The following is a 57671-nucleotide window of genomic DNA, read 5'->3' on the forward strand; positions in this document are numbered from 1 at the left end:
GTCGAGCCTGGCCATGGGCAACAGCTGGCAAGGCGAGTTCAAGAGCCGACGCAAGAACCTCGAACCCTACTGGGGTCAACTATCGATCTCCAAGGTGTACGGCGATAACCGCGAGTTGACCCACTACATCGGCATCTACGAGGACATCACCCAGTCCAAGTTGGCCCAACAGCGCATCGAACGCCTGGCCTACACCGACAACCTGACCAACCTGGGCAACCGCCCAGCGTTCATCCGCAGCCTCGACGAGCGCTTCACCCATGTCAGCGACAGCCCGATCTGCCTGCTGCTGGTGGACATCGACAATTTCAAGCGGATCAACGACAGCCTTGGCCACCAAACCGGCGACAAGTTGCTGGTGAGCCTGGCCCGGCGCCTGCGCAACAGCCTCAACGCCGACGGCATGCTGGCCCGCTTCGCCAGTAACGAGTTCGCCGTACTGCTCGACAACACCAGCCTGGAAGACGGCCAAGGGGTCGCCCAGCAGCTGTTGCACACCCTCGACAAACCGATGTTCGTCGACAATCAGCTGATCAACGTCACCGCCTCGGTGGGCCTGGCTTGTGCGCCGCTGCACGGCAGCGATCCGACCACGCTGATGAAGAACGCCGGCCTGGCACTGCACAAGGCCAAGGCCAACGGCAAGCATCAGGTACAGGTGTTCACCGAGGTCCTCAACGCCGAGGCCAGCTACAAACTGTTCGTCGAGAACAACCTGCGCCGCGCGCTGACCCAGAACGAACTGGAAGTGTTCTACCAGCCCAAGCTGTGTCTGCGCAGCGGTCGCCTGCTCGGCCTGGAGGCGCTGCTGCGCTGGAATCACCCAGAACGCGGCATGATCCGCCCCGACCAGTTCATCAGCGTGGCCGAGGAAACCGGCCTGATCATTCCTATCGGCAAATGGGTGGTGCGCCAGGCCTGCTGCATGAGCCAACAGCTACGCCAGGCCGGTATGGGCAGTCTGCATGTCGCCATCAATCTGTCGCCCAAGCAGTTCTCCGACCCCGATCTGGTCGCCTCGATCGGCAGTATCCTGAAGGAAGAAGCCCTGCCTCCACACTTGCTGGAACTGGAACTGACCGAAGGGCTGCTGCTGGAAGCCAGCGAGGACACCCACCGCCAGCTCGACGAGCTCAAGGCCCTGGGCCTGAACCTGGCGATGGACGATTTCGGCACCGGCTACTCGTCGCTGAGCTACCTGAAGAAATTCCCGATCGACATCATCAAGATCGACCGCAGCTTCATCAACGAGATCCCCGATAACCAGGACGACATGGAAATCACCTCGGCAGTGGTGGCCATGGCCCACAACCTCAAGCTCAAGGTGGTGGCCGAGGGTATCGAGACGCCGGAACAGCTGGCGTTCCTTCGCAGGCATCGCTGCGACGTCGGCCAAGGCTATCTGTTCGACCGGCCGATCCCGGGGCGTGAGCTCGAAGCACGACTCAAGCGCTATCCGCGCGGTCCAATGGCCTGACAGCGGCGTAAAGCTCGGGCACTATAGAACCCATTCGGGCCCTTTCGCGGCCAGGCCGCTCCTACAAGATTCGATGGTGATCCTGTGGGAGCGGGCTCGCCCGCGAAGAGGCCAGCACCTATCCAACTGAATAGACACAGAGGAACGGCCATGGTCCTGCGTTCTGAAATCCTGGTGAACAAAAACGTCATGCCTACCGCCGAGCAAGCCCTGCCCGGTCGCGAAACCCCGATGGCCCTGCCGGAGTTCCACTATGTGTTCAAGGACACGCCGCTGCTCGGCCCGTTCTTCGAAGGCAACATCGACTTCGCCATCTTCGGCCTCGGCTGCTTCTGGGGCGCCGAGCGCCGTTTCTGGGAGCGTGAAGGCGTGGTCAGCACCGTGGTCGGCTATGCCGGCGGCTTCACCCCCCATCCCACCTACGAAGAAGTCTGCTCGGGCCTGACCGGCCACACCGAGGTGGTGTTGGTGGTGTTCGACAAGGACAAGGTCAGCTACCGCGAGCTGCTGGCGATGTTCTGGGAGCTGCACAACCCCACCCAGGGTATGCGCCAGGGCAACGACGTCGGCACCCAGTACCGCTCGGCCATCTACTGCACCAGCCCTGAACAGCTGGAGCAAGCCAAGGCCAGCCGCGATGCCTTCCAGGCCGAACTGAGCAAGGCCGGCTTCGGCGAGATCACCACCGAAATCGACCAGGCGCCGACCGTGTACTTCGCCGAGGCCTACCACCAGCAGTACCTGGCCAAGAACCCGCAGGGCTACTGCGGCATCGGCGGCACCGGCGTGTGCCTGCCGCCCAGCCTGCAAGGCAACTGACCCATGAGCACGATGACCCTGTTCCATTCGCCGCTGTCTCCCTTCGTGCGCAAAGTCATGGTCGTCTTGCACGAGACCGGCCAGCTCGAACGCGTCACGCTGCAAGCGGTGAACGTCAGCCCCGTGAGCGGCGACGATCAACTCAACCAGGGCAACCCGATCGGCAAGATCCCTGCCCTGCGCCTGGCCGATGGCACGGTCCTGCACGACAGCCGGGTGATCTGCGAATACCTCGACCTGCAGCATGTCGGCGAACCGCTGCTGCCGCGCGAGGGATCGGCTCGCTGGCGGCGCATGACACTGGCCTCCCAGGCCGATGCGATCATGGATGCCGCGGTATCCAGTCGCTACGAGAGCTTCCTGCGGCCCGAGGACAAGCGCTGGGACGGCTGGCTCGAGGCGCAAGCCGGGAAGATCCGCCGCAGCCTGGCCAACCTGGAGCAGGAGCACCTGGCCGAACTGGCTTGCGGCTTCGATCTCGCGGCGATCGGCGTGGCTTGTGCGTTGGGGTATCTCGACCTGCGCCAGCCGGCGTTCGGTTGGCGGGAGCGGCAGCCTGGGTTGGCGGCTTGGTATGCCGAGGTGGCCAAGCGGCCCTCGATGGCTGCCACGGCACCGGTGGCCTGACCGCCCTCTTCGCGGGACAAGCCCGCTCCCACAGACACAGCGCAGTACCTGTGGGAACGGGCTTGCCCCGCGAATGGGCTGCACAGCAGCCCCAGGCCTCAACGCGGCATTACAGGAAACAACTGCCTGATTCTGCGGGCCAACCAGCGCCCAACCTCTCTATCCTCCCTCATGCCGCCCTCCCCACCCGCGCCCAGTCCAGCCGCCGGGTCAGCACCATGAACACCCCCAACAGGCCAAAGCACAGCAGCGAGCCCATGAGCAGTGCGTAGTCCTCAGCACTGAGCAAGCCATAGAGCATCGCGTACAACGCCGCCAGCCCCGCCGCGAACCCCACGCCCCGCCCCAGGCTGCGCAATACGTGGCTCAGGTAGAAACCGATCAGCAGCACGCAGGCCGACGCCGACAGCCCATAGGCCGGCCCAAAGCCAATGTGCTCGGACAGCGACAGCAACAGCAGGTAGAAGAACGCCAGGGCCACACCGACCAGAATGTACTGCACCGGATGCACGCTCAGGCCCTTGAGTACCTCGAAGAGGAAAAAGCCGGCAAAGGTCAGGGCTATGAACAGCAGGGCGTACTTGATCGCCCGTTCACTCTTCAGGTACTGGTCGACCGGATCGACGAAGCTCACGCCGAAGGTACGCTCGCTGAAGTCCGCGCATTGGCCGCCAATGGCGCACTGGCGCAGGGCATCTTCGAGGTTGGTGGCGAAGAACGAGGTCTGCCAGTGCGCCGTGAAACCTTGCTCGTCGATGTCGCGGCGGCTAGGCAGGTAGCTGCCGATGAAGCTCGGGTGCGGCCAGTTGGCATGCATGTCGACGCTGCTGGTGCGCCCCACCGGCAAGACGTGCAACTGCCCGGTACCCTGCAAGGCCAGATCGAATCCATAGGTGAATGCCTGGGCCTGCTGACCATCGAGTTGCGCCAGGGGTACATGCACGCCGCTGCGCAGCCAGTCCAGGCCGGTGCCCGCCTCGAACGGCACGCGCCGATCGTCGACGCTCAGTTCCAGGGCACTTTCGATGCCGCGGATATCGGTGATGCCGACCACCAGGAACGGTTTGTCGAAGCGATAGTCGTCGTAGTCCTTCTCGATGCCCCAACGCGCCGGTAGCTTGAAGCTGCCAGACAGACGCCCCTTGGCGTGGAACAGACGCGCCTGGTAGATGCTTCGGGCGCGCAGCTCGGTGTCCACACCCAGGTCGGCATCGAAGGTTTCCGGCAGGAAGTACAGGTGCCCGGCGACGGTGCTGGTCTCCTCCACGCTCTGGCCGTCCTTTTCGATCCAGCGGCGCTGGAACTTGCGGTACGGCACCACCAGGAGCGGGCCGTTGATCTGCTGGTCATAGCTGGCGCTCTGGGCGATATCGTGCAGCACGCCGTCACGCAGTTGCTGGCGTTCGTCGATCAGGCCGCTGATCATCAGCAGGGGGATGAGCAGCAGCACGATCAGCAAGGCGATGGTGCCGAGCTTGAAACTCAGGGTCTTGTTCATGGGGCCTCCTATGGCAGTGGGCGCAGTGTCTGCGCCTTGCATGGAGGCTTCAGGGAGACTGTGTGGAGATTGTGTGTTTTTGCCGCTGCTGCGCGCTCAGCTGATGCGCCGGGCCGGCAGCCACAGCCGCACCCTTACCCCGCCGTCGACGTTCTCTACTTCCAACGCCCCGCCATGCAGCTGCATCACCTCGGCCACGAAGTTCAGGCCCAAGCCGGTGCTCTTGCGCCCGCTGCCTGGCCGCGGCAGCGAGTAGAACCGCTCGCTGACCCGCTCCAGGGCATAGTCCGGAATCGCCTCACCTTGGTTGAACAGGCTCAACGCCACGCGCTCGCCCTGGCGCTCCAATTCGAACAGCAGTGCGCCCCCGGGCGGGGTGAAATCCAGGGCGTTATCGAGCAGATTGGCCAATGCCTGACGCATCAAGAACGGGTCACACCACAGCCGCAGTTGCACCGGTACCCGCTGGCGAACCTGCAGGTGACCGGCCTCGATGCGCGGTGCATGGGCAAGCAGCATCTCGTCGACCAGGGGTGCCAGCGCCACCAACTGTTCATCCTCAAGCGCCTGCATCTGCTCGACCCGAGCCAGATTGAGCAGCCGTTCGATCATCTGTTGCAAGCGCTCGCTTTCCCGTTCGATGTTGCCGGCAAAGCGCGCCCGCTGCTCATCCGGCATATCGCCCTGGAGCAGCTCGGAGGCGCCGCGGATCGCCGCCAACGGGCTTTTCAGCTCGTGGGTCAGGGTATGCACGTAGCGCTCCACGTAGGCCTTGCCTTCGAGCTGCGTACGCATGCGTTCCACGGCGTTGGCCAGGTGCGCCAGTTCACCGCCCTTGTAGTGCGGCAAGGCCGCGCGCTGACCTTCGCTGACCGCCTGGGCATAGCGGGCCAAGCGCCGCAGCGAGCGGGCCAGCCACCAGGACAGTGCCGCGCCGATCACCAGCCCCAGGCCGATCAGGCTCAGCCCCAGGATCAGCAAGCGTCGCTCGGAGCGGTCGATATAGGGCTGCAATGAGCTGTTGGGTTTGGCCACGGTCACCACGCCGATGATCTTGCCGGCATCGACGATCGGCGCGGCGACATGCATGACAGACGTGCTCTCGTCGTCCGCCACGCTGCGTGTGGAGCGCGCGCCGTACTGGCCACGCAGGGTCAGGTAGACGTCGTTCCATTGCGAATAGTCCTTGCCCAGGTCCTGCCCAGTGGAGTCGAGCAGCACGATGCCCTTGGCATCGGTGACGTAGATGCGGTGACTCACCGCCGCCTTCTCCAAGCCCCAGATCTGCGCACCGGGGCTGCGCAGCCCATAAGCCTTGAGCACCTCCGGCAAGCGACTTTGGCCGAGGGTGCCGGCCTTGACCTCGTCATGGAGGATTTCCGCCAGCAGGTTGGCGGTATCGACCAGAGTTTCCTCGGAGGACTGACGGACCACCGGTCGGATCTGCTCACGCACGGTATTGAGCAAAAAATAGCCGGCCAGACCCACGAACAGGAAGTACACCAGGAAGATCCGGATGCCCAGGCGCATCAGGCGTGGTCCGGACTATAGCTGTAGCCGAGGCCACGATGGGTCTGGATTGGCTCGGCGTCGCTGACCACCTGGCGCAGTTTGGCGCGCAGGCTCTTGATGTGGCTGTCGATGGTGCGCTCGTAGCCGACGTCGGAGGCCACACCCAAGGCGTCGAGCAGTTGTTCGCGGCTGAATACCCGCTGCGGCTGCTCAAGCAGGCATTGCAGCAGGCGGAACTCGTGGCGGGTCAGGGGAAGTGGCTGGCCACGGTAGGTGATCTGCATCCGCAAGGTGTCGAGGTGGAACAACGTGGCCTCGCTGGCAGGCTCGGCCCTGGGGGCCATACGCTTGAGAATCGCACGTACCCGCGCCGCCACTTCGCGAGGGCTGAACGGCTTGACCACATAGTCGTCGGCACCGATCTCCAGGCCCACCACACGATCGATCTCGCCATCGCGGGCACTGAGAAACATCACCGGCACCTCACTGAAACGGCGTAGCTGGCGACAGGTTTCAAAGCCCGTCATGTCGGGCAGACCGATGTCGAGGATGATCAGGTCGGCGGGGCACTTGCGCTGCTGGTCGAGGGCGGCGCTGCCCAGGGTCACCCAGGCGGTGCTGTGGCCATCGGCCTGCAGGGCGTAGACCAGGGTGTCGGCGATGGCGGCTTCGTCTTCGACGATGAGGATATGGGGCATGATGAGCGGCAAGCCTCAAGCTGCAAGCTTCAAGTAAAAGCGGATCGCGTGAACTTACACCGATCCGCTTGTGCTTGCAGCTTGCCGCTTACGTCTTAGCAATCCGGCTTGCCTGCGGTGAATCGCTTGGCCGGGTTTACCGCCGCCTTGAATTCGCGCAGTGCCTTGGCACCGACCAGCAAGGGGTAGTTGAAGTGGCTGCGGTCCACCAAGTTCACTTCGACGGTGCGCTTCACATCGCCCAGGCACAGCTCCAGGTCGACCACCGGTCGCTTGGAAAGCTCGGGGGCATCGCCTTCCTCCTCTTCGTCGACTCGGTTCTTGATCTTGCTGATACGCGACAGCTTGTGTTCGTACACCTTGTCATCGGCATCCTTGGTGGCCAGCCGGAACCGCACCCATTCCTCGCCATCGCGGGTGAACAGCTCGATGTCCTTGGCCGACAACGAGGCCGTGTAGGCACCGGTGTCCATCTTGGCCTTGAGGGTTTCACCGATTTCCGGCAGACCGATGTATTCGTAACGTCCGTAGAGGGTGGGCTCGGCTGCCACGGCAGGCAGGGCCAAGAGTGACAACAGGACAAGCAGTGATTTCACGGGCAGGCTTCCTTGATCGGGGACAGTGCTTAGACTGTGAAGAGCGATACAGTTCGGTGTAACCAGAGTATTCAACATAATGTGAAACATTTGTCCTACCGCCGAGACAATGGACATTTGGCGTAGCCCACCGGGCTGCTTATCATTGCCGACCGCTTACGTCCTACAACAAGAGTCTTCTTATGCGTCGCCTGCTGATTGGCATTCTTACGACCACCCTGCTACTGCTCAACACCTTGGTGTTGATCGGTCCGCTACTGGTGTTCGCCCTGCTCAAACTGGTCTTGCCAGGCCGTGGGCGTGACTATGCCTCTTGGGGGGTGATGTGGATCGCCGAAACCTGGTCGGAGATCGACAAACTGATCTTCGCCCTGTGCATTCCCACCCAGTGGGATATCCGCGGTGTCGAGAAGCTGCGCCAGGACACGTCTTATCTGGCGGTGAGCAACCACCAGACCTGGGTCGACATTCCTGCGCTGATCGAAAGCCTCAACCGCCGTACACCGTTCTTCAAGTTCTTCCTGAAAAGGGAGCTGATCTGGGTGCCGTTGCTGGGCCTGGCCTGGTGGGGGTTGGATTACCCGTTCATGAAGCGCTACAGCAAGGCCTTCCTGGAAAAGCACCCGGAGCTCAAGGGCAAGGACCTGGAAATCACCAAGGCCGCCTGCGAGTTGTTCAAGCGCCAGCCGGTGACCGTGGTCAACTACCTGGAAGGCACACGCTTCACCGAGGCCAAGCGCCAGGAGCAACAGTCGCCCTATCGCCATCTGCTCAAGCCCAAAGCCGGCGGGGTGGCGTTCGTGCTGGCGGCATTGGGCGAACAGCTCGATGCACTGCTGGACGTGACCATCGTCTATCCGGGCAACAAGGCGCCCGGGTTCTGGGACCTGCTCAATGGCAGCATCAGTCGGGTGATTATCGACATTCGCGTGCGGGAACTGGACCCGGCGCTATGGGCTGGGGACTACGAGAACGACCCGGTTTTCCGCCAGACCGTGCAGGACTGGGTGAACCAGTTGTGGGTCGAGAAGGACCAGCGGATCGAGCAGTTGCGGGTGGAGATGGGCTGATATCTTCTTGCTCCTCACCGGCCTCTTCGCGGGCAAGCCCGCTCCCACAGAATCACCACCGTCTTCGAGCTCGGTGGAGTTCCTGTGCGGGCTTGCCCGCGAAGAGGCCGGCACAGGCTTGCGCATAATCCCGATTAAAACCCAGGCTAATAATCGAAATAAGGATTACTTTTTTGTCATCCCCCACCTAAGTGGATAAAAATCGATCTAATCACAACTAGAAAAACGCCAGGATCGATCGATGGCCAATCCACCTTGCTCCCCCAACGCGCAACTGCGCCGTGTCCTGGGCCTACCCGCCCTGGTGTTCTTCGGCCTGGTCTATATGGTCCCCCTGACCATCTTCACCACCTACGGCATCGTCACCGAGCTTACCGGTGGTCGCACTGCCGGCGCCTATCTGGTCACGCTGCTGGCCATGCTGTTCACCGCCGCTTCCTACAGCTTCATGGTCAAGCGCTTTCCGGTGGCCGGTTCGGCATACTCCTACACCAACCTGGCCTTCGGCCCAAATGTCGGTTTTCTCGCCGGCTGGTCGCTGCTGCTGGATTACCTGTTCCTGCCAATGATCAACTACTTGCTCATCGGTCTGTTCCTCAACATCGCCTTCCCTGCCATTCCGGCGTGGTCGATCGCCCTGGCCTCGATTGCCCTGGTCACCGTGCTCAACGTGGTGGGCATTCATTCGGTGGCCAAGACCAGCAACTTGATCGTCGGCGCGCAGATCGTGTTCATCGCGGTGTTCGTCGCGCTTTCCTGCAAATCCCTGGCTGGCCAGCCGCTCGACCTGCTGTCGCCGCTGCTAGGTGACGGTACACAACCCGGCTTCGGCCCGCTGATGGCCGGCGCTGCGGTGCTGTGCCTGTCGTTCCTCGGATTCGATGCCGTCTCTACCCTGGCCGAAGAGTGCCGCGACGCACGCCGCGACGTACCCCGGGCGATCATCCTCACCACGCTGTTTGCCGGTGTGCTGTTCACCGTGCTGGCCTATGTCAGCCAACTGGTTTTGCCGGGCAGCAGCTTCGCCAACGCCGATGCTGCGGCCAATGAAGTGATGCTCAAGGCGGGTGGGCAATTCCTGTCCAACTTCTTCACCGCCGCCTATGTCGCCGGCAGCCTGGGTTCGGCACTGGCCTCCCAGGCAGCGGTGTCGCGCATTTTGTTCACCATGGGCCGCGATAACGTGTTGCCACGACGCAGCTTCGGTTACCTGTCGCCACGCTTCGGCACACCGGTGTTCGCCATCGCGCTGGTATCGGCATTCTCGCTGTTGGCGTTGGTGATCGACCTGGCGACCCTCGCCTCGCTGATCAGTTTTGGCGCCCTGGTGGCGTTCTCGGCGGTGAACCTGGCAGTGGTGAAGACCCACTTGATCGACAGCAACGCTGCGCGCACGCCCAAGGCGCTGCTGTGCTACGGCGTGGTACCGCTGGTGGGATTGGCACTGACCCTGTGGCTGTGGACCAGCCTGTCGGCGCTGACGTTGGTGATTGGCTTGTGCTGGTTTGCCTTGGGGTTGGCGTACCTGGCGGTACTGACTGCCGGCTTCCGTCGACCGGTGCGGCTGGTGGACTTCACCGAAGCTGCCTAAGCATCACTATCAAAGGCCGGCGCGGTTTCTGTAGGAGCGGGCTTGCCCCGCGATCACGGGCGAAGCCCGTGCCAGCCACCGCGCCGCCCGCTCCCACAGCGCCCTCCACCTACCTTCAGACCGAAGGTTGGGTCAGCGGCGCCGGAGTCGCCCACAAACTCCCCAGGTTCTGCAACAACGACCCGGCAATACCCTGCTGCCCCAGGTACTGCAGAATCAACGGGGCGAACTGCCCGATCATGCCGGTATCCATGCCCAGTGCCTTGAAGGCGTTATCCAGATCGCTGCGGTTTTCCACGTCGTTGCCCAAGGCCTTGCTCAAGGCCGATTGGCTTTCGCTGTCGTTGCCCAGCAACTCGCCCAAGCCGCTCAATCCCCTCAGCGCATTGGCGCCGGACAGCAGATCGAGCCCCGGTACGGCCTTGGTCAGCTGACCATAGTCCTCGCCACTGAGGTTATTGCGCGCCAGCCCTAACATCGCTCCAGCCCCGCCCACGGCCTGTTCGGGGGTGATGTTCAGTTCGCTGCCAAGGGTATTGAGCAGATTGGCCTGCGCCTCGGGCGCCTGCACCTGGCCCTGCTGTTTCTGCGTCTGCATGGCAGACACGGCGTTGGCAGCGTCGCTCAGGTTGAAGGCGAACACCGGGCTTGCGGCCAAGGTCATCAGGGTTGCCAGGGTAAATGCTTTCATCGGGAGGGACCTCGTCGGCCGGGATGGCCTGGGAAACGAGGCTTTCGACTGAGGCTTCAGGGGTTTGTTCCAGGCCGGCCATCGGCCTGTTTTCGGCTCACCAGAAAGCACAACGCCCCCGAACCGGGGGCGTTGCATTCGACCTTAGGCCGCACCCCACATCTTGTGCGGGTCAATCACGAATTTCTTCGGCACACCTGCATCGAACTCACCATAACCTTCCGGCGCTTGATCCAGGTTGATCACCTGCACGCCCACCACTTCGGCGATATTGATGCGATCCCACATGATCGCCTGCATCAGCTGGCGGTTGTACTTCATGGTCGGGGTCTGGCCGGTGTGGAAGCTGTGCGATTTGGCCCAGCCCAGGCCGAAGCGGATGCTCAGTGCGCCGATCTTGGCAGCAGCGTCCACCGCGCCCGGGTCTTCGGTCACGTACAGGCCCGGGATACCGATGTTGCCGGCGACGCGGGTCACTTGCATCAGCGAGTTCAGCACGGTAGCCGGGGCTTCGTGCTTGGCACCTTCGTGGCCATGACCACGGGCCTCGAAGCCTACGGCGTCGACAGCGCAGTCCACTTCAGGCTCGCCGAGGATGTCGACGATCTGCTCGTGCAGCGGGGTGTCCAGGGACAGGTCGACCACTTCGAAGCCCTGGGACTTGGCATGCGCCAGGCGAGCTGGGTTGAGGTCACCGACGATCACGCAGGCAGCGCCCAGCAGGCGCGCCGAGGCAGCGGCAGCCAAGCCGACCGGACCGGCACCGGCGACGTAGACGGTGCTGCCTGGGCCAACGCCAGCGGTGACGGCGCCGTGGTAGCCGGTCGGCAGAATGTCGGACAGGCAGGTCAGGTCACGGATCTTCTCCATGGCCTTGTCACGCTCCGGCAGCTTCAGCAGGTTGAAGTCGGCGTACGGCACCAGCACGTACTCGGCTTGGCCGCCGGTCCAGTCGCCCATATCGACGTAGCCGTAGGCACCCCCGGCGCGAGCCGGGTTGACGGTGAGGCAGACGCCGGTATGCATTTCTTTGCACGAACGGCAGCGGCCACAGGCGACGTTGAACGGTACCGACACCAGGTCGCCGATCTGCATGCGCTCGACATCGCGACCTTTCTCGACGATTTCACCGGTGATTTCATGGCCCAGGACCAGGCCGACCTGGGCAGTGGTGCGGCCACGGACCATGTGCTGGTCGGAGCCGCAGATGTTGGTGGAGACCACCTTGAGGATCACGCCGTGCTCGATCTTCTTGCCACGTGGGTCCTGCATTTTCGGGTAGTCGATCTTCTGCACCTCGACCTTGCCGGCGCCGAGATATACCACTCCACGATTGCCAGACATTGCTCTTACCTCGCTTGGTTTTTATTTATGCAGCGGTGGTTGAACGCGCCACCATCCTTGGGCGGCATGTGTTTCTGGAATGCAGGAATTGTGGGCCTGATGGCGCTTGTCGCAGTGACTGGAAGCGACAGGGAGATGCCTTTTTACGGCAGGTAAAAATGTGTCGGCCCCTTCGCGGGCAAGCCCGCTCCCACAGGTTTAACCGCCATGTTCGAAACGGCGGTGAAACCTGTGGGAGCGGGCTTGTCCCGCGAAAGGGCCAGTATAGGCGTTAGAGAACGACCGTCCGGTTGGCGTTGAGGAACACCCGCCGCTCGATGTGATACCCCACCGCGCGCGCCAGGGTCAGGCACTCGATGTCGCGACCCTTGGCGATCAGGTCTTCCGGATAATGACTGTGGTCCACGACCTCGACGCCCTGGGCGATGATCGGCCCCTCGTCGAGGTCGTTGTTGATGTAGTGAGCCGTGGCCCCGACCATCTTCACACCCTTGTTGTAGGCCTGGTGATAGGGCTTGGCGCCCTTGAACCCGGGCAACAGCGAGTGATGGATGTTGATCGCCCAACCGTCCAGGCGCCGGCACAGCTCAGGCGACAACACTTGCATGTAACGGGCAAGGATCACCAGTTCGGCGCCGGTCTCCTCGATCACCTGGAGCACCTTGCGCTCCTGCGCCGGTTTGTCCTTCGGATCGAGGGCGAAGTGGTAGTAGGGAATCTTGTGCCACTGCGCCAGCGGCTCCAGATCCGGGTGGTTGGACACCACCGCGACCACGTCCATGCTCAGTTGACCGATGCGCTGGCGATACAGCAGGTCGTTCAGGCAGTGATCGGCCTTCGACACCATGATCACCACCTTGGGGCGGTGATTCGGGGCGGTCAGCTCGAAGGTCATGCCGAACGCGTCGCTACGCTCGGCGAGGCCAGCCCGGAAGGCCGCCTCGTCGAAATCGTCCGGCTGGCGGAACTCCACGCGAATGAAGAAGCGCCCCGACAACCGGTCGTCGAAGGAGTGGTGCTCGGTGACGTAGCAGCGTTGCTCGAAGAGGTAACGCGTCACCACGTCGACAGTGCCGAGCATGCTCGGGCAGTCGGCGGTGAGAATCCAGGTATCCGGTGCCCGACTCATGTTCGTTCTCCTCAGGCCTCGATGCTCAGGCCGTACTCGGCGGAAGCGTCCTGCAGCCACAGCCACCAGTAATCGGCGAAGCTGCGACGGATCACCAGCTCCCAAGTGTCTTCGGCAGTGCGGCGGATCACCAGTTGCGACTTGGCGAACACGGTGCCGACGGCCTTGCCCACCGGGAAGTTGTTCGGGTGCACGTCATAGCTGGTGGATTTCATCAGCACGTCGCGTACGTTCGGCCCGCGCAGTTCCAGCAGGCTCTGCCCGCCGCTGACGTTGACCACCTGGATGTGCTGGCCTTCGAGAGCCGCACGCAGTTTTTGCTCGACCGCGACTTCCTGGCCACCAGGGACGATCAGCAGCCACTCGTCGGGACCGACCCATTGCAGCGACATTTCGGCGTTGGCGACCACGGTCAGGGCCACCGGCAGCTCCAGGCCCAGGGCCTTGTGCACGCCTGCGGCGAATTCCGGGTCGTGGCCGTCGCCACGCAGGGTCAAGTGGCCGAGGAACTTGCGTTCACGCAGGGTCACGCCTGCGTTCTTGCGACCTTTGCCAACCAGGCTGGCCAGGTCGGCGTGGTGCAGCGGCGACTGGGCCTTGGCTTCGGCACCGGGGTTTTGCTGGAAGACGTTGATAGCGCTCATTTCTTACCTGCCTTGAATTCGGGTGGGAGCGGGCTTGTCCCGCGAAGAGGGCGTTGAATTCGCCATCGCATTCGCGGGACAAGCCCGCTCCCACAGGGTTTGCATTCCAACGGGACCGATCTATGGGCCTTAAACGTTCTGCCGCTCACCCTTCGGATCGAAGAACACCGAAGACACGATTTCCGCCTCGATCACGCTGCCATCGGCCTGCGGCGAGTAGACCCGCTCGCCCATGCGCTTGAGGCCGCCCTTGACCACACCCATGGCGAACGAATAGCCCAGGGAGTTGGCCGCGTAGCTGGAGGTGACGTGGCCGACCATGTCCATCGGGATCGGCTGCTTCGGATCGAAGACCAGTTGGGCGCCTTCCGGCAGCCATTTGGTCGGATCCACAGGCTTGAGGCCTACCAGCTGCTTGCGGTTCTCGCGCACACAGTCTTCGCGGTTCATGCCACGCAGGCCAATCCACGAGAATGGCTTGTTGCGACCGACGCACCAGCTCATGTTCAGGTCGTCCGGCGTCATCGAACCGTCGGTGTCCTGACCGACGATGATGAAGCCCTTCTCTGCGCGCAGCACGTGCATGGTCTCGGTGCCGTACGGGGTCAGGTTGTACTTCTTGCCGGCCTCGATGATCTGTTCCAGCACGCCCATGGCGTAGTTGGCCTGGACGTTGATTTCGTAAGACAGCTCACCGGTGAACGAGATTCGGAACACACGGGCCGGCACGCCACCGACGTTGCCTTCCTTCCAGGTCATGAATGGGAAGGCTTCTTTGTCCATGTCGATGTCGGTCAGCTCGCTCAGCAGCTTGCGGCTGTTCGGGCCGGACAGGGTCATGGTCGCCCAGTGGTCGGTGACCGAGGTGAAGTACACCTTCATCTCCGGCCATTCGGTCTGGTGGTACAGCTCCAGCCACTGCAGCACACGTGCAGCGCCGCCGGTGGTGGTGGTCATGATGAAGTGATTGTCGCCGACGCAGGCGGTCACGCCGTCGTCGAAGACCATGCCGTCTTCCTTGCACATCAGGCCGTAGCGGGCCTTGCCCACGTCGAGCTTGGTCCAGGCATTGGTGTAGATGCGGTTGAGGAACTCGCGGGCATCCGGACCCTGGATGTCGATCTTGCCCAGGGTCGAGGCGTCCAGGAAGCCCACGCTGTCACGCACGGCCTTGCATTCACGGGCAACGGCAGCATGGATGTCTTCGCCGGCTTTCGGGAAGTACCACGGACGTTTCCACTGACCGACGTCTTCGAACTCGGCGCCGTTCTTCACGTGCCAGGCATGCAGGGCGGTGAAGCGCACGGGCTCGAACAGGTGGCCACAGTGACGACCCGCTACCGCGCCGAAGGTCACCGGCGTGTAGTTGGGGCGGAACATGGTGGTGCCCATTTCCGGAATGGTGATGCCGATCGAGCGGGCGGCGATGGCCAGGCCGTTGATATTGCCCAGCTTGCCCTGGTCGGTACCGAAGCCCAGCGCGGTATAGCGCTTGACGTGCTCGACCGATTCGAAGCCTTCGCGGGTGGCCAGTTCGATGGCGGCAGCGGTGACGTCGTTCTGTTGGTCGACGAACTGCTTGGGCGCACGGGCGGTGCCTTTGTCGTGCGGCACCTGGAACAGCGCCACAGTGGCCTCTTCCTTGCGGGCAACGGTTTTCGGCAGGGTGCCGACGCTGGCCTTGAAACCGGCTTCGGTGGCTGCACGGGCGCCGCCTTCGAAACCATCGGCAATCACGTCGCCCAAGGCGTACACGCCATTGACGCCGCCTACGCACTCACGTTTTTGCGGAGCATCGCCCGGCACGAAGCCAAGGATGTCTTCCCGCCATACCGGGCGACCGCCCAGGTGCGAGGCAAGGTGGACGATCGGGCTGTAACCACCGGAGGTGGCGATCAGGTCGCAGTCGAGGGTTTCGCCTGGGCTGGTGACGGTGTGCGCCTGCACATCGATGGCGGCCACACGGGCGCCGGTGACGTGCTTGCTGCCTTTGGCCTCGATCACAGCGCTGGAAGTGAGGATGCGAATGCCCTTGGCACGGGCCTCCTCGACCAGCGAACCGCGCGGATTGTGGCGGGCGTCAGCGATGGCGACCACTTGCAGGCCGGCGTCGTGCCAGTCCAATGCGGCGCGGTAGGCATGGTCGTTGTTGGTCGACAGCACCAGTTTGCGGCCCGGCGCCACGCCGTAGCGGCGCACGTAGGTGGACACGGCACCGGCCAGCATGTTGCCCGGCACGTCGTTGTTGCCGTAGACCAGCGGACGCTCGTGGGCGCCAGCGGCCAGCACCACGCGCTTGGCACGTACGCGGTGTACACGGTGGCGGACCTGGCCGATCGGTGCGCGGTCGCCGAGGTGGTCGGTGAGACGCTCGTGGATGGTCAGGAAGTTATGGTCGTGGTAGCCGTTGACCGTGGCACGGGGCAGCAGGGTCACTTCCGGCAGGCTTTCCAGCTCTTTGACCACGGCGTTGACCCAATCGGTCGCAGGCTTGCCGTCGAGGGTCTCACGGGTGTCGAGCAGGCTGCCGCCGAACTCTTCCTGTTCGTCGGCCAGGATCACACGGGCACCGCTACGGGCGGCCGACAGTGCAGCAGCCAGGCCGGCAGGGCCAGCACCGACGATCAGCACGTCGCAGTGCTGGTTCATGTAGTCGTAGCTGTCCGGGTCGTTCTGCAGCGGCGCACGGCCAAGGCCTGCCGCCTTACGGATGTACTTCTCGTAAGTCATCCAGAACGATTTCGGGTACATGAAGGTTTTGTAGTAGAAGCCCGGCGGCATCATGCTGCCACCGACCTTGCCGAGGATGCCCATGACGTCGTTGTTGACGTTCGGCCAGCCGTTGGTGCTGGTGGCGACCAGGCCTGCGTAAAGCGCCTGCTGAGTGGCACGCACGTTGGGGATCTGGGTGGCTTCGCTGGAGCCGATCTGCAGGATGGCATTCGGCTCTTCGGTACCGGCAGCGATGATGCCGCGTGGACGCGAGTACTTGAAGCTACGGCCAACGATGTCGACGCCGTTGGCCAGCAATGCGGCGGCCAGGCTGTCACCGGCATAGCCCTGGTAGCTCTTGCCGTTGAAGGTGAAGTTCAGGACCTTGCTGCGGTCGATACGGCCGCCGCTGGCGAGGCGATAGGTCTGGCTCATACTTTTTCCCCTTGGCCTTTGACGGTCGACGGTGCGCTGCTGGACTTGCCGCCTGCGGTCACCTGCGGCTTCTCGCCAATCTTGTAGGTTTCCAGAATTTCGTAGGTCACGGTGTCACGGGTGACGTTGAAGTACTGACGGCAGCCGGCGACGTGGTCCCACAGTTCGTGGTGAATACCGCGCGGGTTGTCGCGGAAGAACATGTAGGTGCCCCACTCCTCGTCGGAGCAGGCATTAGGGTCCAGCGGGCGGGCGATGTGGGCCTGGCCAGAGGCGTGGAACTCTTCTTCGGAGCGCAGCTCGCCGCAATGGGGACAGAAAATTTGCAACATGACAGTGTCTCCGGTTAGTGGGCGACGGCAGCGGCGCCGTGTTCGTCGATCAGCGCGCCGTTGTAGAAACGGTCGATGGAGAAAGGCGCGGCCAGCGGGTGCATCTCGCCCTTGGCCAGGCTCGCCGCGAAGACGTTGCCCGAGCCTGGGGTAGCCTTGAAGCCACCAGTACCCCAGCCGCAGTTGAAGAACATGTTCTTGACCGGCGTCTTGGAAATGATCGGGCAGGCGTCCGGGGTGGTGTCGACGATGCCGCCCCACTGACGGTTCATGCGTACGCGCGACAGGTTCGGGAACATCTCGACGATCGCCTGCAGGGTGTGCTCGATGACCGGGTAGGAACCCCGTTGGCCGTAGCCGACCCAGCTGTCGATACCGGCACCGATCACCAGGTCGCCCTTGTCGGACTGGCTGATGTAACCGTGTACGGCGTTGGACATGATCACGCTGTCGATGATCGGCTTGATCGGCTCGGACACCAGGGCTTGCAGCGGGTGCGATTCCAGCGGCAGGCGGAAGCCAGCCAGCTTGGCCATGTGCCCGGAGTTACCGGCGGTGACCACGCCGACGCGCTTGGCACCGATGAAGCCCTTGTTGGTTTCGACACCGATGACCGCGCCGTTTTCCTTGCGGAAGCCGATCACTTCGGTCTGCTGGATCAGGTCGACACCCAGGGCGTCGGCAGCACGGGCGAAGCCCCAGGCCACGGCGTCGTGACGGGCTACGCCGCCGCGGCGCTGGACGGTGGCGCCGAGGATCGGATAACGGGTGTTCTTCGAGCAGTCCAGGTAGGGGATCTCGGCCGCGACCTGAGCGGTGTTGAGCAGCTCGCCATCGACGCCGTTGAGGCGGTTGGCGGAGACTCGGCGTTCGGAGTCACGCATGTCTTGCAAGGTGTGGCACAGGTTGTAGACGCCACGCTGGGAGAACATCACGTTGTAGTTGAGGTCCTGGGACAGGCCTTCCCACAATTTCATGGCGTGCTCGTACAGGTGCGCCGACTCGTCCCACAGGTAGTTGGAACGCACGATGGTGGTGTTACGGGCGGTGTTGCCGCCGCCCAGGTAACCCTTCTCGATCACCGCGACGTTGGTGATGCCGTGCTCCTTGGCCAGGTAGTAGGCCGTGGCCAGGCCATGACCGCCACCACCGACGATGACCACGTCGTAGACCTTCTTAGGGGTCGGCGTGCGCCACATGCGCTGCCAGTTCTCGTGGTGGCTGAGGGAGTGTTTGAAGAGGCCGAAGCCCGAATAGCGTTGCATTGTCGTTTACTCCACTCAGCGGTAAACAGGGAAGTCTGCGCACAGTGCGGCGACGTTCTTCGCCACATCGGCTTCGACGTCGGCGTCACCGAGGTTGTCGAGGATGTCGCAGATCCAGCCGGCCAGGGCCACGCACTGGGCGACCTTGAAACCACGGGTGGTAACGGCTGGCGTACCGATACGCAGACCAGAGGTGACGAACGGCGACTGCGGATCGTTCGGCACGGCGTTCTTGTTGACGGTGATGTGCGCGCGGCCCAGGGCGGCGTCGGCATCTTTGCCGGTCAGGCCCTGACGGATCAGGCTGACCAGGAACAGGTGGTTGTCAGTGCCACCGGAGACCACGTCGTAGCCACGGTCGACGAACACCTGGGCCATGGCCTGGGCATTTTCGATGACCTGCTGCTGATAGGCCTTGAACTCAGGCTCCAGCGCTTCCTTGAAGCACACCGCCTTGGCGGCGATCACGTGCATCAGCGGGCCGCCCTGGGCGCCAGGGAACACCGCGGCGTTGAGCTTTTTCTCGATCTCTTCGTTGGCCTTGGCCAGGATCAGGCCGCCACGTGGGCCGCGCAGGGTCTTGTGGGTGGTGGTGGTGACGACGTCGGCGAACGGGATCGGGTTCGGGTACAGGCCAGCGGCGACCAGGCCGGCAACGTGGGCCATGTCGACGAACAGCAGCGCACCGACCTTGTCGGCGATGGCGCGGAAGCGTGGGAAGTCGAGGGTCTTGGAGTAGGCCGAGAAGCCAGCGACGATCATCTTCGGCTTGTGCTCGACAGCCAGACGCTCGACTTCATCGTAGTCGATCAGGCCGGTATTGGTGTCGATACCGTATTGAACGGCGTTGTACAGTTTGCCCGAGGACGACACCTTGGCGCCGTGGGTGAGGTGGCCACCGTGGGCCAGGCTCATGCCCAGGATGGTGTCGCCGGCCTGCAGCAGGGCCAGGTAGACGGCGCCGTTGGCCGAGGAGCCGGAGTGCGGCTGGACGTTGGCGTAGTCGGCGCCGAACAACTGCTTGGCACGCTCGATGGCCAGCGCCTCGACCTTGTCGACGTGCTCGCAACCGCCATAGTAGCGCTTGCCTGGGTAGCCTTCGGCGTACTTGTTGGTCAGGCCGCTGCCCTGGGCCTGCATCACGCGCTTGCTGGTGTAGTTTTCCGAGGCGATCAGTTCGATGTGATCTTCCTGACGCTGTTCTTCGGCATTCATCGCCGCCAGCAGTGCATCGTCGTAACCCTGGATCTGGTCTTGCTTGCTGAACATCGTGTATCTCCCGGCAGCGATCGTTTTTTGTCGTGGGGCACTGTGGCCCTTTGTGGCGATGGTATGACTGGCCGGGGTGGGTCAGATGCCTGCGCACGCCTTGCAATGGCGCGTTTACGACATTCGTTGCGGTGTTGGCTTCTTCGCGGGCAAGCCCGCTCCCACAGGCCCCTACTGATCTCGAAATCAGTGGTGTACCTGTGGGAGCGGGCTTGCCCGCGAAGAGGCCGGCACAGATCCACAGCTTGTATAGGCAACCGCCGAATCGATGGTTTAGAGTGCGGTTCTGCGTCGTATAAAGGACCGCCGTGATGACCGACAACAACCAACAATTCGCCAGCGACAACTATTCCGGTATCTGCCCGGAAGCCTGGGCGGCCATGGAAAAGGCCAACCACGGCCATGAGCGCGCCTATGGCGAGGACCAGTGGACCGAGCGTGCTGCCGAGTACTTCCGGCAATTGTTCGAAACCGACTGCGAGGTGTTCTTCGCCTTCAACGGTACCGCCGCCAACTCGCTGGCCCTGGCCTCGCTGTGCCAGAGCTATCACAGCGTGATCTGTTCCGAGACGGCCCACGTCGAAACCGACGAATGCGGCGCGCCGGAGTTCTTCTCCAACGGCTCGAAACTGCTCACCGCCGCCAGCACCCACGGTAAGTTGACGCCGCAATCGATCCGCGAAGTAGCGCTCAAACGTCAGGACATCCACTACCCCAAGCCACGTGTTGTGACCCTCACCCAGGCTACCGAAGTGGGGACCGTGTACCGTCCCGACGAGCTCAAGGCGATCAGCGCCACCTGCAAGGATCTGGGCTTGAACCTGCACATGGACGGCGCTCGGTTCAGCAATGCCTGCTCCTTCCTTGGCTGCACTCCGGCGGAGCTGACCTGGAAGTCGGGCGTCGATGTGCTGTGCTTCGGAGGCACCAAGAACGGCATGGCGGTGGGCGAGGCAATCCTGTTCTTCAACCGCTCCCTGGCCGAGGATTTCGACTATCGCTGCAAACAGGCAGGACAACTGGCGTCGAAGATGCGCTTTCTATCGGCGCCTTGGGTCGGCCTGCTCGAAGGCGACGCCTGGTTGCGCCATGCCGCGCATGCCAACCACTGCGCGCAACTGCTGGCGTCGTTGGTGAAAGGCTTGCCCGGGGTCGAGCTGATGTTCCCGGTGGAAGCCAACGGGGTGTTCCTGCAAATGCCGGAGGCCGCCTTGGACGCATTGCGCGGCAAGGGTTGGCGCTTCTATACCTTCATCGGTAGCGGCGGTGCGCGGTTCATGTGCTCGTGGGATACCCAAGAGGCACGGGTGCGGGAGCTGGCGGCGGATATCCGCAGCATCCTCGGCACCTGAAAGTTTGCCGGGGGCGCTATGCGCTCCCGGCTATCGATCAGGACTCGGCGATGGTCCGAACGATGGCGTCTACCGTGGCATCGATCTGAGCCTGGGTACGCTCGAGGGTCTGCTGGTGTTCCTTCTGCAGCTCCACCTGTTTCGAACACAGGTTCAGGGCCGCCAGCACCAACAACTTGTCGCCAATCAGCGTCGGATACTGACGCTTGGTTTCAGCCAGGGCGGTGTTGAGCATCCGCACCGCCTGCGCCAGGGTTTCCTCCTGACCTTCAGGCGCCTTGATCGAATAGTCGCTGCCCAGGATCGACACGACATTGATCGGCTGCGCTTGCAGTCTCATGCGCCGACGACGCCTGCACTGGCGCGCTCGACCAGCGCCTGGATACGCGCGGCGGTGGCACCGTGCTTCTCTTCCTGCTCCATCAACGACAGCTGCAGGTTTTCGTTTTCTTCCTTGGCCTGGGCCAGTTCCTGGCCGAGGGCGGTGTTCTGCTCGGTGAGTTGAGCGTTCTTGTGCATCAGGTCGCTGACCAGTTGCTCGAGTTGATTCAGGGAGGCTTCCAACATGGGGGCAGGTCTCGGTTGTTGCAAAGGGCGCACACGATAAAGAAAAGCGCGAACCCCCGCCATTAAATATCGGATTCTCAAGGCAAAAGCCTGCGCAGATTGACAGGCTCAACGCCACCTTGTTCCGACCTTGGTCAACCGCTGGTCGAGTATTTGGATAGCTGCCTCCTATTTTCATCCGCCAGAGCCTCAAGACTCGACGCCCCCGACCGATAGCGAGTTGGGTCTCATTTCGTCGCATGGATCGCGTTCCCTCTCCATTGCCTGGATTCCTTTCCATGTCCTTACGCAACATGAATATCGCCCCGCGTGCGCTGCTGGGGTTTGCCTTGATCGGCGTGCTGATGCTTGGCCTTGGTATCTTCTCGCTCATGCAGATGGGCAACATCCGACAGGCTGGTGTCACCATCGAGCAGATCAGCGTGCCGAGCATCAAGGCCCTGGACGAGTTGAACGCACTGAACCTGCGTCTGCGCACTTTGTCCTTCCGCCTGCTGCTCAACCGTGAGGCGCAGAGCCAGCAGGATATCCTCAAGCTGATGGAGCAGCGTAACGGCCAGATCGACACAGCCCGACGCACCTACGAGCCGCTGATCGTCGCCAGCGATGAGCGGGCGGCCTACGACCAATACGAGCATTTGCTCACCCAGTACCGCCAGCTCGAATCGCGCATGCGCAGTTTGAGCCAGGCCGACAAGCTTGAAGAGCTGCGCGCGCTGATCAACACCGAAGTGCAGGCAAACTCCGAGCAAATCAACCAGGTGATGGACAACCTGGTGCGGATCAACACCGATCAGACCCGCGAAACCAACGCCACGGCGGCCAGCCAGTACAACGCCGCCTTTGCCTTGGTCATCGGCCTGCTGGTGGCCGCCACAGTGCTGACCCTCCTCTGCGCCTTCCTGCTGACCCGCAGCATCGTCAAGCCGATCGACGACGCGCTCAAAGCTGCGGAGCAGATCGCCGATGGCGACCTGACGCACAGCATCAGCGCAGACGGCACCGACGAAGCTGCACGCCTGCTGCGTGCCATGGCCCGCATGCAGGACAAGTTGCGCGAGACCCTGCACCAGATTTCCGGTTCGGCCACCCAGCTGGCCTCCGCTGCCGAGGAGCTCAACGCGGTCACCGACGAAAGCGCCCGCGGCCTGCAACAGCAGAACAATGAAATCGAGCAGGCCGCCACTGCGGTCACCGAAATGACCAGTGCCGTGGAAGAAGTCGCACGCAACGCCGTCAGCACCTCGGAAGCGTCCAGCGAAGCCAGCCGCTCGGCCGGCGACGGACGTGACCTGGTCATGGAAACGGTCGGCGCCATCGAACGCATGAGCGAAGACGTGCAGGGCACGTCCAAGTTGATCACCCATCTGGCCGAGCAGTCGCGCGACATCGGCAAGGTGCTGGACGTGATCCGCGGTTTGGCCGACCAAACCAACCTGCTGGCTCTGAACGCGGCAATCGAAGCGGCACGGGCAGGCGAGGCAGGCCGTGGCTTCGCCGTGGTGGCTGACGAAGTACGAGCATTGGCTCACCGCACCCAGCAGTCGACCAGCGAAATCGAGCGCATGATCGGCAGCATCCAGGGCGGCACCGAGGAGGCAGTCGCGTCGATGCGCACCAGCACCGAGCGCGCCGAATCGACCCTGAACATCGCCAAGGGTGCCGGTATGGCACTGGATACCATTGCCGGGGCAGTGGCGCAGATCAACGAACGCAATCTGGTGATCGCCAGTGCGGCGGAAGAGCAGGCCCAGGTGGCGCGGGAGGTGGACCGCAACCTGGTGAACATCAACGACCTGTCGGTGCAGAGCGCGACCGGCGCGCATCAGACCAGCGCGGCGAGTGCCGAGCTGTCGCGCCTGGCGGTCGACCTGAATGGCTTGGTGGCGCGGTTCCGGACCTGATCCGAGAACGCCGGGGCCGCTTTGCGGCCCATCCGCAGAACAAAACACAACTCATTGATTTAGCCGAAATCTGTGGGAGCGGGCTTGTCCCGCGAACACCGGCGAAGCCGGTGCCATCCACCGCGTCGCCCCATTCGCGGGACAAGCCCGCTCCCACAGGCCACAGTTTTCGGCGCTCCGACTTGCCCCATGAAGGCGTCATCAGAGCCAAACAGCATCCCAATGCGAATAGTCGCCTGCCCGGCCAACCAATCCGGCTCTTATTGGGTTGGCAACGATGTACCTCGCAACTTTCAACACGCTCTCTTCCCGACGCAATGCCCGGTCCTGATAGCCCGGCTGCCATATTCTTTCGCGGCGCATGCCTTGCCGATACAGCGCATGACTGCTGCGTGACTTGAACCTGCGCATCAAGCAGCAAAGGGTGGCGTCTCGCAATTCGATCAACCAATGCACATGGTCAGGCATCACCACCCACGCCAGGGAGTGACAAAGTCCATCGATTTCAGCCAGCCTGAATTGCTGGATGACGCTGCGAGCGAGTTGGAGCTGGGTGAAGATCTGCTTTCGCTGGTGAGTTACCGTGGTCAGCAGGTAAATACCACCTGGCTGGGAGAAACGACCACGGCGTAGAAGGCAGGATTGGGCACGGTCCATGTGATGTCCCTGAATCAAAGCACGGGATAGACCCTAGCCGAGGGATCAACGACATGAGACGGAGAATGTTTTCTGGATGTTGGCAGACTCTCCCACAGGCTCAGCGCAATTCCTGTGGGAGCGGCGGTTCGGCGTCCCGATTTTCCCCACGAATGGGCTGCGAAGCAGCCCCATGCATCCCAGGATCAGTAATCGATCCGCACATCCCCCTTCGGCACGCTGCAGCACGACAGGATGTAACCCTCGGCTTCGTCTTCCTCGGTGATGCCGCCGTTGTGCTCCATCTCCACTTCGCCGCCAAGCTTGAGCACCTTGCAGGTGCCGCAGATGCCCATGCCGCAGGCCTTGGGAATCATCAGGCCGACTTTGGCAGCCGCCGCGTGCACCGTTTCGCCGGGGGCGATACGGATGCTCTTCTCGCTGCCGATGAATTCCACCAGGTTGAGTTCGGAGACGTCCACTTCCGGCGCGTCGGCAGCCTGCTCGGCATGTTCCACCGCGTCGGCCTTGGCTTCTGCAGGCGTCGCGCCGAACGACTCCTCGTGGTAGTTGTTCATGTCGAAGCCGACCGCCTCGAGCATGCGCTTGACCGCCGTCATGTACGGGGTCGGGCCACAGCAGAAGATGGTGCGTTCCATGTAGTCAGGGGCGATCAGCTCCATCAACCGCTGGTTCAGGTAGCCACGATAGCCCGCCCAGGGTTCGCCCAGCCCGTGCTTTTCGCAAATGATGTGCAGGCTGAAGTTGGGGATGCGCGAAGCCATCTGCTCCAGCTCGCGGTGATAGATGATGTCCTTGGGCGAACGGGCACTGTGCACGAAGACCATGTCGACGTTGGCGTTGGTGTCGTAGAACCAGCGCGCCATCGACATCACTGGAGTGATGCCGACACCGCCGGAAAGATACAGCACCTTGCCGGCCGGGAAGTCGATGGCGTTGAACAACCCTACCGGCCCGTGCACCGGCACCTCGAGGCCTTCATGCATGGTGTCGTGGAGGAAGTTCGAGACCTGCCCGCCAGGTACCCGCTTGACCGTGATGGAGAAGCTGTAGGGCACCGACGGCGAGCTGGAAATGGTGTAGGAGCGCATCACCGGCTTGCCTTCGATCTCCAGCTCCAGGGTCACGAACTGCCCTGGCTTGAAGAAGAACATGATCGGCTGGTCGGCCATGAAGCAGAAGGTGCGCACGTCCCAGGTCTCCTGGATGACCTTGACGCAGCGCACGATGTGGCGGCCGTTGGCCCAGGTCTGGGTAGTGACCGGATTGAGGAATGTATCGGACATGTTCTTCTCCAGCAGCCAACGATTGGCCTTTTTCTGGCTGTGATGATGCGCAACCCGAGAGCGATGTACATTCCTGCCAGCGACATCGGCGTGCTTATCGCGACCAGCCCCGCGATACGTGGTCTGGCGCGTCGTAATTCAAATCGGCCATGTCGCCCATGGATACGGTTCGGGGCGTCTTCGGACGCACACTCCTCGGCAAAAGAAACCGCTGTTTTCAAACGACAGCCTTGCGGCACCACCACAACGATTAGCCACCTTTTGCCGGCCGTACACGGCCCCGAGGAATACACGATGGACGTCACCGCAACCCTGAGCCTGGGCGATCCACTGGAACCTGCACGCAAGGCCACCGCCGAGATGCTGCAGACCCGCGAGCGCACCTACTCGCTGCCCCAGCCGTTCTACACCGACGAACGTCTGTTCCAGATCGACATGCAGGAGATTTTCCACAAGGAATGGCTGATCGCCGGCATGACCTGCGAGATCCCGGCCAAGGGCAACTACATCACCCTACAGATCGGCAAGAACCCGATCATCGTGGTGCGCGGGGCCGAAGGCAAGGTGCATGCCTTCCACAACGTCTGTCGTCACCGCGGTTCGCGCCTGTGCGTCAGCGAAAAGGGCAAGGTGGCCAAGCTGGTCTGCCCGTACCACCAGTGGACCTACGAGCTCGACGGGCGCCTGCTGTTCGCCGGCACCGAGATGGGCAGCGACTTCGACATGAATCAGTACGGCCTCAAGCCGGTGAACGTGAAGGTAGCCGGTGGCTACATCTTCATCAGCCTGGCCGAGAATCCGCCTGCCATCGACGAGTTCCTGGCCACCCTGGACCACTACATGGAACCGTACGACATGGAGAACACCAAGGTGGCCGTACAGACCACCTTGATGGAAAAGGCCAACTGGAAGCTGGTGCTGGAAAACAACCGCGAGTGCTACCACTGCAACGGTTCGCACCCGGAGCTGCTGCAGACCCTGCTGGAATGGGACGACACCAACGATCCACGCGCCGACCAGGCCTTCAAGGACCACGTGGCCGCCTCCGCCGCCGCCTGGGAAGCCGAGAAGATCCCATACCTGCACAAGAGCCATGGTCTGCGTAACCGGATCGTGCGCATGCCGCTGCTCAAGGGCACCGTGTCGATGACCATGGACGGCAAGCAGGCCTGCCAGAAGCTGATGGGCCGCATCAAGAACCCGGACCTGGGCTCGATGCGCATCCTGCACCTGCCGCACTCGTGGAACCACTGCATGGGCGATCACATGATCGTGTTCACCGTATGGCCGATCAGCGCCCAGGAGACCATGGTCACCACCAAGTGGCTGGTGCACAAGGATGCTGTGGAAGGTGTCGATTACGACCCTGAGCGCATGCGCAAGGTGTGGGACGCCACCAACGACCAGGACCGCCGTCTGGCTGAAGAAAACCAACGCGGCATCAACTCCACTGCTTATCAGCCCGGCCCGTACTCGAAGACCTACGAGTTTGGTGTAGTGAACTTCATCGACTGGTACAGCCAGCGTGTGCTGGAAAACCTCGGTGCCGAGCCTGCGCCTTACCTCAAGGAAGTCGTAGCGCAATAACTGCAGAGGGCAATACAGGAGCGCCCCGGCTGACACGTCAGCCGGGGCGTTTTTACATGGCCATCCAAAGGCTTCGCACAGCTTATCCACAGATTGCGCAATGTATGCTGTGCACATCCGCCCACCCCCGCTTTACTCCCTGTGGATAATCCACTCAAGCTACTGAAATCACTCGTCTGTTTCGGCCAGAAAGAGCATTTGATCAGTTTTTGACCAAAGCCGCGGAGGCCTGGATATACGTGGGCTGCAGGGTTTGTCGAACAGATTATCCACAGAGCCGCCAACAGCGATTGTGGGAAACTCTGAGATTCCAGGGCAAGATTGCTCCGTACGGGTTGGCAGGAAGACTGTTCGTTTTTTGATCAAAGGCCTGGAAGCCTTATAGGGCGGGGGCTTTAGCGAGGGATGAACACTTTATCCACATACTGGCGAACAGATTCAGTGGGCAAAAAAGCTCACCAGGCGCCTTCGTCGTCAAGCCGGCGATGGCGCCTGGGTTAGGGATCAGCGCAGTACGCCCTCCTCCACCAACAGCTTGAGAATCGCCTCGGCGCCTTCCTGTGGCGATACGTCCTTGAGCACCTTGCCCCCACCACCGCTGGCCTTGGCCGTCGCAGCCTTCATGCGGTCGGCGCCGCTCTTGGCCTTGATCACCTTCAATCGCTTGGGTCGAGGCCGTGCAGGCTGCAGTTCGGAGTCGGACAGCCATTCGTCCTCGACAATGGCCACGTTACGCGCCGCCAACACGCCTCGGCGCGCAGGTCCAAATGCACTCTGACGTGGCTTGGGCGCTGCGTTATCCACAGTGGCCAGCAAGGGCAGGCGCACCTTCAGGCGTCGACGCTGGCCACGTGGCAAGGCCTGCAGCACCTGGGCAGTGCCGTTGTCGATCGACTCCACCTCGGCCAGTCCCACGATCAGCGGCCAGCCGAGCTTTTCCGCCAGCAGGAACGGCAACATGCCCGACCCTTCGCCGGTTTCCGCCTGGCTACCGGTCAACACCAACTGGGCGCCGGCATCGCGCAGGTAATCGCCCAGCACCCCGAGCACATCAGCGCCTGCGGGTTGTTCCAATACGTCCAGATGATCCAGGCCCATGCCCAGGTAGGCACGCAGGGCCTCCTCGCGTGGATCGCCGGCATGCACCACCTGCAAGTTATCCCCAGCCAGTTGCAAGCCCAACTCCACGGCCCGCGCATCCTGCTCGGCGCGACGGGCGCGACCGGAGCTGGGGTGGGCACCGATGGAAACCAGGCTGATGACTTTCGTACTCATGCTCGTGCCCTTATGCCGCGTCGCGCTGGCCGCCGCTGCGGAAGTTTTCCACAGCCTCGATCAGTGCCTGGAGAATCGCCGAGCTGTCGCCAATCACCGACAGGTCGGCCCGTTTGATCATGTCGCAGCCCGGGTCCATGTTGATCGCCACCACCTTGTCGCAGGCACCGATGCCCTGCAGGTGCTGGATAGCGCCGGAAATACCCACCGCCACGTAGACCCGTGCGGTGACCCAAGTACCCGTGGCTCCGACCTGACGGTTACGTGGCATGAAGCCGTCGTCCACCGCCACCCGTGAGGCGCCCTCGGTAGCGCCGAGAGCTGCGGTCGCCTTGTGATACAGGTCCCAGTCCTTCACGCCATTGCCGCCGGAGACGATGAACTCGGCCTCGGCCATGGCGATGGTAGCCGGATCCACAGCCACCGAGCCAAGATCCTCGATGCGCGACAAGCTGCGCGCCACGCCTGTGGACAACTCCACCGGCAACGCTTCATGACGAGTTTCGCTGACCGGCTCGGCGCACTCTGCCGCAGCCAGGATCAAACGCGGGACGGCACGTTGCAGGTCTTGCTGGCCGGCACCCGCGCGGCCGATGCATTGCCCATCTTTGACCTGCCATACCCGCGTTGCCGGACGCTCGCCCAGCGCAGCGCCCAGGCGCCGGCCCAGTTCGCCGCCACCGGTGCGGCTGTCAGGCAGCAACCAGTGGCGCGGGGCGAACTGGTTATCCACAGCGCGCAGGCCCTGTACCAATTGCTCCGGTGCATAACCCTCGAAAGCTTCGCCTTCAATGACCAGCAAACGGTCGACACCGGCTGTGGAAAAGTTGCTTTCCTTGTGTTCGCCAAAGACCACTGCCAACACCGCACCGTCGCTGCCGGCCAGGCTGTGGGCCAACCCGAGCAGGTCGCGGTCGTGGCTGCTCAGGCGGCCTCCGACCATGTCCGGCACCACGGCGATGTAGAAGGCAGGCGTCGCCACTTGGTGCAGTGGCAGCTTGACCTCGACCGCCGCCGTGCGGCGCGCGCCCCCAGCGGTGCCCTGTTGGACGCCGCTGCGGTCGATCCGCTTGATGCCGGCCGGGCCGATAAAACCTGCGGCAAGCGCATGGGGGTTCTTGCGGATGCGGCCGTTGGGCCCCATCCAACTGCTCTGTTGCGTCTGCATCGCCGCATGCAGCGGATGCAGACGGTTACGGGCGATCCACTCGGCGCGTGGGTCGCGGCGGATGATGTCGCTCATCAGTGCACCTCCGCAGGTTCACGATTGACCGTTGGCGACTTTGGGACTGCGGGAGTTTCCTCCTCGATCAGCACATCGGCCACCAGTTCGGCGAGGTCTTTGATCTGTGGACGCGGTTCGACCACACCTTCGAGCATCGCGGTGCATTGCGGACATCCCACCGCCACCAATTCGGCCTCGGTTTCGCGGATGTCGTCCATGCGCATGTCGGGAATACGCTGCTTGCCTGGGATGTCGGTGATCGGCGCACCGCCGCCACCGCCACAGCAACGCGAGCGGAAGCCCGAACGCTGCATCTCGCGTACTTCGATACCCAGCGCCTTGAGCACTGCCCGCGGCGCTTCGTACTCGCCGTTGTAACGGCCCAGGTAGCACGGGTCGTGGTAGGTGACGCTGCCGCCCTTGTGCTGGCCGAGGTTGAGCTTGTCGGCAGCGATCAGTTCGGCGATGTAGGTACTGTGGTGCTGCACCTGATAGTCGCCGCCCAGGGCGCCGTATTCGTTCTTCAGCACATGGAAACTGTGCGGGTCACAGGTGACGATGCGCTGGAACCTGTACTTGGCCAGGGTCTGGATGTTGCGTTTGGCCAATTGCTGGAAGGTCGCTTCATCACCCAGACGACGGGCCACGTCGCCACTGTCGCGCTCTTCCAGGCCGAGCACGGCGAAGTCCACACCCGAAGCCTTCAGTACCTTGACGAACGAACGCAGGGTGCGCTGGTTGCGCATGTCGAACGCACCGTCGCCGACCCAGAACAACACCTCGGTGGTTTTCACCTCCGACAGCAGTTTCAGGTTCAGGTCGGCCGCCCAGTTCATCCGTCCGCCGGGGGCGAAACCGCCAGGGTTGTCGGTGGCGATCAGGTTGTCCAGCACCTCGGCGCCCTTGTTCGGCGTGGCGCCTTTTTCCAAGGTGAGATGACGGCGCATGTCGACGATGGCGTCGACGTGCTCGATCATCATCGGGCATTCCTCGACGCAGGCGCGGCAGGTGGTGCACGACCACAGTGTCTCGGCGTCGACCAGACCATTGACGATCGGCTGGTGCGGATGGCCGCCATGCTCCCCGATCGGCTTGCCCGGATACGGGCTGCCGGCGAATTGAGCGTCGCTGCCACCGGCCAGGCCGATGACCATGTCCTGGATGAGTTTCTTCGGGTTCAGCGGCTGGCCGGCAGCGAAGGCCGGGCACATGGCTTCACATTTACCGCACTGTACACAGGCATCGAAGCCCAGCAGCTGGTTCCAGGTGAAGTCCACGGGCTTTTCCACGCCCAGTGGTGCATTCGGGTCTTCCAGGTCCAGCGGCTTGAGGCCGGTGGAGCGACCGCCGCCGAAGCGCTCGGCGCGGCGGTGCCAGGCCAGGTGCAGGGCACCGGCGAAGGCGTGTTTCATCGGCCCGCCCCAGGTCATGCCGAAGAACAGCTCCGACACGCCCCACAGCACCCCGAGGCCGAGCACACCGACCATCACCCAACCCCCGGTGTTGGCCGGCAGGATGCCGGCGACCGGCAAGGTGGCGATGAAGAAGCTCGCGGCGAACACCAGCAGGCTTTTCGGCAAGCGCATCCACGGGCCCTTGGACAGGCGCGAAGGAGGATTCAGGCGGCGTTTGAAGACAAAGATGGCACCGCTGAACATGATCACCGTAGCGACCAGCAAGGCGTAACCGAGGATCTTGCTCTGCAGGCCGAAGCCGTGCACCAGGATCGCCAAGACTGCCGAGAGCACGAAGCCACCGGCGGTGGCCACGTGGGTCTTGGACATGTACTTGTCGCGCTCGACCACATGGTGCAGGTCCACCAGGTAGCGCCGCGGCATCGCTAGCAGCCCGCCGATCAGGTCGACCTTGCTCGGCCGGCCACGACGCCACATGCGCACCCGGCGCAGGGCGCCGAGCACTGCCAGGCCAAGGGCAGCGAACAGCAGGATGGGTAGAAGGGTGTTCAACATGGGAGGCTCCCACAACAGCTGGATTCTTGCGCCGATTCTCAGGATGGGCGCGGACCCTGTGGGAGCGGGCTTGCCCGCGAATACGTCAGATCAGACAACGCTGTCGTTCATGCTGACGCTTTCGCGGGCAAGCCCGCTCCCACAGGGGGCCAGTCCCGCCCACAGTGGGGCGGTATTCATGCCACCAGGATCAAAAGTCCTTGCACAGGCGCAGGGCGTCGTAGATCGCCGCATGCACGTTGCGCTGGGCCACGCAGTCGCCGATGCGATACAACAGGTACCCTTCGCCCGGCTGGCTGAGGATCGGCTGTGGCTTGATGGCGAACAGCGCCTCCACGTCGATCTGGCCCTTGTTGCGCGAACCTTCCTTCAGCGCGTAGTACAACTGCTCGTCAGGACGCACGCCGTTCTCGACCACGACCTGGTCGACCACGCGCTCTTCCTTGGCGCCGGTGTATTCGTTCTCGAGCACCGCCACCAGCTTGTCGCCTTCGCGGTAGACCTTCTCCAGCATCATGTCCCCGGTCATGATCACTTCCTTGGGGTACAGGCTGCGGTAGTAGGTCGGGAATGTCGTACCGCCCATCGCCACGCCCGGCTTGATATCGTCGGTGACGATTTCGACCTGGGCACCCTTGTCGGCCAGGAAGTCCGCAGTGGACATGCCGGTGAATTCGCAGATGGTGTCGTACACCAGTACGTTCTTGCCCGGCGCGACCTTGCCGTCGAGCACATCCCAACTGCTGACCACCAATCCTTCTTCAGCACCCCAGTGCTCGTTCTGCTCGACGAACGGATGACCGCCCACCGCCAGCACGATGATGTCCGGGCGCAGGTCTTGGATGGTCGCGACATCGGCCGCGGTACCCAGGCGCAGGTCAACCTTCAGACGGGCGAACTCCAGCTGGTACCAGCGGGTGATGCCGGCGATCTGGTCGCGCTGCGGCGCCTTGGCGGCGATGGTGATCTGCCCGCCGATCTGATCCTTCTTCTCGAACACGGTCACGTCGTGGCCACGCTCGGCAGCCACGCGCGCGGCTTCCATGCCGGCAGGGCCGGCACCGACCACCACTACCTTGCGCTTGGGCCCGGTGCTCTTCTCGATGATGTGCGGCACGCCCATGTATTCACGGGAGGTGGCGGCGTTCTGGATGCACAGCACGTCCAGACCTTGGTACTGGCGGTCGATGCAGTAGTTGGCACCGACGCACTGCTTGATCTGGTCGACCTGACCCATCTTGATCTTGGCGATCAGGTGCGGGTCGGCGATGTGCGCACGGGTCATGCCGACCATGTCGACATAGCCGCCTTCCAGAATACGCGTGGCCTGGTTCGGGTCCTTGATGTTCTGCGCGTGCAGTACCGGGACCTTGACCACTTCCTTGATGCCGGCAGCCAGGTGCAGGAACGGCTCCGGCGGGTAGCTCATGTTCGGGATGACGTTGGCCAGGGTGTTGTGGGTGTCGCAACCCGAACCGACCACGCCGATGAAGTCGAGCATGCCGGTGGCATCGTAGTAAGCGGCGATCTGTTTCATGTCCTCGTGGCTCAGGCCATCGGGATGGAACTCGTCACCACAGATACGCATGCCCACGCAGAAGTCATCGCCGACCTCGGCGCGCACGGCCTTGAGCACTTCCAGACCGAACTTCATGCGGCCTTCGAAGCTACCGCCCCATTCGTCGGTACGCTTGTTGACCCGCGGGCTCCAGAACTGGTCGATCATGTGCTGGTGCACGGCCGACAGCTCGACGCCATCCAGGCCGCCTTCCTTGGCCCGCCGCGCAGCTTGGGCGTAGTTGCCGATCACGCGCCAGATCTCTTCCACCTCGATGGTTTTGCAGGTGGCACGGTGCACGGGTTCACGGATGCCCGACGGCGACATCAGGGTCGGCCAGTTGAAACCGTCCCAACGTGAGCGACGGCCCATGTGGGTAATCTGAATCATGATCTTGGCGCCATGCTTGTGCATGGCGTCGGCGAGATTCTGGAAGTGCGGGATGATGCGGTCGGTGGACAGGTTGACCGAGGACCACCACTCCTGCGGGCTGTCGATGGCAACCACCGACGATCCACCGCAGATCGCCAGGCCAATGCCGCCTTTGGCCTTTTCTTCGTAGTACTTCACGTAACGGTCGGTGGTCATGCCGCCGTCGGTGGCGTAGACCTCGGCATGCGCGGTGCTGAGCACGCGGTTGCGGATGGTCAGTTTGCCGATCTGGATCGGCTGGAACATTGCTTCGAATGCCATGACGCTCTCTCCGACTTACAACGGCTTGACGACGAACAGGCCGTCATCGTGACCTTCTTCCGAACCGCCGTAGACCTGCTCGGCCACGGTGCGAATCGAACTGCCACGGGCGGCGAGAATCTGGTCCATGGCACCAGCGAACCAGCCGGTGAACATGTAGTCGACCTTGCGGCCGCACTTGCCATAGACGTAGACGAACGCAGAGTGCTTGAGCTTGACGCTGCAGGTGCCCTTGTCGAGGTCGATGTCCTGGATCTCGAACAGGCCCCAGCCACGTTGGCTCAGTCGCTTCATGTAGTGCTCGAATACCGCCACGCCTTCCAGGCCATGGCACTCGGCTTCTTTCTCGCACCAGTGCCAGGCGGACTTGTAGCCGGCCTTGTAGAGGATCTCGGCGTAGGCGTCAGCACCCAGCACTTCCTCGATACCGATGTGGTTGTTGACGAAGAAGTGGCGCGGCACGTACAGCATCGGCAAGGCGTCGCTGGTCCAGACACCGGTTTCGCTGTCGACTTCGATTGGCAATTGCGGGGCGATCTTGGCCATGGAAACTCAACTCCATAAAATTTTTGTTTGGATGCCCCGGCGTTGCTGGCAGGGGCTTTCAGGCTTTGGAGAGCGGCTTACTCGCCCCACACGTCCTTGAGGACGTTGACCCAGTTCTCGCCCATGATCTTGCGTACCACGCGCTCGGAATGGCCGCGCTTGAGCAAGGTTTCGGTGAGGTTGGGGAATTCGCCCACGGTGCGAATGCCCAGCGGGTTGATGATCTTGCCGAAGTTGGTCAGACGTCGGGCATAGCCCTTGTCGTGGGTCAGGTACTCGAAGAACTCCTGACCGTGACCCTGTGTGAAGTCGGTACCGATACCGATAGCGTCTTCACCGACGATGTTCATGGTGTACTCGATGGCCTCGGCGTAGTCGTCGATGGTCGAGTCGATGCCCTTGGCCAGGAACGGCGCGAACATGGTCACGCCAACGAAGCCACCATGGTCGGCGATGAACTTCAGCTCTTCGTCCGACTTGTTGCGCGGGTGCTCCTTGAGGCCCGAAGGCAGGCAGTGCGAATAGCAGACCGGCTTCTTCGATTCGAGAATGACTTCTTCGGAGGTTTTGGAGCCGACATGGGACAGGTCGCACATGATGCCGACGCGGTTCATCTCGGCGACGATCTCGCGACCGAAGCCCGACAGGCCACCGTCACGCTCGTAGCAGCCGGTGCCGACCAGGTTCTGGGTGTTGTAGCACATCTGCACGATGCCCACGCCCAACTGCTTGAACACGTCGACGTAAGCGATCTGGTCCTCGAACGCATGGGCGTTCTGGAAGCCGAAGAGGATACCGGTCTTGCCCAGCTCCTTGGCCTTGCGGATGTCGGCGGTGGTGCGCACCGGCATCACCAGGTCGCTATTGTCGCGGATCAGCTTCTGGCTGGCGGCGATCTGATCGACGGTGGCCTTGAAGCCTTCCCAGACCGACACGGTGCAGTTGGCCGCGGTGAGCCCGCCCTTGCGCATGTCCTCGAACAGCTCGCGGTTCCATTTGGCAATGATCAGGCCGTCAATGACGATGCTGTCGGCGTGAAGTTCGGCTGGGCTCATCAGGCTGTCCCCTATTATCGATACGGGTCGCGCCGAATCTTCTGCCGGCGCTTTGGAGCCAGCATATGCTTGTGCCCAAAGGCGCCCCGATACAAAAACGACAGGGGGTTTGCCGAAAGCGTCAATGCCCGACATCGGGGCGTCTGGCGCGGTGCGCGGGGATGAGAGACAGTCGCGATAACGACATTTACCGCCATTGCATGAACATTTCGTCAGGGAGCTATCGTCTTGTCTGCGGCTGAGCGAGAATCCAGCCGATTCGTCAGCCTTGTTGAGGAGAAAACGGATGAAATCAATGGCATGGCTGGTCTTGCTGGCCGTGGTCACGGGTGCCCACGCCGGTGAGGAAGAAAGCACCCCGTGCGACAACGTCGAGACCGAACAGCAGACATTCGCCTGCGCTGCGTTCAACAAGCAGACCGCCGAGCGTGAGTTGAAAGCCGCGTACGACGATCTGATCCAGCGCATCCGCGATCAATATGCCGATGCACCGGGCCAGGCCAGCGGCCTGATCCAGCGCATGGAGGCGGCAGAAAAACTGTGGGCGCAGTTGCGCGATGCCGATTGCAAGGTCGAGACCTATGCCGAAAAGCCTGGCAGTCCGGCGTTCAACGCGGCGTGGAACACCTGTGTGGCGCAACGTAGCGATGACCGCTCGGAATATTTACAAGGCATTGGGCAACAATGAAACGCCGCGGGTGCTGACCGACCTTATTTTCCCACTGGGATCGTTATGGGCTTGGTCGTTACGGGCGGTATATCGGTCGCAGGTACTGTAAACGGTTGCGTATCTTGGCCCTTCAAGGTGCTCTCATCGAACCACTCCACTCGCATGCGCGAGGCGCTCCAATCGAACGTCACACGCAGGTAGGTGCCAAACATGATCGCCCCGCTGGAATACAGGGGAACCTTGCCGTACATCGAATAGTTCATCTTTCCCAGGTCGCCGTGGTGATGGCCGGCAAACAAAGCCACCACATGGTTTTCCTCAATGAGTTGCTTAAACTTAGCCCTGATCGACCCATCCTGCCAATCGTTAGGTTTGTGCATATTGATGATCGTCACTTTCCCACGCCGCTTGGCCTCTTGCAGGTCTCGCTCCAACCAAGACATGGACGAGGTGATATTGAAACGGCGCTTAAACCCTTTCGCGACCCCCCCCGTTTCGAATGATTGGGTATAACCCGGCTCGTTGTTCAGTTGCACGATGTGCAGCCTGCCGATCTCGAATGAGTAGGCCAGCGATCCTGTATGAGTGCCGTCCCTGAACGCATGGTCGAAACTGAAGTTTTGTGCGTTTTCCCGGAGTGTCCTCGCCCAGCCGATATGGTCACACACCGCATCGCGAGCACAACCATTATTCGCGCACTTGCCCACATTGTTGGCGTAATCATGGTTACCGAGCCCGGGCAGAAACAAAGGCCCACCGCCGCTTTTGCTCATCGTTTTCTGAATAAAACTCCGGAACGCGGCCCGTTCATCACCGTGACCGTACTCAGTAATATCTCCATTGATAATCAACGGTACATACCGCCCCCCTTCTCGTTCCGACCGCAAGATGCCTGCCATACGATTGGTGATTCTCGTCCACGGCTCCTTAATCTTCCTGTCCATTCCAAGCTTGTGCCTGAAGGGTTGTGGGTCCGAGGTGATCAACAGCTTTTGCTGCATCTGCGGTGCTTCTTGCCAGCCCGGCTTGATGTAGTCCTTGAACCCAGGCATAACGCGCCCCGTTACTTCACACCCTGGCGATTGAAGGTCAGGCGGTTGATAAATCCCTTCCGGCGGAACTAGGCCGGCGATGGAGCCCGTTGCGAACATTAGGCCGAACACAAACAGCGGCAATTGATACATGTAACTTAATTTAAACACGATTGGTCCTCCGTTCAATGACCGAGGAGACCATAGCAATCGAAAAACATGCCACATACTCGTAGATCTATTAGGTATTCTCCGCAAACAGATACCGCAATGCGCACGCCATCGCATTACAGCCCAGGAAATACAACCCGCTCAGAAAAGGCGCTGGGATTTAGTTCCCTGTGCAACTGGCGACTAGCCTTAGCGCAGCGATGACCGATATCCACAACAGGTGCAACCACGGCTCTTCTACGAACGAGCCATGGTTACACTCTGTACTGCGTGACGGGTAGGCGCCTACTTCACAGCCTTCAAGGTGTCGACATTGTAGGTATATTGACCTTTCTGCGTGCGCCCGTCATACCAGCTGACCTGTAGCTGATTTTTACGCCAGTCGAACATCAGGCGTAGATAGTTGCTGTGCATGATCGCACCACTCGAGAACATAGGCACATCGCCGAAGGCAGAGTATCTCTTCTTCCCTAGACTGGTGTGATAGTGCCCTGCGAACACGGCAATCACCCGTTTATTGCCAATGATGTGCTTGAACGTTCGTTTGTAAACATCCTCGTTTTGCCAGTCGTCGGGCTTGTGCATGTTTATTATCGTGTACTGCCCTCGCGCCTTGGCGGCGGCTAAATCCTTTTTCAACCATTCCAACGACGAAGTGATTTCAAAGCGCCTCTCCTCGCCGGGCGCCATGAACCTACCTCCCGTTCCAAACCTCGCGGTATAAGTAGGCTCGTTATTGAGCTGCACCACGTGGACCTTGCCCACGTCAAATGAGTACGACAAAGATCCTTTATGAACGCTCCTGCTGTAAGAATGATCGAAATTCAATCCCCTTGCCTGTTCTTGGATGGCCCGGGTCCAAATGATGTTGTCGCATACCGCATCCCGGGCGCAGCCATTGTTCGCACAGCTATTCAGATTATTGTAATAATCATGGTTACCCAACCCAGGGAAGAACAGCGGACCACCTGGGGTGCCCGCTTTCACCGGGAACGTGCGCTTGATGAACTCGCGGAAAGACTTCCTTTCGCCGCTATGGCCAAACTCCGTGATGTCACCATTGAGGATCAGCGGCACATAATGAGAACCCTCTCGCTCAGCGCGTAGAATATCGGCCATGCTACTGCTCACCTCACGCCACCTGATGGCGCCGACCTTGTCGTCACCGCCATCGGCAGGCTTTGCCCTGTACGGCTGAATGTCTGAGGTGATCAGCATCTTTTGCAGCGTTGGCGACGCCGTTTGCCAACCGGGTCGAATATAACCGCTGAAGTCTTCGGTAGTTTTCCGGGTAACTTCACAGCCTAGCGAGAATGGTGCCGGCAGTTGAGGTTTCGGATATATGCCTCCTGGCGGAACCACACCCGCATTAGCGCCAGTGGCGAACAATACGACAGCCGCAATAGTTGGAACACGCGGCGAACACTTATAGCCAAACATACAAAGTCTCCATTGAATAGTCCAGCAAACCCTATCAAAGCGATATACGGGTCAATACTCGTATATCTGATAGGGTCTGATGACCAGTCCGGAAACTCAGCGACTTTGCACCTCCATTGGCCCAATACGAATCAATCGCTCACACTTTTTATAGCTCTATCCTGGCGGGGAGATCTACCGAAACATGTTTTGTAACATCGAGCAAAATAAGAGGGGGAATCGAAACCACAGGCAATACTGATCTCCAGCACACTCATATCCGAATGTTGCAGTAATTGCCGAGCCTTGTCCAAACGCAAACGCAGATAAAAGGCACTGGGTGTCATTTCCAGGTGTAACTGGAACAATCGCTCCAGCTGCCGACGGGTTACTTGAATAAATTCGGACAGGCTGTGTGTATCGAGCGGCGATTCGATATTCCTTTCCATCTCGCCAATCACCTTCACCAACTTCTTATTGCTGATGCCATATCGGCTGGCGATCTGCATGCGCTGGTGATCCTGGCGGGGGCGGATCCGCCCCAACACGAACTGCTCGGAAACCTGCACCGCCAACTCGCTGCCGTGGGCCTGCCCGATCAGGTCGAGCATCAGGTCGATCGAGGCCGTGCCGCCCGCACAGGTGATGCGCCGACGGTCGATCTCGAACAGTTCCTGGGTCACCTGCAATCGGGGATAGCGCTCCTTGAACGCCTCCAGTGCCTCCCAGTGCAAGGTGGCGCGGTAACCATCGAGCAGCCCTGCTTCGGCTAGCACCATCGGGCCTGTATCGATACCTCCCAGAATCACGCCGGCATGATCGAGACGGCGCAACGCCTGCTGCAGCGACGGACCGTAGCAGGCCAGCGGCTCGAAGCCGGCAACGATCAACACGATTGCGCCGGGCTCGACCGCGCCCAGCGCAGCGTCGGCGTTCACCGACATGCCATTGCTGGCCAATACCGCACCGCCGTCCAGGCTCAACACCCGCCAACGGTACGACGGCCCCTTGAAGCGGTTGGCCACCCGCAGGGGTTCCACGGCGCTGATGAAGCCCATGGCCGAGAACCCTGGCAACAGCAGGAAATGAATCAATTGCGGCATTGCAGGCTCCACGGGAGAAGAAGTCGCTTGCGTGCAAATGTTGGTCGCCGGAGTGCGATTTTTCGCACTGTGGGCAGCGTAGCGTGTTCACACGGTCCAGAGAGACCGGCCACCATAACAATATGCACTGCCGATGGAGAGCCACCATGCACCGCTTTGTCCGCCGCAGCCTGCTGTCCCTTGCCCTGAGCAGCACCCTGGTCACCCCACTGTTCGCCGCCGAGCCGGCCGAATGCAAGAACGTCCGCTTGGGCGTGGTCAACTGGACCGACGTCATCGCCACCAGCGCCATGGCCCAGGTGCTGCTCGATGGCCTCGGCTACGACACCAAGCAGACCAGCGCCTCGCAGCAGATCATCTTCGCCGGTATCCGCGACCAACGCCTGGACATGTTCCTGGGGTACTGGAACCCGATCATGACCCAGACCATCACTCCGTTCGTCGACGCCAAGCAAGTCAAGGTACTCGACAAACCGAGCCTGGAAGACGCCCGCGCCACCCTCGCGGTGCCGAAGTACCTGGCCGACAAAGGCCTGAAGACGTTCGCCGACATCCACAAGTTCGAGAAGGAGCTGGGTGGCAAGATCTACGGCATCGAGCCAGGTTCGGGTGCCAACACCCAGATCAAGGCAATGATCGACAAGAACCAGTTCGGTCTGGGCAAGTTCCAGCTGGTGGAGTCCAGCGAGGCCGGGATGCTCGCCGCGGTGGACCGCGCCGTGCGGCGCAAGCAGGCGGTGGTGTTCTTCGGCTGGGCGCCGCACCCGATGAACGTCAACATCGACATGGTCTACCTGGGCGACAGCCAGGATGCTCTGGGCCCGGACGAAGGCCGTGCGACGGTGTGGACGGTCACTGCCCCGGACTATGCCGAACGCTGCCCCAATGCCAATCGCCTGCTGACCAACCTGAACTTCAGCGCCGAGGACGAGAGCCGCATGATGCAGCCGTTGCTCGACCACAAAGATGCGCTGGAATCGGCGCGCCAGTGGCTAAAGGACCACCCCGAAGACAAGGCCCGCTGGCTTGAGGGGGTGACCACCTTCGACGGCAAGCCGGCGGCTGAGAACCTCAAGCTCAGCGCCAACTGACCCGGCCTCTTCGCGGGCAAGCCCGCTCCCACAGACATACGCGCATGCCAGGGGCACTCCGCTCCCCTGTGGGAGCGGGCTTGCCCGCGAAAGGGCCACAACAGACACTAGAAGGAACACGCCATGAACCACGACGTCATCATCACCTGCGCCCTCACCGGCGCCGGCGACACAGTCGCCAAGAGCCACTTGGTCCCGGTCACGCCCAAGCAGATCGCTGAATCTGCCGTCGAAGCCGCCAAGGCCGGAGCCACCGTCGTCCACTGCCACGTTCGCGACCCCGAGACCGGCCGTTTCAGCCGCGACGTGGCGCTGTACCGCGAAGTCATGGAGCGCATTCGCGAAGCCGACGTGGATATCATCGTCAACCTCACTGCCGGCATGGGCGGCGATCTGGAAATCGGTCCGGGCGAGTCGCCCATGGAGTTCGGCCCAGGCACCGACCTGATCGGCCCGCTGGAGCGCTTGGCCCACGTCGAGGCGCTGCTGCCAGAGATCTGCACCCTCGACTGCGGCACGCTCAACTTCGGTGACGGCAACGCCATCTACGTCTCCACTCCGGCGCAATTGCGTGCGGGCGCCAAGCGCATCACCGAACTGGGGGTGAAGGCCGAGCTGGAAATCTTCGATACCGGCCACCTGTGGTTCGCCAAACAGATGATGAAGGAAGGCCTGCTCGACGACCCGCTGTTCCAGCTGTGCCTGGGCATCCCGTGGGGAGCGCCGGCCGACACCACCACCATGAAGGCCATGGTCGACAACCTGCCGGCCAACGTCACCTGGGCTGGCTTCGGCATCGGCCGCATGCAGATGCCGATGGCCGCCCAGGCGGTGCTGCTCGGCGGCAACGTGCGGGTCGGCCTGGAAGACAACCTGTACCTGGACCGTGGCGTGCTGGCGAGCAATGGCCAGCTGGTCGAGCGTGCGGCCGAGATCATCACCCGTATGGGTGGCCGCGTGCTCAGCCCGGCAGAAGGTCGGGAAAAGATGAACCTCAAGCGCCGCTGATTCCCTCAGGAGACCAATATGTCCTTCATCACCGAGATCAAGACCTTCGCCGCCCTCGGTAGCGGCGTCATCGGCAGCGGCTGGGTCGCCCGCGCCCTGGCCCATGGCCTGGACGTGGTCGCCTGGGACCCGGCACCGGGCGCTGAGCAGGCACTGCGCAAACGCATCGCCAATGCCTGGCCGGCCCTCGAAAAACAAGGCCTGGCGCCTGGCGCTTCGCAGGACCGATTGAGCTTCGTCGCCACGGTCGAAGACTGCGTGCGCGATGCCGACTTCATCCAGGAAAGCGCCCCCGAACGCCTGGACCTGAAGCTCGACCTGCACGCCAGGATCAGCGCCGCCGCCAAGCCCGATGCGATCATCGGTTCCAGTACCTCGGGCCTATTGCCCAGCGAGTTCTACGAATCGTCCACCCACCCCGAACGCTGTGTGGTCGGCCACCCGTTCAACCCGGTTTACCTGCTGCCGCTGGTCGAAATCGTCGGAGGCAAGCGCACCGCGCCAGAAGCCATCGAGGCGGCGAAGACCATCTACACCGCCCTTGGCATGCGTCCACTGCATGTGCGCAAAGAAGTGCCAGGCTTCATCGCCGACCGTCTGCTCGAAGCGCTGTGGCGCGAGGCCCTGCACCTGGTCAACGACGGCGTGGCCACGACCGGCGAAATCGACGATGCGATCCGCTTCGGCGCAGGTCTGCGCTGGTCGTTCATGGGTACCTTCCTGACCTACACCCTGGCCGGTGGCGACGCCGGCATGCGCCACTTCATGTCGCAGTTCGGCCCGGCACTGAAGCTGCCCTGGACCTATCTGCCAGCGCCAGAATTGACCGACAAGCTGATCGATGACGTGGTCGATGGCACCTCGGAGCAACTGGGCCAGCACAGCATCGCCGCGCTGGAGCGCTATCGTGATGACACGCTGCTGGCGGTGCTCGATGCGGTGAAGACCAGCAAGGCCAATCACGGCATGTCGTTCAGCGACTGAGGAAAACGCGATGCCCGCTTTGATCACCTACCGTACCCCAGTCCAGGAGGACTGGGTCGACTACAACGGGCATCTGCGCGATGCCTTCTATCTGCTGATCTTCAGTTACGCCACTGATGCGCTGATGGAACGCATCGGTCTGGACGCCGACAGCCGTGGGCAAAGTGGCCACTCGCTGTTCACTCTGGAAGCTCACATCAACTATCTGCATGAGGTGAAGCAAGGTACCGAGGTGTGGGTACAGACGCAGATCATTGGTTTCGACACGAAGCGTCTACATGTATGTCACAGCCTGCACCGGCCGGGGTTCGACGAGGTGTTGGCAGCGAGTGAGCAAATGCTCTTGCACGTGGATCTGGCTGGGCCGCGCTCAGCGCCGTTCGGCGAGCGCAGCGCGTCATCGCTGCAGGACATCGCGGATCAACAAAGGGATCTGCCGCCCTGCGCGTTCGTTGGACGAGTCATAGCCCTACCCAAACCCCGCTGAAAAAAATAACCCCGGAAAGCCGTGAGCATCCGGGGCCAAGAGCGAGCAACATCCACTGTGCACGAACGAGGGTGACCAAACCTCCGTTGCGGTAGATGGCTTGAGTGTGCGCACTTCCTGCCTGGCCGATTTAGCCCGAAACGACCTGTTCTTAGTCAAAGCAGCCATTGCGACATTCTGTCCTTGCCGGCCTGTCGCCCGCGTCACAGAATCGGTCGTAAATCACAGCAGCACTCTCTTCGCGATAAAAGGGACAACAGCCATGATGCATGCGGATTTGATTGATCAGGACGACCTGCTGGGCCAACTGCGGGCGCGCGGGTTCGAGATTCCGGCCGGAGCCAGTGCCGAGCAAGCCTGCGAGGCTGTGGTGCGGGGGTTGACCGAGCCCAATGCCCGGGCGCTCAAGGGCATGGTCGAGCAGATGTACACCGGTAGCGCGACGATCTTGCCGGCGGTGCGACAGGCGATCGACAAGCAACTGTTACCGGCGTTGGCGCAGTTCAACAAACGCGCCTGAGCGTTTCCTGCGCGGGCCTCTTCGCGGGTAAACCCGCGAAGAGGCCCGCGTCGTTCTAGAGCCTCACACTGGCAAACGTCGACTCGTTACGCGCCTGACTCAACGCCGCCATCGGCCCACTGTGCGGCGACAGGGCCATGGCCTGCGGAATCGGCATCATCGCCACCTGCTGCGCGGTATTGGAACCCACACGCTCGTCACGCGGCGGAATGCCGAAGTACTCGCGGTAGCACTTGGAGAAGTGCGGTGTGGAGACGAACCCGCACACCGAGGCCACCTCGATGATCGACATCGGGGTCTGCTTGAGCAGTTGCCGGGCGCGGATCAGGCGCAGCTTCAGGTAGTAGCGTGACGGCGAGCAGTGCAGGTACTTCTGGAACAGCCGCTCGAGCTGTCGCCGCGACACCGACACATATACCGCCAACTCGTCGAGGTCGATCGGCTCTTCCAGGTTGGCCTCCATCAGCGCGACGATTTCCTGCAGCTTCGGCTGGTTGGTGCCGAGCATGTGCTTGAGCGGCACCCGCTGGTGGTCCTGCTCGTTGCGGATGCGCTCGTAGACGAACATCTCGGAGATCGCTGCCGACAGCTCGCGACCATGATCGCGGCTGATCAGGTGCAGCATCATGTCCAGCGGCGCGGTGCCGCCGGAGCTGGTGAAACGGTTACGGTCGAGGGTGAACAGGCGAGTGCTCATGTTGACCCGCGGGAAGGCCTCCTGCATGGCGGCCAGGCATTCCCAATGCACGCTGCAATCGAAACCATCGAGCAGGCCGGCACAGGCCAATGCCCAACTGCCGGTGCATACCGCGCCCAGACGGCGAGACTGACGCGCCTGGACCTGCAGCCAGGTGACGTGCTCGCGGGTGACGCTGCGCTGGATACCCACGCCGCCACAGACGATCACGGTATCGATGGGCGGTGCGCTGTGCATCGCTGCGTCGGGAGTGATCTGCAAGCCATCGCTGGCCCAGACCTGGCCGCCGTCGGCAGTCAGCGTGTGCCAGCGGTACAGCTCGCGGCCGGACAGCTGGTTGGCCATGCGCAGCGGCTCGACGGCCGACGCCAGGGAAATCAGGGTGAAGTTGTCCAATAGGAGAAACCCGATGGACTGGGGTGCTGTGCGGTTCTGGGATTGATTCCCGGAGGTGTAGGACGTCATCGCGGTTTCTCCTCACACAAATGCTGGGGTGTGCCTCAGGCGAGCACTGATTCTTGTTATGGCGCCGGCTCAAAATGCCGGCGCTTGGATGCCAATCTCAACGCAAAGGTCGTGCCTAAAATTGAATGGTCGTCCGAAAAAACCTGAAAACGACCCCTTAATCAGGCAAATCAGGCACTTCGCCAAGCGTTGGTCAATCTTCGCAAACCTGCGTGCTAGCGCATTGCACGTAACGGCTGAGCAATTTGGTGACACGCGCAATATTGGTTGCCCAGAAACGACACTCTTGAGTGTCACCGACAACGCCAACACTGATTACGACAGCCGACGATCGGTCGGGATGAGCGGTGCACCAAGAAGGAGCGTTGAAACAAAATGATGCACCGGTAGATCATTCGCGGCGTTTTCACGGGCAAGCCCGCCCCCACAGACAATCCACGAAATCGAAGCATTGTGGGTTTCCTGTGCGGGCTTGCCCGCGAACAACACCAGTTACATCAACATTCGATGGCGCTGACCGCCAGGCCACCGCGCGAAGTTTCTTTGTACTTGTCGTGCATGTCGGCGCCGGTGTCACGCATGGTACGGATCACCTGATCGAGGGAAATGAAATGCTCGCCGTCGCCACGCAGCGCCATCTGCACCGCGTTGATGGCTTTCACTGCGGCAATCGCATTGCGTTCGATGCACGGCACCTGCACCAACCCGCCGACCGGGTCGCAGGTCAGCCCTAGGTTGTGCTCCAGGGCGATTTCAGCGGCGTTTTCCACCTGCGCCGGAGTTGCACCGAGCACCTCGGCGAGGCCTGCCGCGGCCATGGCGCAGGCCGAACCGACCTCACCCTGGCAGCCGACCTCGGCACCGGAAATCGAAGCGTTCTTCTTGCACAGGATGCCTACCGCGGCCGCACTGAGGAAGAAGTCGACCACACTGGACTCGTCCACGGCATCGCTGAAGCGCATGTAGTAGTGCAACACTGCCGGGATGATCCCCGCCGCGCCGTTGGTAGGCGCGGTGACCATGCGCCCGCCGGCGGCGTTCTCTTCGTTGACCGCGAGGGCGAACAGGTTGACCCACTCCATCGCGCTCATGGTCGAGCCGATCACATTGGGCTTGCCGATTTCCTGCAGGCTGCGGTGCAGTTTGGCGGCGCGGCGGCGCACGTTGAGCCCGCCCGGCAGCGTGCCTTCGTACTTCAGGCCATTGGCGACGCACTCCTGCATGGCGTCCCAGAGCTTATGCAAGCCTGCGCGGATTTCTTCCTCGCTGCGCCAGACCTTCTCATTGGCCATCATCAATTGCGACACGCTGAGGTCGTTTTGCTTGCACAAGCGCAGCAGCTCGGCGGCGCTGTTGAAATCGTACGGCAGCACCGTCTGGTCGGCGTCCAGCACACCGCTGGCAGCCTGCGCGGCATCGACCACGAAGCCACCACCGACCGAGTAGTAAGTGTCGCGGTGCAGCTCGCCCTGCTCACCTTCGGCGATCAAGGTCATGGCGTTGGGGTGGTATGGCAGGTTCTCGTCCAGCAGCAGCATGTCGCGGGCCCAGACGAACTCGACGGGCAGCTGGTTATCCAGCAACAAGGTGTTGGTTTCGCGCAGGTCGGCGATGCGTGGCACGATCTGCGTCGGGTCGATGGCGTCAGGCCATTCTCCCATCAGGCCCATGATCGTGGCGTTATCGGTGCCGTGGCCGACCCCGGTGGCCGACAGCGAGCCATACAGCCGCACCTCGACCCGCTTGACCCGTTGCAACTCGCCGCGCTCGCGCAGCCCCTGGACGAACAACGCACCGGCCCGCATGGGCCCCACGGTGTGCGAGCTGGAAGGCCCGACACCGATCTTGAACAGGTCGAACACGCTGATGGCCATTGTCGAATCACCTCTTGCTGGGCTTGTCTCTGCGCGCCATGCGCAGGGCGGGGGCAACTGCTAGGCTGATAGCTGCGAGCCGCCAGGAATGCACGCATCATCGGGCTTTTGCCTACCCCCTCGCCGTCTGCAACCGACGTACTTTTGTCCAGCTGCGCCGCTGACTTTTCCTACCCGCAAGCGCCGCTTTCGAGTGACCTTGTGACGTAAAAGCGCGGCTGTATGGGTAGAAAAACCCATAAACGACATCGCCCATACTGGATGCGACCCGTTGCGTACTGGATACGACCCCACCAGTAGGCGATTGCCCGGCGCTGGAGGATTATCGAAAGCGACTCGTATAGCACGGCCACGCAACCTGCCCTCTGCAGGCCTGGTCGACCGGACCCTCAGAACGCCCGGCGACCCACGCGAACCCGAAGACAAAATCACAGGAGTCCATCCATGAAAGGTTCACCCTCGCTGTTGCTGGTAGCGTTGCTCACCGCTCCGCTGCTGGCCCAGGCCGCCGAACCCGAACAGTGCCAGACGGTACGGTTCTCCGATGTCGGCTGGACCGACATCACGGTCACCACGGCCACCACCAGCGTCGTGCTCGAAGCCCTGGGCTACAAGACCCACACGACGATGATCTCGGTACCGGTGACCTACAAGTCACTGGCCACCGGCAAGGACCTGGACGTGTTTCTCGGCAACTGGATGCCGACCATGGAGAACGACATCAAGCAATACCGCGACGCCGGCACCGTAGAAACCGTGCGCGCCAACCTGGAAAACGCCAAATACACCCTGGCGGTCCCCCAGGCGCTGTATGACAAGGGGCTGAAGGATTTCAGCGACATTCCCAAGTTCAAGAAAGAACTGGACGGCAAGATCTACGGCATCGAGCCCGGCAACGATGGCAACCGCACCATCCAGAGCATGATCGACAAGAACGCCTTCGGTCTGAAGGACGCCGGGTTCAAGATCGTGCAGTCCAGCGAGGCCGGCATGCTCTCGCAGGTCGACCGCGCGCAGAAGCGTGGCGAGGCGATCGTGTTCCTGGGCTGGGAACCGCATCCGATGAACACCCGCTTCAAGATGCAGTACCTGACCGGCGGGGACGAGTTCTTCGGTCCCGATTTCGGTAAGGCGACCGTGCTGACCAACACCCGCAAGGGCTATGTGCAGGAATGCAGCAACGTTGGCCAACTGCTGAAGAATCTGTCGTTCGAGCTCAAGGATGAGAGCACCATGATGGGCTATGTCCTGGACGACAAGATGAAACCCGAAGCAGCCGCCAAGAAGTGGCTCAAGGACAACCCCGGCAAGCTCGATACCTGGCTCGCCGGCGTTACCACCGTGGATGGCAAACCCGGCCTTGAGGCGGCCAAGGCCAAGCTCGTGCAATAACGAAATACGTAATAGCGCTACCTCGGGGCGGGACCGTGCCCGCCCCGGACTGATTTCAATCTTTGCAGGTGGAAGCTCGCTATCATGCTCATCGATCACAAAATACCCCTGGGTCAGTACATCGCGTCGTTCGTCGAATGGCTGACCCAGAACGGCGCCGATTATTTCGACGCCATCGCTCAGGGCCTGGAATTCATGATCCATGGCGTCACCAGTGCCCTGACCTGGTTCAACCCGTATGTCCTCGTCGCCCTGTTCGCCGCCCTTGCTTACCTGATCCAGCGTAAATGGTCGCTGACCGTCTTCGTCGCCCTGTCCTTCCTGCTGATCCTAAACCTGGGTTACTGGCAGGAAACCATGGAGACCCTGGCCCAGGTCAGCTTCGCCACCGTCGTCTGCGTTGCCATCGGCGTGCCGTTGGGCATCGTCGCGGCGCACAAGCCGATGTTCTATACCGCCATGCGTCCGATCCTGGACCTCATGCAGACGGTGCCGACCTTCGTCTACCTGATCCCGACCCTGACCCTGTTCGGCCTGGGCGTGGTGCCGGGGCTGATCTCCACGGTGGTATTCGCCATCGCCGCGCCCATCCGCCTCACCTACCTGGGTATCTGCGACGTGCCGCAGGAGCTGATGGACGCCGGCAAGGCATTCGGCTGCTCGCGCCGTCAATTGCTGACCCGCATCGAACTGCCTCACGCCATGCCGAGCATCGCCGCCGGCGTGACCCAATGCATCATGCTGTCGCTGTCGATGGTGGTGATCGCCGCCCTGGTAGGCGCCGATGGCCTGGGCAAGCCTGTGGTCAACGCACTGAACACCGCCGATATTTCCCTGGGCTTCGAAGCAGGTCTGGCCATCGTGCTGCTGGCGATCATGCTCGACCGTATCTGCAAGCAACCGGAGCTGCCGGTAAGGGGTGAAGCATGAGCATCATTCGTTTCGAAGACGTCGACGTCATTTTCTCCAGCAAGCCGCGCGAAGCGCTGGCATTGCTCGACGAGGGCAAGACCCGCGAACAGATCCTCAAGCAGACCGGGCTGGTGGTGGGAGTCGAGAAGGCCAATCTGGACATCAACAAGGGCGAGATCTGCGTGCTGATGGGCCTGTCGGGCTCGGGCAAGTCGAGCCTGCTGCGCTGCATCAACGGCCTCAACACCGTCAGCCGCGGCAAGCTGTTCGTCGAGCACGAAGGCAAGCACATCGACATCGCCAACTGCACCGCGGCGGAGCTGAAACTGATGCGCACCAAGCGCATCGCCATGGTGTTCCAGAAATTCGCCCTGATGCCTTGGCTGACGGTGCGCGAGAACATCAGCTTCGGCCTTGAGATGCAGGGCCGTCCGGAGAAAGAACGGCGCAAGCTGGTCGACGAGAAACTCGAGCTGGTCGGTCTGACCCAATGGCGCAACAAGAAACCGGACGAACTCTCCGGCGGCATGCAGCAGCGCGTGGGCCTGGCCCGGGCGCTGGCGATGGATGCCGATATCCTGCTGATGGATGAACCGTTCTCGGCCCTCGACCCGCTGATCCGCCAAGGCCTGCAGGATGAACTGCTGGAACTGCAACGCAAACTGAGCAAGACCATCGTGTTCGTCAGCCACGACCTGGACGAGGCGCTCAAGCTGGGTAGCCGCATCGCCATCATGAAGGACGGGCGGATCATCCAGTACAGCAAACCCGAGGAAATCGTCCTCAACCCGGCCGATGACTACGTACGTACCTTCGTCGCCCACACCAACCCGCTGAACGTGCTGTGCGGGCGCAGCCTGATGCGCACTCTGGACGACTGCAAGCGAGTCAATGGTTCGGTGTGTCTGGATCCGGGCGGCGACTCGTGGCTGGACCTGGGCGAAGGCAACTCGATCAAGCGCGCCCGTCAGGGACAGAACGGTCTGGACATGCAGAACTGGGCGCCGGGACAGGCAGTGGAAGGGCTGGGGCGCAAGCCGACGCTGGTGCACGCCGACATCGGCATGCGCGACGCGCTGCAGATTCGTTACCAGACCGGCAACAAACTGGTGCTGCAGGAAGACGACAAAGTGGTGGGGATTCTCGGGGATACCGAGCTCTATCACGCGCTGCTCGGCAAGACCCACGGGTGATGCAATTGGGGCCGCCTGGCGGCCCATTCGCGGGCAAGCCCGCTCCCACAGGCCCTCCACCGATTTCAAGGACGGTGCGGTACCTGTGGGAGCGGGCTTGCCCGCGAATGGGCTGCAAAGCAGCCCCAATCAATGCTTCAGCGAACGACGATGCCGCGCGAAGCCATGTAGGCCTTGGCCTCAGGCACGGTGTACTCGCCGAAGTGGAAGATGCTCGCCGCCAACACCGCGCTGGCATGCCCTTCCAGAATCCCGTCAGCCAGGTGCTGCAGGTTACCCACTCCGCCCGAAGCAATCACCGGAATCCCCAGCGCATCGCTGATGGCGCGGGTCACGCCCAGGTCGAAGCCATTCTTCATGCCGTCCTGGTCCATGCTGGTCAGGAGGATCTCACCCGCTCCCAGGCCTTCCATCTTCTTCGCCCACTCGACCGCATCCAGCCCGGTTGGCTTGCGTCCGCCATGGGTGAAGATCTCCCAGCGCGGCTCCTCGCCGGGGCCCGACACCTTCTTGGCGTCGATAGCCACGACGATGCACTGCGAACCGAAACGGTCCGCGGCTTCGCCAACGAACTCCGGGTTGAACACCGCGGCGGTGTTGATCGACACCTTGTCGGCACCGGCATTGAGCAGATTGCGGATGTCCTGCACGGTACGCACGCCACCGCCCACGGTCAGTGGAATGAACACCTGGCTGGCCATGCGCTCGACGGTATGCAGGGTGGTGTCGCGGCCATCGACGCTGGCGGTGATGTCGAGGAAGGTGATTTCATCGGCACCCTGCTCGTTGTAGCGACGGGCGATTTCCACCGGGTCACCGGCGTCACGGATGTTCTCGAACTTGACGCCCTTGACCACCCGGCCGTTGTCCACGTCCAGGCAAGGGATGATGCGCTTGGCCAATGCCATGGTTCAGTCCTCAGCCTTGGTAGTTGTCACAGAAGGCCTGGGCCTCGGCGACATCGAGCGTGCCTTCGTAGATGGCGCGGCCAGTGATGGCGCCGATGATGCCAGGGGCCTTGGCATCGAGCAGGGCCTTGATGTCACCCAGGTTGTGGATACCGCCCGAAGCGATCACCGGAATCGAGGTGGCTTCGGCGAGTGCCTTGGTGAACGGCACGTTACAGCCTTGCATCATGCCGTCCTTGGCGATGTCGGTGTAGACGATCGCCGAGACGCCATCGGCCTCGAAACGCTTGGCCAGGTCGATGACCTGCACCGAGCTGACTTCGGCCCAGCCGTCGGTGGCGACGAAGCCGTCCTTGGCGTCCAGGCCGACGATGACCTTGCCCGGGAACGCCTTGCACGCCTCGGCCACGAACTCAGGCTGCTTGACCGCCTTGGTGCCGATGATTACGTAGCTGACACCCGCCTTGACGTAGTGCTCGATGGTTTCCAGCGAGCGGATGCCGCCGCCGATCTGGATCGGCAAGGTCGGATAGCGCTTGGCGATGGCGGTGACCACTTCACCGTTGACTGGCTGGCCTTCGAAGGCACCGTTTAGGTCGACCAGGTGCAGCCGGCGGCAACCACCCTCGACCCACTTGGCGGCCATGCTCACCGGGTCGTCGGAAAACACCGTGGAGTCTTCCATGCGGCCCTGGCGCAGGCGCACGCAGGCTCCGTCCTTCAGATCGATAGCGGGGATAATCAGCATGTGTGTTCCTCGAAAAGTCACAAGCTGCAAGCTTCAAGCGACAAGCTTGCACGCGTTTGCCCGAGCTAGGCGCAAGTGCCTGGCGCTAGTAGCTCGGAGCTTGAAGCCAAAGACTTACCAGCGCCCGTCCCAAGCGACGAAGTTCTGCAGCAGCTGCAGGCCATGGGTATGGCTCTTCTCCGGGTGGAACTGCACGGCAAAGCGCGATCCGTCGGCCAGCGCAGCGGCGAAGTCGACGCCGTAGTGGCCACGACCGACCACCTGCCCCGGCTTGCCGGCATTGATGTAGTAGCTGTGCACGAAATAGAAGCGCGCGCGGTCGGAGATGTCGTGCCACAGCGGGTGGTCGATGGTCTGGCTGACCTCGTTCCAGCCCATGTGCGGCACCTTCAGGTGCTCACCGTCTTCTTCCAGGCCCTTGCCGAAGAAGCGCACCTGGCCCGGGAACAGGCCAATGCAGTCGACGCCGTCGTTTTCCTCGCTGTGCTCCAGCAGCGCCTGCATGCCGACGCAGATACCGAGAAACGGACGATCCTGGCTGACTTCGCGGACCAGGCTGTCGAAGCCCAGGCGGCGAATCTCGGCCATGCAGTCGCGAATCGCGCCGACGCCCGGGAACACCACACGGTCCGCCTCGCGGATCACCGCGGCGTCGCTGGTGACCAGCACCTTGCCGGCGCCGACGTGCTCGAGCGCCTTGGCCACCGAGTGCAGGTTACCCATGCCATAGTCGATTACGGCTACCGTCTGCATTTACAGGCACCCTTTGGTCGACGGCATCTGGCCGGCCATGCGCTCGTCGAGGGTCACGGCCATGCGCAGGGCGCGGCCGAAAGCCTTGAACACGGTCTCGATCTGGTGATGGGTGTTGTGGCCGCGCAGGTTGTCGATGTGCAGGGTCACCAGAGCGTGGTTGACGAAGCCCTGGAAGAACTCCTGGAACAGGTCGACATCGAAGCCACCGACGCTGGCACGGGTGTACGGCACGTGCATCTGCAGGCCCGGACGGCCAGAGAAGTCGATGACCACGCGCGACAGCGCTTCGTCCAGCGGCACGTAGGCGTGGCCGTAGCGGAAGATGCCCTTCTTGTCGCCAATGGCCTGGGCGAATGCCTGGCCGAGGGTGATACCGACGTCTTCGACGGTATGGTGATCGTCGATATGCAGGTCGCCCTTGCACTCGATATCCAGGTCGATCAGCCCGTGGCGAGCGATCTGGTCAAGCATGTGTTCAAGGAACGGCACGCCGATATCGAATCGGGCCTTGCCACTGCCATCGAGGTTGATCGAGCACTTGACCTGGGTCTCCAGGGTATTGCGCTCGACGGAAGCCTTACGTTCGACCATCACCAGCTCCGCAAAATCATTGGGCGAAAAGGGCTCCATTATAGGCCCAGAACGCGCCCGCTTGAAACGCGGATGACATATGGCAAAGCGAGGAATTACGGGGACCGACAGTGCTACAGGTCTATACAACCGGGTATCAGGGGCTGCTTGGCAGCCCATCGCCGGCAAGCCGGCTCCTGCAGAAGAGGTCCTGGAGGAGCCGGTTTGCCGGTGACAGAGCCCTTTCAGGCCGTGAAAACGCTGGCTATTTCATCGTTCAATGGAACAACACAGCCGTTTTCTGCAGGGTGATCCACACCCCCCAGGCCAGCGGAATCACTACTACCGCCCAGGCGATCAGCACCAGCGGCAGGCTGCCCGGTGCCGCGTGCCATTCCAGCGAACGCGCGCCATCGGCGCCTTTGTCGTGGCTCAGGGCACGCTCGGCGGCCAGTTCGGCATCGCTCATGAAGTGCTTGTCGGCCACCGGACGGATCAGCAGGTTGCAAATGAAGCCCAGTACCAGCAGACCGGAGAGGATGTACAGGGTCATGTCATAGGCCGCTGCACGCTCCACGCCTGCCGCCAGTTGGTACTCGCGCAGGTAGGTGATCAGCACCGGGCCGAGCACACCGGCCGCGGCCCACGCGGTCAGCAGGCGACCATGGATGGCACCGACCATCTGGGTACCGAACAGGTCGGCCAGGTACGCCGGTACAGTGGAGAAACCGCCGCCGTACATCGACAGAATGATGCAGAACGCCGCTACGAACAGCGCCACGTTGCCCAGGTGACCCATGTTGGGGATCAGACTGTAGAGGCCAACGCCGAGGGCGAAGAAGGCGAAGTAAGTGTTCTTGCGGCCGATGTAGTCGGAGAACGAAGCCCAGAAGAACCGACCACCGATGTTGAACAGACTCAGCAGGCCGGTGAAGCCGGCGGCGATCGCTGCGATCTGGGTCAGTTGTGCGGCATCCAGTTGGCTGAAGCTCAGCTCATTGCCCAGCAGCTTGCCGGCGAACACTTCCTGCAGCAGCGGGGAAGCCATGCCGAGGATACCGATACCGGCCGAGACGTTCAGGCACAATACCAGCCAGACCAGGGCGAACTGCGGGGTCTTCCAGGCGACGCTGACGTGCACGTGACGGTCGGTGACCATACCGTTGCCGGCTTTCTTCGCTGGAGCCGTCCAGCCTTCAGGCTTCCAGCCAGTCGGAGGAATGCGGTAGGCCAGGGCACCTGCGGTCATGAACACGAAGTAAACCGCAGCCATCACCACGAAGCTCTGCCAGACGCCGACTTCCTGGGCGTTGCCGAAGTGGCCCATCAGCGCGGTCGCCAGAGGTGCACCGACCATCGCGCCGCCGCCGAAGCCCATGATCGCCATGCCGGTGGCCATGCCGCGTTTGTCCGGGAACCACTTGATCAGGGTCGACACCGGCGAGATGTAGCCCAGACCCAGGCCGATACCACCGATCACACCGGACCCCAGCCACATCAGCCAGAGCTGGTGGGTTTTCACGCCGATCGCCGAGATCAGCATGCCGCCACACCAGCACAGCGCCGACACCAAGCCGGCCTTGCGCGGGCCGGCGTGTTCCAGCCAACCGCCGAGCACGGCGGCCGAGCAACCAAGGAAGACGAAGAACAGGGTGTAGATCCAGCTCAACATCGAGATCGGCCAGTCGCACTCGCTGGTGAACATACGGGCGATGAAGCCCATGTCGGCGGAACAGGCGACCGGTGCGGTGATACCGATGGCTTGCGACAGGGGCAGCCAGAACACCGAAAAGCCGTAGGCCATACCGATGCACAGGTGAATCGCCAGGGCTGCCGGCGGTACCAGCCAGCGGTTGAAGCCCGGGCGGGCGATGATGCGCTCCTTCGACAGGAAGCCTGGCGATGTCGCCAGGCCTTCGGCCGTGATAGTACTGCTCATGGATTTATCCTTATGTAGGTAGACGGGGCTGGCGGATTTAATCCCAGGCTCTTGTGGGGTGTACGCAAGGCGTAGCAGGCCTTTTCCAGGGTGACGCGCTGCGACCATAGGTCGCGGCCGCTCCGACAACGGCGCAAGGTTACCAGCATCCGGCGCAATGAAAGCAATCTGATATCGCGTTTTTTTGCCAAGCTGAAACGGTATTTCCTTGCTGTATGCCTGCGGCGGTCCTTTCGCGGGCAAGCCCGCTCCCACAGGGACCGCGCCGCTGTCGAAGGCCTCGGAGATCCGGTGGGAACTGCAGGGAAACCCGGAACTGAATCCTCATAACCCGATCCATTCGTACGAAATGCCCTATCTCGCTAGTCGAATTCTCAGGGCCCATGGCGGCGGCGCTATACTCTGCCCCGCGAAATTCATAAAACGGACTACAAGGACTCGCCCATGAAAGCGTTCGGCAAAATCCTGGGGCTGGGCCTACTCGGGCTGTTGCTGATCATCGTGGCGCTGGGCTTCGCCCTGACCCACCTGTTCGATCCCAACGATTACAAAGACGAAATCCGCCAGCTGGCCCGCGACAAGGCCCACGTGGAGCTGACCCTCAATGGCGACATTGGCTGGAGCCTGTTCCCCTGGCTGGGTCTGGAACTGCACGATGCCAGCATCGCCACGCTGACTGACCCCAAGGCGCCGTTCGCCGACCTGCAGATGCTGGGTCTGTCGGTCCGCGTACTGCCACTGCTGCGCCGCGAAGTACAGATGAGCGACGTGCGCGTAGAAGGCCTGAACCTGACCCTGGCGCGTGACGAGCACGGCCATGGCAACTGGGAAGACATCGGCAAGCCACTGCCAGCCGAAAACGGCACCACGCCTGGCACGCCGGCACCGGCAACAGGCGAGCAGCCAGCACCGACGCCTGAGCGCAGCAACGAGCGGGCGGTCAAGCTCGACATCGACAGCCTGACGGTCAACAACGCCCGCGTGCAGTACACCGATGCCCAGACCGGCAAAAGCTACAGCGCCGAAAGCATCCAACTGAGCACCGGCCCCGTGCACGAAGGCTCGAACATCTCGCTCAAGGCCAGCGCCTTCCTCAGCGCCAGCCAACCCAATATCAAGGCGCGCACCGAGCTGGCCGGCGATCTGCGCTTCGACCGCAAGCTCAAGCGCTACAACTTCGAGGACATGCGCCTGTCGGGTGAAACCTCCGGTGAGCCATTGGCCGGCAAGACCCTGAGCTTCTCGGCCCAAGGCCAGTTACTGGTCGACATGGGGGCAAACGTCGCCTCATGGACCGGCCTGAAGCTTTCGGCCAACCAGTTGCGTGCCCTGGGCGAGCTGAACCTGCGCGACCTGGACAAGACCCCACAGCTGAGCGGCGGCCTGTCCATCGCGCAATTCGACCTGCGCGCCTTCCTCGATGGCATCGGTCAGACACTGCCGCCCACCACCGACCCGGCCGCGCTCACCAAGCTGGAGCTGGTCAGCCGCCTGCAAGGCTCGCCGAATGCGCTGGCCCTGGAAGATCTGGCGGTGAAACTGGACGACACCAGCTTCGCAGGTCGCGTCGCCATCGAAGATTTCGCCAAACAGGCCATACGCGTACAGCTCAAGGGCGACAAGTTCAACGCCGACCGCTACCTGCCGGCCAAGAGTGAAGAAGCCAAGGGTGCCACCGCTGCCCGTCAGGCCGAGGTCGAGCAACAACAAGCCAGCGTCGTGGCGGGCAGCACGCCGTTGCCCAACGCCCCGACCCAGGTGGCCTGGAGCAATGACAAACTGCTGCCGGTCGACCGTCTGCGCGCCCTCGACCTGCAAGCCAATCTGGCCTTCAACGCCCTGACCCTGGACCAACTGCCGATCACCGACGCCCAGTTGCAGGTCACGGGCCAAGGTGGTCTGGTTACCCTGCGAACCCTGCGCGGCGGCCTCTACGACGGCAGCTTCGAGGCCAAGGGCACCGTCGACGTGCGGCCTGCGGTGCCGCAGGTCGGCATCAACACCAAGATCAACCGGGTACCGGTGGAACACTTCATCAAGCCCCACGGCAAGGACCAGACCCCGCCAGTCAAAGGCCTGCTGACCTTGACCAGCGACCTCACCGCCAGCGGCAACAGCCAGAAGGCACTGGTCGACACCCTCAATGGCAGCGCACACTTCACGATCAACGACGGCGTGCTGGTCAATGCCAACCTCGAGCAGCAGCTGTGCCAGGCCATCGCCACGCTCAACCGCAAGACCCTGAGCGGCGAACCACGCGGCAAGGACACGCCCTTCCAGGAACTGCGCGGCAGCCTGGTGGTGCGCAACGGTGTAGCCAGCAACCCCGACCTCAAGGCCCGCATCCCA

At 62.2% G+C, this 57671-nt stretch carries 50 protein-coding genes (2 of these 50 running past the window's edge); 18 read left to right on the forward strand and 32 right to left on the reverse strand.

From position 1 onward, the window contains the following. The 3 genes from E2H86_RS10455 to E2H86_RS10465 all read left to right on the forward strand — a co-directional run. Window positions 1–1477: the 3' portion of a sensor domain-containing phosphodiesterase gene (locus E2H86_RS10455; RefSeq protein ID WP_133327414.1), read on the forward strand. The gene continues 1214 nt to the left of window position 1, outside the view; 1477 of the gene's 2691 nt are visible here — the last part of the coding sequence; the start codon falls outside the window, past its left edge; it ends in the stop codon at window positions 1475–1477. 150 nt (window positions 1478–1627) lie between these two features. After that, the gene (msrA, locus tag E2H86_RS10460; RefSeq protein WP_133327416.1) at window positions 1628–2296 is read left to right on the forward strand and encodes a peptide-methionine (S)-S-oxide reductase MsrA; all 669 of its coding nucleotides are present in this window, start codon (window positions 1628–1630) and stop codon (window positions 2294–2296) included. A 3-nt stretch (window positions 2297–2299) separates the two neighbouring features. Then, window positions 2300–2923 (forward strand): glutathione S-transferase, encoded by a 624-nt coding sequence (locus E2H86_RS10465; protein WP_133327418.1) that lies wholly within the window; start codon window positions 2300–2302, stop codon window positions 2921–2923. A gap of 169 nt (window positions 2924–3092) precedes the next feature. On the opposite strand, the gene creD is transcribed toward E2H86_RS10465, so the two are convergent. From creD to rloA2, 4 genes are all read right to left on the reverse strand, one after another. Next, window positions 3093–4421 carry a cell envelope integrity protein CreD gene (creD, locus tag E2H86_RS10470; protein ID WP_133327420.1) on the reverse strand — a complete coding sequence of 443 codons (1329 nt, stop codon included), beginning with the start codon at window positions 4419–4421 and terminating at the stop codon, window positions 3093–3095. A 96-nt stretch (window positions 4422–4517) separates the two neighbouring features. After that, window positions 4518–5951, reverse strand: a complete 1434-nt coding sequence (gene creC, locus E2H86_RS10475; protein WP_133327422.1) for a two-component system sensor histidine kinase CreC — start codon at window positions 5949–5951, stop codon at window positions 4518–4520. After that, window positions 5951–6631 carry a two-component system response regulator CreB gene (gene creB, locus E2H86_RS10480; protein WP_133327424.1) on the reverse strand — a complete coding sequence of 227 codons (681 nt, stop codon included), beginning with the start codon at window positions 6629–6631 and terminating at the stop codon, window positions 5951–5953. The genes creC and creB overlap by 1 nt, the downstream gene beginning before the upstream one ends. A gap of 95 nt (window positions 6632–6726) precedes the next feature. Beyond that, complete coding sequence (rloA2, locus tag E2H86_RS10485) at window positions 6727–7227, reverse strand: retropepsin-like aspartic peptidase RloA2 (RefSeq protein ID WP_133327426.1); 501 nt, start codon at window positions 7225–7227, stop codon at window positions 6727–6729. Between the two features lie 182 nt (window positions 7228–7409). On the opposite strand from rloA2, the gene E2H86_RS10490 reads away from it, so the two are divergent. Then, the gene (locus tag E2H86_RS10490) at window positions 7410–8297 is read left to right on the forward strand and encodes an acyltransferase (protein ID WP_133327428.1); all 888 of its coding nucleotides are present in this window, start codon (window positions 7410–7412) and stop codon (window positions 8295–8297) included. Between the two features lie 241 nt (window positions 8298–8538). Next, window positions 8539–9888, forward strand: coding sequence for an APC family permease (locus tag E2H86_RS10495; protein WP_133327430.1), 1350 nt, complete (start codon window positions 8539–8541; stop codon window positions 9886–9888). A gap of 115 nt (window positions 9889–10003) precedes the next feature. On the opposite strand, the gene E2H86_RS10500 is transcribed toward E2H86_RS10495, so the two are convergent. The 8 genes from E2H86_RS10500 to E2H86_RS10535 all read right to left on the reverse strand — a co-directional run bounded on the left by E2H86_RS10500 (window position 10004) and on the right by E2H86_RS10535 (window position 19709). Beyond that, entirely contained in the window at window positions 10004–10579 is a 576-nt protein-coding gene (locus E2H86_RS10500; protein WP_133327432.1) for a DUF2780 domain-containing protein, read from the reverse strand. A gap of 144 nt (window positions 10580–10723) precedes the next feature. Beyond that, a complete protein-coding gene (gene fdhA, locus E2H86_RS10505) occupies window positions 10724–11923 on the reverse strand; it encodes a formaldehyde dehydrogenase, glutathione-independent (RefSeq protein WP_133327434.1) in 1200 nt (399 codons plus the stop codon). Between the two features lie 271 nt (window positions 11924–12194). Further along, on the reverse strand, window positions 12195–13052 hold the full coding sequence (purU, locus tag E2H86_RS10510) for a formyltetrahydrofolate deformylase (protein ID WP_133327436.1): 858 nt from the start codon (window positions 13050–13052) through the stop codon (window positions 12195–12197). An 11-nt stretch (window positions 13053–13063) separates the two neighbouring features. Continuing rightward, entirely contained in the window at window positions 13064–13696 is a 633-nt protein-coding gene (locus E2H86_RS10515; RefSeq protein ID WP_133327438.1) for a sarcosine oxidase subunit gamma, read from the reverse strand. 129 nt (window positions 13697–13825) lie between these two features. Continuing rightward, the gene (locus tag E2H86_RS10520) at window positions 13826–16843 is read right to left on the reverse strand and encodes a sarcosine oxidase subunit alpha (protein WP_133327440.1); all 3018 of its coding nucleotides are present in this window, start codon (window positions 16841–16843) and stop codon (window positions 13826–13828) included. Beyond that, window positions 16840–17175, reverse strand: coding sequence for a sarcosine oxidase subunit delta (locus E2H86_RS10525; RefSeq protein ID WP_133327442.1), 336 nt, complete (start codon window positions 17173–17175; stop codon window positions 16840–16842). Before E2H86_RS10525 ends, E2H86_RS10520 begins: the two co-directional genes overlap by 4 nt. A 14-nt stretch (window positions 17176–17189) precedes the next feature. Then, window positions 17190–18440: a sarcosine oxidase subunit beta family protein gene (locus tag E2H86_RS10530; protein ID WP_133327444.1), complete on the reverse strand. Its 1251-nt coding sequence runs from the start codon at window positions 18438–18440 to the stop codon at window positions 17190–17192. 15 nt (window positions 18441–18455) lie between these two features. Further along, window positions 18456–19709 (reverse strand): serine hydroxymethyltransferase, encoded by a 1254-nt coding sequence (locus E2H86_RS10535; protein WP_051095439.1) that lies wholly within the window; start codon window positions 19707–19709, stop codon window positions 18456–18458. 311 nt (window positions 19710–20020) lie between these two features. Here E2H86_RS10535 and E2H86_RS10540 point away from each other — a divergent pair, with 311 nt between their 5' ends. Next, window positions 20021–21061, forward strand: coding sequence for a threonine aldolase family protein (locus E2H86_RS10540; RefSeq protein WP_133327446.1), 1041 nt, complete (start codon window positions 20021–20023; stop codon window positions 21059–21061). A 37-nt stretch (window positions 21062–21098) separates the two neighbouring features. On the opposite strand, the gene E2H86_RS10545 is transcribed toward E2H86_RS10540, so the two are convergent. Then, on the reverse strand, window positions 21099–21401 hold the full coding sequence (locus E2H86_RS10545; protein WP_133327448.1) for a cell division protein ZapA: 303 nt from the start codon (window positions 21399–21401) through the stop codon (window positions 21099–21101). Next, entirely contained in the window at window positions 21398–21628 is a 231-nt protein-coding gene (locus E2H86_RS10550; RefSeq protein WP_133327450.1) for a hypothetical protein, read from the reverse strand. Before E2H86_RS10550 ends, E2H86_RS10545 begins: the two co-directional genes overlap by 4 nt. A 278-nt stretch (window positions 21629–21906) precedes the next feature. Between E2H86_RS10550 and E2H86_RS10555 the strand changes: the two genes are divergently transcribed. Further along, window positions 21907–23532 (forward strand): methyl-accepting chemotaxis protein, encoded by a 1626-nt coding sequence (locus tag E2H86_RS10555; RefSeq protein WP_133327452.1) that lies wholly within the window; start codon window positions 21907–21909, stop codon window positions 23530–23532. Window positions 23533–23733: 201 nt separating this feature from the next. Here E2H86_RS10555 and E2H86_RS10565 read toward each other — a convergent pair whose 3' ends face one another. Together E2H86_RS10565 and gbcB are read right to left on the reverse strand one after the other, a co-directional pair. Continuing rightward, window positions 23734–24189, reverse strand: coding sequence for an REP-associated tyrosine transposase (locus E2H86_RS10565; RefSeq protein WP_133327456.1), 456 nt, complete (start codon window positions 24187–24189; stop codon window positions 23734–23736). A gap of 185 nt (window positions 24190–24374) precedes the next feature. Further along, window positions 24375–25475: a glycine-betaine demethylase subunit GbcB gene (gene gbcB, locus E2H86_RS10570; RefSeq protein WP_133327458.1), complete on the reverse strand. Its 1101-nt coding sequence runs from the start codon at window positions 25473–25475 to the stop codon at window positions 24375–24377. 294 nt (window positions 25476–25769) lie between these two features. Here gbcB and gbcA point away from each other — a divergent pair, with 294 nt between their 5' ends. Beyond that, a complete protein-coding gene (gbcA, locus tag E2H86_RS10575; protein WP_133327460.1) occupies window positions 25770–27062 on the forward strand; it encodes a glycine-betaine demethylase subunit GbcA in 1293 nt (430 codons plus the stop codon). A 504-nt stretch (window positions 27063–27566) separates the two neighbouring features. Here the strand turns inward: gbcA and etfB are convergent. The 6 genes from etfB to E2H86_RS10605 form a co-directional block, all read right to left on the reverse strand. Then, window positions 27567–28337 carry an electron transfer flavoprotein subunit beta gene (etfB, locus tag E2H86_RS10580; RefSeq protein ID WP_133327462.1) on the reverse strand — a complete coding sequence of 257 codons (771 nt, stop codon included), beginning with the start codon at window positions 28335–28337 and terminating at the stop codon, window positions 27567–27569. A 10-nt stretch (window positions 28338–28347) separates the two neighbouring features. After that, window positions 28348–29580 (reverse strand): electron transfer flavoprotein subunit alpha, encoded by a 1233-nt coding sequence (gene etfA, locus E2H86_RS10585; RefSeq protein ID WP_133327464.1) that lies wholly within the window; start codon window positions 29578–29580, stop codon window positions 28348–28350. Further along, window positions 29580–31532, reverse strand: a complete 1953-nt coding sequence (gene dgcB / locus E2H86_RS10590; RefSeq protein ID WP_133327466.1) for a dimethylglycine demethylation protein DgcB — start codon at window positions 31530–31532, stop codon at window positions 29580–29582. The genes etfA and dgcB overlap by 1 nt, the downstream gene beginning before the upstream one ends. A 190-nt stretch (window positions 31533–31722) precedes the next feature. Further along, complete coding sequence (gene dgcA / locus E2H86_RS10595) at window positions 31723–33783, reverse strand: dimethylglycine demethylation protein DgcA (RefSeq protein WP_133327468.1); 2061 nt, start codon at window positions 33781–33783, stop codon at window positions 31723–31725. A gap of 15 nt (window positions 33784–33798) precedes the next feature. Further along, window positions 33799–34329 carry a DUF5943 domain-containing protein gene (locus E2H86_RS10600; RefSeq protein WP_133327470.1) on the reverse strand — a complete coding sequence of 177 codons (531 nt, stop codon included), beginning with the start codon at window positions 34327–34329 and terminating at the stop codon, window positions 33799–33801. 77 nt (window positions 34330–34406) lie between these two features. Continuing rightward, a complete protein-coding gene (locus tag E2H86_RS10605) occupies window positions 34407–35384 on the reverse strand; it encodes a dipeptidase (RefSeq protein ID WP_054903400.1) in 978 nt (325 codons plus the stop codon). Window positions 35385–35670: 286 nt separating this feature from the next. Here E2H86_RS10605 and E2H86_RS10615 point away from each other — a divergent pair, with 286 nt between their 5' ends. Next, window positions 35671–36072 (forward strand): lysozyme inhibitor LprI family protein, encoded by a 402-nt coding sequence (locus E2H86_RS10615; RefSeq protein ID WP_133327474.1) that lies wholly within the window; start codon window positions 35671–35673, stop codon window positions 36070–36072. A gap of 23 nt (window positions 36073–36095) precedes the next feature. Here E2H86_RS10615 and E2H86_RS10620 read toward each other — a convergent pair whose 3' ends face one another. The 3 genes from E2H86_RS10620 to E2H86_RS10630 form a co-directional block, all read right to left on the reverse strand. Further along, window positions 36096–37256 carry a metallophosphoesterase family protein gene (locus E2H86_RS10620; RefSeq protein ID WP_165976055.1) on the reverse strand — a complete coding sequence of 387 codons (1161 nt, stop codon included), beginning with the start codon at window positions 37254–37256 and terminating at the stop codon, window positions 36096–36098. Between the two features lie 285 nt (window positions 37257–37541). Further along, a complete protein-coding gene (locus tag E2H86_RS10625) occupies window positions 37542–38696 on the reverse strand; it encodes a metallophosphoesterase family protein (RefSeq protein WP_133327478.1) in 1155 nt (384 codons plus the stop codon). A gap of 131 nt (window positions 38697–38827) precedes the next feature. Next, entirely contained in the window at window positions 38828–39778 is a 951-nt protein-coding gene (locus tag E2H86_RS10630) for a GlxA family transcriptional regulator (protein WP_133327480.1), read from the reverse strand. Window positions 39779–39924: 146 nt separating this feature from the next. Here E2H86_RS10630 and choX point away from each other — a divergent pair, with 146 nt between their 5' ends. The 5 genes from choX to E2H86_RS10655 all read left to right on the forward strand — a co-directional run bounded on the left by choX (window position 39925) and on the right by E2H86_RS10655 (window position 43868). Then, window positions 39925–40869 carry a choline ABC transporter substrate-binding protein gene (gene choX, locus E2H86_RS10635; RefSeq protein ID WP_133327482.1) on the forward strand — a complete coding sequence of 315 codons (945 nt, stop codon included), beginning with the start codon at window positions 39925–39927 and terminating at the stop codon, window positions 40867–40869. 123 nt (window positions 40870–40992) lie between these two features. After that, a complete protein-coding gene (locus E2H86_RS10640; RefSeq protein WP_084942015.1) occupies window positions 40993–41877 on the forward strand; it encodes a 3-keto-5-aminohexanoate cleavage protein in 885 nt (294 codons plus the stop codon). An 18-nt stretch (window positions 41878–41895) separates the two neighbouring features. Continuing rightward, complete coding sequence (locus E2H86_RS10645; RefSeq protein ID WP_084942016.1) at window positions 41896–42861, forward strand: L-carnitine dehydrogenase; 966 nt, start codon at window positions 41896–41898, stop codon at window positions 42859–42861. A gap of 10 nt (window positions 42862–42871) precedes the next feature. Next, a complete protein-coding gene (locus E2H86_RS10650) occupies window positions 42872–43348 on the forward strand; it encodes a thioesterase family protein (RefSeq protein ID WP_133327484.1) in 477 nt (158 codons plus the stop codon). A 262-nt stretch (window positions 43349–43610) separates the two neighbouring features. Then, window positions 43611–43868 (forward strand): hypothetical protein, encoded by a 258-nt coding sequence (locus E2H86_RS10655; RefSeq protein WP_084941137.1) that lies wholly within the window; start codon window positions 43611–43613, stop codon window positions 43866–43868. Window positions 43869–43923: 55 nt separating this feature from the next. Here the strand turns inward: E2H86_RS10655 and E2H86_RS10660 are convergent, their stop codons facing one another. Continuing rightward, complete coding sequence (locus E2H86_RS10660; protein WP_133327486.1) at window positions 43924–45030, reverse strand: GlxA family transcriptional regulator; 1107 nt, start codon at window positions 45028–45030, stop codon at window positions 43924–43926. 497 nt (window positions 45031–45527) lie between these two features. Further along, window positions 45528–46904: an L-serine ammonia-lyase gene (locus tag E2H86_RS10665; RefSeq protein WP_133327488.1), complete on the reverse strand. Its 1377-nt coding sequence runs from the start codon at window positions 46902–46904 to the stop codon at window positions 45528–45530. Window positions 46905–47348: 444 nt separating this feature from the next. Here E2H86_RS10665 and E2H86_RS10670 point away from each other — a divergent pair, with 444 nt between their 5' ends. From E2H86_RS10670 to choV, 3 genes are all read left to right on the forward strand, one after another. After that, complete coding sequence (locus E2H86_RS10670; protein WP_133327490.1) at window positions 47349–48296, forward strand: choline ABC transporter substrate-binding protein; 948 nt, start codon at window positions 47349–47351, stop codon at window positions 48294–48296. 81 nt (window positions 48297–48377) lie between these two features. After that, complete coding sequence (gene choW / locus E2H86_RS10675) at window positions 48378–49226, forward strand: choline ABC transporter permease subunit (protein ID WP_196172089.1); 849 nt, start codon at window positions 48378–48380, stop codon at window positions 49224–49226. After that, a complete protein-coding gene (choV, locus tag E2H86_RS10680) occupies window positions 49223–50401 on the forward strand; it encodes a choline ABC transporter ATP-binding protein (RefSeq protein ID WP_133327494.1) in 1179 nt (392 codons plus the stop codon). Before choW ends, choV begins: the two co-directional genes overlap by 4 nt. A gap of 137 nt (window positions 50402–50538) precedes the next feature. On the opposite strand, the gene hisF is transcribed toward choV, so the two are convergent. From hisF to E2H86_RS10705, 5 genes are all read right to left on the reverse strand, one after another. Then, the gene (hisF, locus tag E2H86_RS10685; RefSeq protein ID WP_079226229.1) at window positions 50539–51309 is read right to left on the reverse strand and encodes an imidazole glycerol phosphate synthase subunit HisF; all 771 of its coding nucleotides are present in this window, start codon (window positions 51307–51309) and stop codon (window positions 50539–50541) included. A gap of 10 nt (window positions 51310–51319) precedes the next feature. Then, the gene (gene hisA / locus E2H86_RS10690; protein WP_003257484.1) at window positions 51320–52057 is read right to left on the reverse strand and encodes a 1-(5-phosphoribosyl)-5-[(5-phosphoribosylamino)methylideneamino]imidazole-4-carboxamide isomerase; all 738 of its coding nucleotides are present in this window, start codon (window positions 52055–52057) and stop codon (window positions 51320–51322) included. A gap of 114 nt (window positions 52058–52171) precedes the next feature. After that, window positions 52172–52810 carry an imidazole glycerol phosphate synthase subunit HisH gene (gene hisH, locus E2H86_RS10695; protein ID WP_133327496.1) on the reverse strand — a complete coding sequence of 213 codons (639 nt, stop codon included), beginning with the start codon at window positions 52808–52810 and terminating at the stop codon, window positions 52172–52174. Further along, window positions 52811–53404 carry an imidazoleglycerol-phosphate dehydratase HisB gene (hisB, locus tag E2H86_RS10700; RefSeq protein WP_133327498.1) on the reverse strand — a complete coding sequence of 198 codons (594 nt, stop codon included), beginning with the start codon at window positions 53402–53404 and terminating at the stop codon, window positions 52811–52813. It lies immediately after the preceding gene. 256 nt (window positions 53405–53660) lie between these two features. Next, on the reverse strand, window positions 53661–55322 hold the full coding sequence (locus tag E2H86_RS10705; protein ID WP_133327500.1) for an OFA family MFS transporter: 1662 nt from the start codon (window positions 55320–55322) through the stop codon (window positions 53661–53663). A gap of 444 nt (window positions 55323–55766) precedes the next feature. On the opposite strand from E2H86_RS10705, the gene E2H86_RS10710 reads away from it, so the two are divergent. Further along, window positions 55767–57671, forward strand: the 5' portion of a protein-coding gene (locus tag E2H86_RS10710; RefSeq protein ID WP_133327502.1) for an AsmA family protein. The gene runs 327 nt beyond the window's last position; the window shows 1905 of its 2232 coding nt (coding positions 1–1905); it begins with the start codon at window positions 55767–55769; its stop codon lies off the right edge, out of view.

The organism is Pseudomonas putida, assembly GCF_004357765.1.
GTDB classification, from domain to species: domain Bacteria; phylum Pseudomonadota; class Gammaproteobacteria; order Pseudomonadales; family Pseudomonadaceae; genus Aquipseudomonas; species Aquipseudomonas putida_U.

Coding starts and splice junctions, on each gene's coding strand:
- msrA (WP_133327416.1), top strand. CDS start 1,628: ATGGTCCTGCGTTCTGAAATCCTGGTGAACAAAAACGTCATGCCTACC.
- E2H86_RS10465 (WP_133327418.1), top strand. CDS start 2,300: ATGAGCACGATGACCCTGTTCCATTCGCCGCTGTCTCCCTTCGTGCGC.
- creD (WP_133327420.1), bottom strand. CDS start 4,421: ATGAACAAGACCCTGAGTTTCAAGCTCGGCACCATCGCCTTGCTGATC.
- creC (WP_133327422.1), bottom strand. CDS start 5,951: ATGCGCCTGGGCATCCGGATCTTCCTGGTGTACTTCCTGTTCGTGGGT.
- creB (WP_133327424.1), bottom strand. CDS start 6,631: ATGCCCCATATCCTCATCGTCGAAGACGAAGCCGCCATCGCCGACACC.
- E2H86_RS10490 (WP_133327428.1), top strand. CDS start 7,410: ATGCGTCGCCTGCTGATTGGCATTCTTACGACCACCCTGCTACTGCTC.
- E2H86_RS10495 (WP_133327430.1), top strand. CDS start 8,539: ATGGCCAATCCACCTTGCTCCCCCAACGCGCAACTGCGCCGTGTCCTG.
- E2H86_RS10500 (WP_133327432.1), bottom strand. CDS start 10,579: ATGAAAGCATTTACCCTGGCAACCCTGATGACCTTGGCCGCAAGCCCG.
- fdhA (WP_133327434.1), bottom strand. CDS start 11,923: ATGTCTGGCAATCGTGGAGTGGTATATCTCGGCGCCGGCAAGGTCGAG.
- purU (WP_133327436.1), bottom strand. CDS start 13,052: ATGAGTCGGGCACCGGATACCTGGATTCTCACCGCCGACTGCCCGAGC.
- E2H86_RS10515 (WP_133327438.1), bottom strand. CDS start 13,696: ATGAGCGCTATCAACGTCTTCCAGCAAAACCCCGGTGCCGAAGCCAAG.
- E2H86_RS10520 (WP_133327440.1), bottom strand. CDS start 16,843: ATGAGCCAGACCTATCGCCTCGCCAGCGGCGGCCGTATCGACCGCAGC.
- E2H86_RS10525 (WP_133327442.1), bottom strand. CDS start 17,175: ATGTTGCAAATTTTCTGTCCCCATTGCGGCGAGCTGCGCTCCGAAGAA.
- E2H86_RS10530 (WP_133327444.1), bottom strand. CDS start 18,440: ATGCAACGCTATTCGGGCTTCGGCCTCTTCAAACACTCCCTCAGCCAC.
- E2H86_RS10535 (WP_051095439.1), bottom strand. CDS start 19,709: ATGTTCAGCAAGCAAGACCAGATCCAGGGTTACGACGATGCACTGCTG.
- E2H86_RS10540 (WP_133327446.1), top strand. CDS start 20,021: ATGACCGACAACAACCAACAATTCGCCAGCGACAACTATTCCGGTATC.
- E2H86_RS10545 (WP_133327448.1), bottom strand. CDS start 21,401: ATGAGACTGCAAGCGCAGCCGATCAATGTCGTGTCGATCCTGGGCAGC.
- E2H86_RS10550 (WP_133327450.1), bottom strand. CDS start 21,628: ATGTTGGAAGCCTCCCTGAATCAACTCGAGCAACTGGTCAGCGACCTG.
- E2H86_RS10555 (WP_133327452.1), top strand. CDS start 21,907: ATGTCCTTACGCAACATGAATATCGCCCCGCGTGCGCTGCTGGGGTTT.
- E2H86_RS10565 (WP_133327456.1), bottom strand. CDS start 24,189: ATGGACCGTGCCCAATCCTGCCTTCTACGCCGTGGTCGTTTCTCCCAG.
- gbcB (WP_133327458.1), bottom strand. CDS start 25,475: ATGTCCGATACATTCCTCAATCCGGTCACTACCCAGACCTGGGCCAAC.
- gbcA (WP_133327460.1), top strand. CDS start 25,770: ATGGACGTCACCGCAACCCTGAGCCTGGGCGATCCACTGGAACCTGCA.
- etfB (WP_133327462.1), bottom strand. CDS start 28,337: ATGAGTACGAAAGTCATCAGCCTGGTTTCCATCGGTGCCCACCCCAGC.
- etfA (WP_133327464.1), bottom strand. CDS start 29,580: ATGAGCGACATCATCCGCCGCGACCCACGCGCCGAGTGGATCGCCCGT.
- dgcB (WP_133327466.1), bottom strand. CDS start 31,532: ATGTTGAACACCCTTCTACCCATCCTGCTGTTCGCTGCCCTTGGCCTG.
- dgcA (WP_133327468.1), bottom strand. CDS start 33,783: ATGGCATTCGAAGCAATGTTCCAGCCGATCCAGATCGGCAAACTGACC.
- E2H86_RS10600 (WP_133327470.1), bottom strand. CDS start 34,329: ATGGCCAAGATCGCCCCGCAATTGCCAATCGAAGTCGACAGCGAAACC.
- E2H86_RS10605 (WP_054903400.1), bottom strand. CDS start 35,384: ATGAGCCCAGCCGAACTTCACGCCGACAGCATCGTCATTGACGGCCTG.
- E2H86_RS10615 (WP_133327474.1), top strand. CDS start 35,671: ATGAAATCAATGGCATGGCTGGTCTTGCTGGCCGTGGTCACGGGTGCC.
- E2H86_RS10625 (WP_133327478.1), bottom strand. CDS start 38,696: ATGTTTGGCTATAAGTGTTCGCCGCGTGTTCCAACTATTGCGGCTGTC.
- E2H86_RS10630 (WP_133327480.1), bottom strand. CDS start 39,778: ATGCCGCAATTGATTCATTTCCTGCTGTTGCCAGGGTTCTCGGCCATG.
- choX (WP_133327482.1), top strand. CDS start 39,925: ATGCACCGCTTTGTCCGCCGCAGCCTGCTGTCCCTTGCCCTGAGCAGC.
- E2H86_RS10640 (WP_084942015.1), top strand. CDS start 40,993: ATGAACCACGACGTCATCATCACCTGCGCCCTCACCGGCGCCGGCGAC.
- E2H86_RS10645 (WP_084942016.1), top strand. CDS start 41,896: ATGTCCTTCATCACCGAGATCAAGACCTTCGCCGCCCTCGGTAGCGGC.
- E2H86_RS10650 (WP_133327484.1), top strand. CDS start 42,872: ATGCCCGCTTTGATCACCTACCGTACCCCAGTCCAGGAGGACTGGGTC.
- E2H86_RS10655 (WP_084941137.1), top strand. CDS start 43,611: ATGATGCATGCGGATTTGATTGATCAGGACGACCTGCTGGGCCAACTG.
- E2H86_RS10660 (WP_133327486.1), bottom strand. CDS start 45,030: ATGACGTCCTACACCTCCGGGAATCAATCCCAGAACCGCACAGCACCC.
- E2H86_RS10665 (WP_133327488.1), bottom strand. CDS start 46,904: ATGGCCATCAGCGTGTTCGACCTGTTCAAGATCGGTGTCGGGCCTTCC.
- E2H86_RS10670 (WP_133327490.1), top strand. CDS start 47,349: ATGAAAGGTTCACCCTCGCTGTTGCTGGTAGCGTTGCTCACCGCTCCG.
- choV (WP_133327494.1), top strand. CDS start 49,223: ATGAGCATCATTCGTTTCGAAGACGTCGACGTCATTTTCTCCAGCAAG.
- hisF (WP_079226229.1), bottom strand. CDS start 51,309: ATGGCATTGGCCAAGCGCATCATCCCTTGCCTGGACGTGGACAACGGC.
- hisA (WP_003257484.1), bottom strand. CDS start 52,057: ATGCTGATTATCCCCGCTATCGATCTGAAGGACGGAGCCTGCGTGCGC.
- hisH (WP_133327496.1), bottom strand. CDS start 52,810: ATGCAGACGGTAGCCGTAATCGACTATGGCATGGGTAACCTGCACTCG.
- hisB (WP_133327498.1), bottom strand. CDS start 53,404: ATGGTCGAACGTAAGGCTTCCGTCGAGCGCAATACCCTGGAGACCCAG.
- E2H86_RS10705 (WP_133327500.1), bottom strand. CDS start 55,322: ATGAGCAGTACTATCACGGCCGAAGGCCTGGCGACATCGCCAGGCTTC.